We start from the raw sequence: 57,671 nt of genomic DNA on the forward strand, positions 1-57,671 counted from the left end.
CGTGAACCAGGTCCAGGCCACCGGAGTGAAAAATACCAGAAAAACCATCGAAACCAGAGACAGCACCAATGAACCAAGCAACACTGGCCACCGGGGTGTTTTCCCGGTCAGTCCCAGAAGAAACACACCCAGAACCGGCCCGTAGGTGACCGAAGCAATGGCCAGTCCGGTTTCAACCACTTTTTCTTTAAAAATGCCGCCACCGGCCACCAGAAGAATTGAGACCAGGGTCAGAACCACTCCCCAACCGACACTGACCCACCGGGAGCGGCTGAGTCCGTTATCATGGGTGATGGGGATCAGTTTCCAGTCGGAAAGCGTTGAGGCTGCCAGTGCATTGATGGAAGAACTGATGGTGCTCATGGCCGCTGCGATCACAGCCGCGATAATCAGACCTGCAAAACCCGTTGGCAATTGAGTGACAATGAAGCGTGAGAACACTTCATCGGGGCGAAGCGGGGTATCCTGATAAAAGACACCCAGTAAATAACCGATCGACAGGAAAAGAATAAATTGAAAAAAGACCAGAATTCCCGACAGCGACATGGCCATTCTGGCATCACGGACCGAGGGAGTACACAGTACCCGCTGGACGATAATCTGATCGGTCCCATGGCTGGCCATACTGAGTAAAATCCCCCCCAGAATGGCATTCAATGCCAGATAGGGTTCCGTGAAATCCAACCAGGAGCCGGAACCGCTGGTCAGGTTGAAAAAAACCATCGGGTGGGACGGCGCCTCTCCGGCAGGAAGCAACCACCAGACCGAAATCAGTGCAAGTATGCCTCCCGATAAATAGACCACCCACTGAATCACATCGGTCCAGATCACTGCACGGATTCCACCAAAAACCGTGTAAAGAATAGTGATTACTCCAAGAATGGATAGAACCAACACATAGGCCCCGGTTCCGGCAACCGGAATCAGGCCGGTCTGATGCATCAGCAAGACAACCGGGATGGCAGTGGCATACAGCCGCACACCATCTGCAAGCAGGCGGGTTACCATGAATACACCCGATAAAGACCGCTGGGCCTGACCGCCAAACCGTGCCCCGATCCATTGATACACCGAAAACAAATCCCCCGATGCATACCGTGGAATCAGCCAGACCGAAATGATCAGTCTTCCGATGATGTAACCCAGTGCAACCTGCAGAAAACTGAAATTACCGGCTATGGCCAGTCCTGGAATACTCAGGAAGGTCAGTGCAGAGGTTTCTGTGGCTACGATCGAAATCGTAACAGCCCAGACCGGCAATTTCCGTTCGCCCGAGAAATAGTCGGTGACAGTGGTCAGACCCCTTCCGGCAGCAAGACCGGCTGTGACAGAGAGGGCGAGGTAAGCAAATAAAATCAGCCAATCGGGGGACATGGTGGAGTAAAACCTTTGGAAAATAAAAAAACCGGAGGGAATCCGGTTTTTTGTCAGTCAGTGGAAAGTTTAACGGCGGCGGGTATAACCGTCATCATCTTCGTCTTCGCCCTCGAATCCCGATTCATCTTCATCGGGGAATTCTGAAAGTTCTTCAAATTCATCAGAAAGATCATCATCATCATCATCATCTGCCGATTTGGCTTTCTTCCCGGAACCTTTTCCTCCGGTCTGAAAATTGTGCAGATCTTCATCATAGAACGGATCGGCTGACGGATCTTCTTCTTCCATCTGAATGGAGACGTCGGTAATTGCATCTTCCATGTTATCATACATGAGCAGTACGCGGTCCAGATGGGAGATACCAATGAGTTTCTCAACGGCAGGCTGGGCACCTACGAGACCAAAAATCCCCCCCTTGCCGGTGGTCATCCGGTGGGCGACCAGAATAGAGGAAAGTCCCGATGAATCGGCAAACTGAACTTCAGATAAATCCAGTAACAGGTTTTGAATGTCATCGGCCGCCAGAAGGGTCACAAATTCGCTTTTAACCTGTGAGGCGATGGCCGAATCGAGCCGCTGATTTTTCAGTTTGAAAATGGCGACTTCTTCGCGTTTATCCAGTTCATATTTCATGAGGGCAGATACCTCAGTTCAGTGATTCAAGAATTTTTTTAAGATGCTGAATGCGTTGTTGCGGAACCGTCGATGGCTGACAGCGAATGACCAGATCATAAAACCAGTCATTTTTCCAGCTGATAAAACCGACCCGGAACGACCGGTTTAATGCTGCCCAAATATAGGCCGAATCAGGTTTGAAGTCCACAGACAGATCGATGACCAGATCAATCGCATTTCCGAAACGGGCGGTGACCGATTGTTTTTCGGGGATGTACCAGCGGGTATAGGTCAGATCGGATGGAGTAACCCGTTTCATACCGGGAAAATGGTTATCTATTTCATTCACCAGAAGGGGCGGAACCCAGAAAGTAACCGATGCAGCCGGCTGACCGGTCTTGGTCCGGATCAGTTCAACCACATCTGCCAGCGATTTCCATTCATGAAAATTATCGGGCAGGCCAATAACGACCTGATGAATATCCTTCCAGAATCCGGAAGAATGAATCAGTCGCCGCTGGGAGGCTTTTTCCCGGTTTTCGGCCAGCCAGATGCCGATCCGTCTTTTGGTTTTTTCAAACATATGGCTTTATCCGTTCCAGAAAATCTGATTCAATGATTACAGGAATTCCCAACTCAGCTGCCTTCGCTGCTTTGCTGCCTGCCCCCTCTCCTGCCACCACCAGGGTGGTTTTTTTTGAGACAGAGCCGGTGGCCTTCCCGCCAAGTTTTTCGACCAGTTCTTCGGCAGCAGACCGTTCCATCGATTCCATCGTTCCGGTAAACACAACGATCTGGCCGGTAAACGGACCCGATGTGTCGGTTGGCGACTCACCGGATTCCAGTTGAAGTCCCGCTTTTTCAAGATTGCTGATCAGTTCCATGTTATCGGAATGGGAAAACCAGGCCACCACACTTGAGGCAATGGTTTCACCCACATCGTCAGCCGTGAGCAGGTCGTCTTTGGTTGCCGCCGAAATAGCCCTGACGGATCCAAACCGCCTGATCAGTGATTTCGCCACTGTGGCCCCGACATGGCGTATCCCCAGACCAAATAACACTTTATGAGGGGGTTGTTCTTTAGACTTTTCGATTCCGGCAATCAGATTCGATGCACTTTTCTCTGCCATCCGGTCCAGAGTGGCAACTTCACCGGCTGTCAGCCGGTACAAATCATCGGGGCGTTTCACCAGGCCGGCCGACACAAGCAGATCCACCACCGATTCACCCAATCCATCAATGTTCATCGCATCACGCGAGGCAAAATGTATCAGTCTGCCACGGACCTGAGGTGGACAGGCTTCATTGGTGCATCTGATCATCGCTTCATCTGAATCCCTGAAAAGAATGGAGCCACACTCCGGGCAGGTGTCGGGCATGGACCACGGAGATTCTGACAACCGGGACCGCTGCTCATCCACCGCGACGACTTTGGGAATCACATCCCCGCCCTTTTCAATCAGTACATACTGTCCGGGAACCAGGCCCTTTCGTCTGATCTCATCCTCATTGTGCAGGGTGGCCCGGCTGATGGTGGAACCGGCAAGAAAGACGGGTTCCAGCTCGGCAACCGGTGTGACGGCCCCTGTTCTCCCCACCTGAACGGAGATTGCTTTCAGCAGAGTTGAAACCTGCCTTGCCGCAAATTTACGGGCAATGGCCCATCTGGGAACTTTGGCGGTAAAACCCAGTTTTTCCTGTAAAGCCTGGTCGTCAAGCTTTATCACCACTCCATCAATATCAAAGGGGAGGGTTTCACGGTCATTCTCCCATTTTCGTACAAAGGAATGAACGTCATCAAGGCTCTGACAGAGCTGACGGGCCGGATGCACCGGGAACCCAAGTAATTTCAGATAATCAAGAGAAGCTGAATGGGAACGCAGATTAGTATCCACGCTAATAAAATTGTAGGCAAAGAACTGCAATGGACGCTTTGCCACTTCACGCGAATCCTGCATTTTCAGCGTACCCGCGGCACTGTTTCTCGGATTCGCAAAGAGCTTTTCTCCCCGCTGTTCCCGGTCGGCATTCAACAACCGGAACGCCTCACGGGTCATCAGTATCTCACCTCTGACTTCGAACTGCACTGGTACATCCTTCCCAGCCAGAACCAGAGGGACCGACCGGATTGTTTTTACATTCTGTGTGATGTCATCTCCGCTCACTCCATCCCCGCGGGTTGCACCGAGGATCAGCCGGCCCGATTCATATTCAAGCCGGATGGCAATTCCATCAAATTTCAATTCACAATGGTAAACCGGTTCAATGCCGGGTAATGACTCACGCACCCGCCGGTCAAAATCGGCCACTTCTTCATCCGAATAAGTATTCGCCAGAGACAGCATCGGCCTGGGATGAGATACCGACTGAAACGTTTTAACCGGCGAGCCGCCAACCCGAACGGTCGGACTCAGTGGATCAGCAAATTCCGGATGGGAGGCCTCGAGTTGTTCCAGTTCCTTCAGCAGGAAATCAAACTGTTCATCCGAAATCTCGGGTGCCGCTTCAATGTAATAAAGATGATTGTGACGGTTCAGGTCGGACCGTAACTGCTCAATACGCTCTCTGATCGTCACAACACCATCCTATTGTGCCTTTTTCACCGGTCCGTTGATAACCCAGTTCATCATGGAGCCTTCAGTCACCGGTAAGGTCAGCTGTGCCCCATTCAGAAACACTTTGGTATGCTGAACGCGACCAAGCGTCAATGAAAACTGCCGGCCTGTTCTGGTAAGCGTCTGATTCGGAGGCATGGTCCAGGCCACTGCCTTTTGTCCATCCACCGTCAGGGCAATCCAGGTCGAATCCTGACCAGAGACAATGCGCAAAGGAACGGAAACCAGACTATCCATACTGATTGGCCGGACTGCCGGGAGGGGACGGTTGACTGGCTTGGCCAATGTATCGGCCGGCTTCTGGCTGGTCCGGATGGCAGAAACCGGTCTCGGAACAACTGAATCGGCTGTAACCGGAGTTTGTTCCACCGCGCGGACGACCTGGTTAAAATCAAGAGCGGCCACCGGTGGTTCAGGTTTAAGATCATCGCCCAGAAATACATCAATAATAAAAAACAACCCCACCAATGCTGCAAAGGATGCAGCAATCACCCATTTGTATTTATGAAACCATTTTTCTGCAGAACCAGCCTGAATGGTTTCTCCTTCTGTGGGAAGGTCTGAACGGAATGGGGTCTCTCTGTCATCAGGGACAGGTACCGGTTGAGTTTCCGGGTGTGTTTCCCGCACGTCCGTGACGGTTTGCGGATTGAAGTAGCTGTTCACCACATCATCGCGGTCGTAATGCTGCACAAGAGTGGTCAGTGCAGGTTCTCTGATTCCCAACTCGCGGCAATACGATTTCAGGAAGGATTGAACGTAAACCTTGGGAAGTGCAGAAAACTGATTATCCTCAAGCAAACGAAGGGTTTCGAGCGGAATCCGCGTTCGTTCGTAAATTGATTCCAATGGAATACCACGGGACTGCCTGAGTTCCCTCAGCCGGGATCCGATAACGGCCATGATTAAAAAACCTGAAAAATGAAGAACTTAAGATAACGGGTTTCACTCATTGATTCCAGAATGGGATGATCCGGAGCCTGCTGTCCACGGAAAATCTGCCTCAGATGGCGACCGGTCTGTCTGGATGCATCATGAATGATATCGAGGAAGGTTTCCTCGAAAATGTGTTGTGAACAGCTAGAAGTAACCAGAAATCCACCCTGCGGGATCAGTCTGAGCGCCTGACGGTTTATTTCCAGATAACCTTTCTTGGCAGCCGGAACATGTTTTTTTGATTTCGCAAAACCGGGCGGATCCAGAATGATTACATCCCATTGTTCCTTCCGGGTACCGGCTTCCTGCAGATACCTGAAAACATCTGCCTGAACAAAGGCGGCATTCAGATTATTCACCCGTGCATTTTGGGTGGCACGCCGGATGGCCTCTTCAGATAAATCGACGCCTGTTACAACTGCTGCCCCGGCCTGCGAAGCGTGAAGCGCAAATCCGCCCTGATTGCAGAAACAATCCAGAACCCTGGAACCGGCCGAAACGGAATGAATGGCCAGGCGATTGAGTTTCTGGTCAAGAAAATAGCCGGTTTTTTGTCCGTCCGTCAGCGACAAATCATACCGGATTCCCGATTCACTGATGGTTACAACCTCTGGCACTTCTCCATCCAGCACCCCTTCCCGCTGATCCAATCCTTCAAGCAACCGGCTGGCAGAGCGGTTCTTTTCAACAATTCCTTTTGTCCCGGGAAGCACGGTTTTCAATACATGCACCACGTCTTCCTTCCACAGTTCCATTCCAGCCGATAAAAACTGTACAGACAGATAGTCACCGTACTTATCCACCACCAGACCCGGGAGAAAATCCGATTCTCCGAAGACCACTCTGATGGCTTCTTCATCGGGAAACAACCGGTTTCGAAGAGCCAGTGCATCCGAAATCCGCTCGGTAAGAAAAGCCCGGGGGTCAGGCAGGCTTTGTGCCCACAGTAACCGGACAGAAATGAGACTGTGCGGGTTAAAAAAACCGAGTCCGAAAGAGTCGCCGCCAGCGGAAAACACCTCGACCAGACTTCCTGCCGGGAGATGAACCGGAACCTGCTTTAATTCGTTGGAAAAGATCCATGGGTGGCCGGTTTTTAATCGGCGCTCCTCACCGGACTTCAGATACAATTTTTCCGGCTGGGTGTTCATGGAAGTGTGTATTCAGGTGGCAATCCGTTATCGGGAAAAACGGTATGCATGAAGAAAATGATCCGATCAGGAGACAGGATCGGCAGTCCGGTTTGAATCCGGATTGGTTCCATCCGGCTCCTCGGATTTCAAGCCTTTGTTCATAAAAACGATCATGAGGATGACTCCGATGGAAACGGCCATATCTGCCACATTGAAAATGGGCCAGCGTGACATGTAGATGCCAAGGAAATCAATATCGGGGATATCCACATCGATGTAATCGACCACCCGTCCATGAAACCAACCATCCAGTTGAAACCAGACCCCGTAAAAAACCCGGTCAATCAGGTTACCAATGGCCCCGCCCAGAATCAGCGCCACCGGAATCCGCTGATAGAGCGATTCCTGACGGATCTGGAAGAAGTAATAAATCAGACCTATTACAATGGCAATGGTCAGGAGCGTAAAGATGAGCTTGTTACCAGGATCAATACCAAAGGCCATTCCAGGATTTTCGATGTATTTCAGTCGGATAACATCCCCGAATACAGGAATTTCCTGGAACAGAACCATCTGGATCCTGACCACCTGTTTGATGATCTGATCGAGTAGGGCAATGGCGAGAATCAGCCAGATCAGGTGCAAGGCGAACGGTTACCCTTGCTTAGATTTACAGGGAACGCAGATCTGCGAGTGAGGGACGGCCTCTAAACGACCTTTTTCCATGGGTTTGCCACAGACTTTGCAGTAACCATAAGTACCTTCCTGCAAACGCTGAACAGCCCGCTCGAGGTAGTCGAGAATTTTTCCTTCACGTGAGGCAAAAAGAAATGTCTTTTCCCGTTCCATGGCATCGGTACCCTGGTCAGCCATGTGAAGCGAGTAGGTTTTATTCTCGTAAGTTCCATCCTGTGACGATTCGGCCAGTTGTTCGCGCAGGAGATTGAGGTCTTCCAGAATTTCGTCGCGTTTTTTATTGATGACGTTGTAGAAGTGTTGATAATCTTCCAGCGTCCAGTAGCCTTTCAGGTCGGGTTTGAATGTAATGGTCGACATACGCGTTCCTCTTCTGGTCAGGCTTCATTTTTTTGAAGCGCAAGTTTACAATGTTCACTGTCAATTTGCAACTCCCTCAGAATCCCGGTTTCCTCCACCTCGAACAGCAGGGTGGTGGCCAGAGTTTCCTTCATAATCCAGTCCTGACGCGAACGGATGGCACTGGTCAGACGGTCACTGGCTGAAACCCGGATGGTGATTCGGTCGGTAACTTCGAAACCGGAGTCTTTGCGCATGTTCTGAACCCGGTTAATAAACTCGCGGGCCAGACCTTCATCGAGCAGGTCAGGAGTCAGTTCGGTGTCAAGAGCCACCGTCAGACGACCTTCAGTTTCCACCAGCCAGCCTTCCACATCCTTCCGGACGACTTCGATTTCTGCACTGGTGAGAAGTTCGTTGGTTCCGTTGACCATCACGTTCACTTCTCCACGTTGCTCCAGTTCGGTAAGCTGGGAGGGACTGAGCGATTTAACCGCCTCGGCCACTGCACCCATGGCCTTTCCGAACCGCGGACCCAGGACTTTGAAATTCGGTTTGGCCGATTTCTGAACAATCCCGGCGTCATCTTCAATATAATCAATTTGCTTAACGTTTATTTCGTCCAGAATCACATCACGCACTTTATCCAGTTCCCTGCGCTCATGACGGTCCCGAACAGGAATCAAAATCCGCTTCAGGGGTTGACGCACGTTGTGACCGATTTTATTTCTCAGACGGAGCACAATGGTTGAAATCGTACGTGCCATCTCCATCCGATGTTCCAGATCAGACAAAATCAGGGACTGATCAGCAACCGGAAAGTCGGCCAGATGAACCGATTCCCGCTTACCGGTCAGATTCTGATACAACCAGTCCGATGTGAACGGCGACACAGGAGCCATCAGTTTCGTCAGGGTAACCAGACACTCATACAAGGTCTGGTAGGCGGCCTGTTTATCGTGGGTGCTTCCCTCTTTCCAGAACCGGCGCCGGCTGCGGCGGACATACCAATTAGACAGTTCATCCATGAAAATTTCCATTTCACGGACCGCCCGCGTGGGCTCGTATTCATTAAAGGCCGAATCGACCACCCCGATAACTGTATTCTTCCTCGAAAGAATCCACTGATCCAACTCGGTCCGCTGGTTTTCCGGAATGCGTGATCCCGTTTCATATCTGAAACCATCGATGTTGGCGTACATGGCAAAAAACTGATAGGTATTCAGCAGGGTATTGAAAAACTTCCGCTGGGTTTCCTTGAGTCCGTCCAGATTGAATTTCAGATTTTCCCAGGGATTGGAATTTCCGATCATGTACCAGCGTAAGGAATCGGCGCCATGCTGACTGATGATATCGAAGGGATTGACCGTATTTCCCTTGGTTTTTGACATTTTCTCGCCTTTCGCATCGAGAACCAGTCCGTTGGAAACCACATTTTTAAAAGCGACCCCATCAAACAGCATGGTGCCAAGCGCATGGAGGGTATAGAACCACCCCCGGGTCTGATCGACACCTTCAGCAATGAAATCGGCCGGAAAATTCAGTTGAAACGTGTCGGTTTTTTCAAACGGATAGTGCCATTGTGCAAATGGCATGGCCCCGGAATCGAACCAGACATCGATCAGGTCGGGAACGCGACGCATGGTGCCGCCATCGGGTGCCGGCCAGGTGATCTGGTCAATGTATGGCCGGTGAAGATCCAGTTCTTTATCATCGCCAATACCGGCCTTTTTCTTCAGTTCAGCCACCGATCCGATCACTTCCAGATAATCCGGATTTTTGTCACTGACCCAGATGGGCAGCGGGGTTCCCCAGAACCGCTGGCGCGAAATGGCCCAATCCACATTGTTTTCAAGCCAGGTTCCAAATCGTCCTGATCCTGTGCTGGCAGGTTTCCAGTTAATGGTATTGTTCAGTTCAATCATCCGGTCACGAACCGCGGTTGTTCTGATAAACCAGGATTCGACAGGATAGGACATCAGCGGGGTTCCCTTCCGCCAGTCCATGGGATAGTTGTGAAGGTAGGTTTCATGCCGGTACAGATGGCCCCTTTCCTTCAGATTCCGGGCAATTACCTTATCGGCATCCTTAAACCAAAGGCCTTTTACCAAATCGATTTTTTCCTCGAAGCAACCATCCCGGTTGATGGGATTGTACAGAGGAATGCCGTTTTTCTGTGTGACGTCATAGTCATCCGCACCGTAGGCTGGCGCCTGGTGAACAATTCCGGTTCCGTCTTCGGTGGTCACAAAATCGGCTGCGATGACACGCCAGGCACGTTCCTTCCCCACTTCTTTCAGTGCGTAATCGAACAGAGGCTGATAGGTTTTACCAACCAAATCAGTCCCCTTAACGGTTTCAATTACCTCATAGTCTTCTTTGATCACCGAAAGCCGTGCCGCAGCCAACCAGTATTGCCGGCCATCCTCTTTCAACCGGATTTTCACATAGTCCAGTTTGGGATGAACAGCCAGTGCCATGTTCGAAATCAGAGTCCAGGGTGTGGTGGTCCAGGCCAGAAAAGACGTGCTTGCATCTTCATCGGTAACAAATGAAATATAGACCGAAGGATCCTGAACTTCCTTGTAGCCGAGCGAAACTTCATGAGAACTCAGAACCGTTGCAGACCCGGGAGAATACCACTGAATTTTATAGCCTTTGTAAAGCATACCCTTATCAAAAAGGGTTTTCAGTGCCCACCAGCAGGATTCAATATAGGAATTCTCATAGGTGATATATGGATCGTTCAGATCGACCCAATATCCCATCATATCGGTCAGCTGATTCCATTGATCCTTGTATTTCAGAACGGACGATTTGCATCGGGCATTGTAATCGGCAATGCCGTATTTTTCCACCTGAGCACGTCCCTGTAGTCCAAGTTCCTTTTCCACCTCGATCTCAACCGGAAGACCATGAGTGTCCCATCCGGCCTTACGACCGACTTTAAATCCCTTTTGTGTCTTATACCGGCAAAATAAATCCTTCACCGTCCTGGCCATAACATGGTGAATACCAGGCCGGCCATTGGCAGTTGGCGGACCTTCGTAAAAGGTGAAATGAGGCCGGTTCTCACCAGTCCGTAAGGATTTCCGGAAGGTCTGATCATCGTTCCAGAAGGAAAGGATTTCCTTTTCAATATCGGTAAGCGACAAGCCATCGCTGATTTCGCGGAATTTCATCATATTCTTGCTGATTTTATAAAGACTGCAAAGGTAGGAAAATCACGTCAAAATACCATGATGGTCCCGATTAACCGGTTTCAGCAGGGTTGAATCACCGAAGGGATCCCGCTACTTTTGCACCATGAAAACAACCTTACTTATTATCCTTCTCGGCTTCCTGAGCCTGCCTCTTGCAGCCCAGCAAACAAAACCAACCATTTACAATCCGGCCGCCGATGCAAAGGCAGAGATCGCGCTTGCAGTTTCCCAGGCCAAAGCATCCGGAAAACATGTCTTCATTCAGGTGGGGGGTAACTGGTGCGGGTGGTGCATCCGGTTTCATAATCTGACCACACAGGACGCACAACTGGATTCTGCTTTTAACGCCAATTTTGTGCGTGTGAAACTGAATTACAGCGAAGAAAACAGGAATCTGCCTTTACTGGCAGAATACGGTTTCCCTCAGCGGTTCGGATTCCCTGTCTTTCTGGTTCTCGATGGAGATGGAAAACTCATTCATACCCAGAACTCGGCCTACCTTGAAGAAGGAAAGGGTCACAGCAAGGCAAAAATCCTCGAATTTATTGCTCATTGGGGGCCGGCTGCCTTTGATCCATCCCGGTACAAGGATGAATGAGTCCGCTGACGGACGTTCACAGTCATTTTCCTGCGGCCGGATTTAAAGGAATCCGCATTTTTAACTGGAATCCGGAACATTCTTCCCCATCCGATGGCTGGTTCTCGGCCGGGCTGCACCCGTGGAACGTGGAAAATCCGTCTGCCGGTGACTGGTGGAAATCTGTTTTATCGGTCGTGGTTGAACCCCGCTGTCTGGCCATTGGCGAAACCGGCATTGACCGGTACCGGCCTATTCCGGTCCCCCTTCAGACGGAATGGTTTACCAGACATCTTTCGCTGGCCCGGGAAACCGGAAAGCCCCTGATTGTTCATAATGTCAGGGGACATCAGGATCTGATCCCGTTGCTGAAGAAATCTCCCCATCCGGTGGTCCTTCACGGATTCAGGGGAAATGAATCGGTAACGTCACAATGGCTCCGGCTTCCTTCTGTCTGGTTTTCGGCCGGTTCAATCCTTCTGCGAGCGGGTTCCGATCAGCAGGCCTCTTTCCGGATGATTCCACGACACAGGCTTCTTCTTGAAAGTGACGACCGGCAAACACCCATTGAAGAAACGCTTCTGTGGCTTGCCGGTTGCCGTCAGGAAAATCCGATCCTGATTCAGGAACAGGTCTATTTTAATTTTATCACCCTTTTTCCTTCGGTGGTTACATGAGTCTGGTTCCGGAATGGCAGACGAGAACGGAATTACTGGTCGGTGCAGACACCATTTCCAAACTGGGAAACAAGCATGTTCTGCTGGTTGGTCTGGGCGGAGTGGGTTCCTTTGCTGCCGAGTTTATTGCCCGCGCCGGTATCGGCCGGATGACCATTGCGGATGGGGACCGCGTGGTTCCATCGAACCGGAACCGGCAGTTGCCTGCTTTGGTCAGCACCACCGGAAAATTGAAAGCAGACATCATGCGGGACCGGTTGCTCGATATTAATCCAGACCTTCAACTTGAAATCAACACTGAGTATCTGAAGGATGAAAAAATGATTCATCTGGTTCAGAAACACCCCTATGATCTGGTTGTGGATTGTATTGATACCCTGGCTCCCAAGGTTTTCTTCATTTATCATGCTATAAATGCCGGCCTGCCATTGGTAAGTTCGATGGGAGCAGGGGGAAAAATCGACCCGGCCAGAATCCGGATTTCAGATCTGGCCCATTCATACAATTGCACGCTTGCCCAAATGGTGCGGAAACGGCTTCACCGGTTGGGTGTCCGGTCCGGATTTCCGGTGGTATTTTCTCCCGAGCCCATTGATAAATCGAAACTGCTTCCGAATCTGACCGATCAGAATAAAAAGTCTACCATCGGTACGATTTCTTACATGCCCGCTGCCTTTGGAATGTACATCGCCTCTGTAGCCATCAGAAAACTGGCAGATTTACCGGTCCCCGAGCTGGAAGAGTTGCCGGTAAAGGGAAAGATGAAGGGAAAAGGGTAGGCTTTCCCACCAACAAAAAAGCCGTCCCGGCAGGACGGCTTTTCTGAATCAGAACATCCGGGGGTTTACCCGTTCATGCTTCGCAGAAATTCGCGGTTGTTTTTTGTTCCGCGCATTTTATCGAGCAGAAATTCCATGGCTTCGATGGGGTTCATATCAGAAAGAATTTTCCTCAGAATCCAGATCCGGTTCAGATCTTCGGGCGGAATGAGCAATTCTTCCTTCCGTGTACCTGACCGGAGAAGATCGATGGCCGGGAAAATCCGTCGGTCGGAAAGACGACGGTCCAGAATGATTTCCATGTTACCGGTTCCCTTGAACTCTTCAAAAATCACATCATCCATCCGGCTTCCGGTATCGATCAGGGCAGTGGCGATGATGGTAAGCGATCCGCCTTCTTCCACATTCCGGGCTGCACCGAAAAACCGTTTCGGGCGATGTAAGGCATTGGAATCCAATCCACCAGAAAGAATCTTACCCGAGTGGGGAACCACAACGTTATAGGCGCGGGCCAGACGGGTGATGGAATCGAGCAGAATCACCACATCCTTCTTTGCCTCAACGAGACGGCGGGCTTTTTCCAGTACCATGTCGGAAACCTGAACGTGGCGCTCGGGTGGCTCATCAAAGGTCGAAGCAATGACTTCGGCATTGACCGTGCGTTCCATATCGGTCACTTCCTCTGGCCGCTCATCAATAAGCAACACGATCAGGACCACCTCGGGACTGTTCCGCAGAATGGCATTGGCAATTTTTTGCAGCAACACGGTTTTACCCGTCTTCGGCTGGGCGGTGATCAATCCCCGCTGACCTTTCCCAACTGGTGTGAACAAATCCATGATCCGAAGTGAATAATCGCCGGGAGCCGACTCAAGGGAGAGTCTTTTTTCCGCATAGAGAGGCGTTAAGTTATCGAAAAGCACACGGTCACGGGTACGGTCCGGATCAAGATCATTGACCTTATCTACCCGGAGCAGGGCAAAAAAGCGTTCGCCTTCCTTCGGGGGACGAACCTGTCCCAGCACGGTATCACCGGTACGAAGGTTGAAACGTTTAATCTGCGAGGGGGAAACATAAATGTCATCCGGACTCGGCAGATAGTTATAATCTGGACTGCGAAGGAAGCCATATCCGTCAGGAAGAGTTTCCAGAACCCCTGAGTTGAGAATGACACCCGTTTCCTGATTTTCAGTATCTTTTTTCGATTGTTGTTCAACAATCTTAAAGATCAGTTCCTGTTTGCGAAGGTCATTATAATTCTGCAGGCCAAGTGATTTGGCAATTTCATGCAGTTCAGTGATTTTTTTTAATTTGAGGACGTTAATATCCATTGTGGACATGGAACAGACTCCTGTGTCGGCGGAAGGTGATTAGATCGGAAAAGAAATCAATCGTGGTAAAAAAAATTGTAAGTGAGCCGGAAGTTTGATCAGGTAAAAACCTTTGGTGTAGCGTTGCTGGAGAAACCTCTCGGTACAGAACTTGAATGGTGGTCGAAAATTATACATTACTGATAAATAGTCAAGCCTGAGGGCGATTTTTTTACCCATCCGGCCGTTTCCAGGGCCGAAAATACGTTCCCCAACAGGTACAGACTGCCGGCAACCAGAACGGGTCTCCGATCCTGCCGGTCAGCAAGTGCATGGATTGCCCCCATGGCGTTTTGATGAGACCGGAAAGAAAAACCATGTGTGGTTGCTTCTTCGGACAGGCGTTCAGCCGTCATTCCACGTGCTGGTTCGGGAACCAGCAGGTCCAGGGAAGTCACCCATCCCTTCAGGCCTTCCAACATATCAGAAACCGATTTGTCCCCCACACACCCAAACAGAAAAACAGGTTCTGTATGAGGAAACTCATGGTTCCATGCCTTTTGCAGGGCTTTGATCCCATCCGGATTGTGGGCGGCATCGAAAATCCAGGTTTTATGGTTAACCGGTATGGTATGAAACCGTCCCTCCAGGCCAGTGAGAGTGGTAAACCGGTCCAGATGATCCCTGAATCCGACGGGAAGCGGTATCTGTCTTCCGGCAAACCACCCATGCAGGATATGTTCGGCCAAACGACGGTTTTTCAGCAGAAAGGGGTCATCGGATTCTTCCATGACCTGCAAATGGGCCTCTTTTTCACGGGCCACCTCGGTGATAACATCAAGTGCTTCCCGGGGCACAGGTCCGCAGAAAACAGGCTTCCCTGTTTTAATAATCCCGGCTTTTTCCCTGGCAATGGCAGCAATGGTAGTTCCCAGGTATTGCTGATGATCGAGGCCGATCGAGGTGATCACCGAACAATCCGGATCAACCACATTGGTCGCATCCAGACGGCCACCCATTCCGGTTTCAAGCACAACCACATCGACCTGTTTTTGGGCAAACCACCAGAAGGCCACAGCGGTGACTGTTTCAAAGAAGGTCAGATTCAGCCGCAGGGCCAGCGGTTCAACATGAGCCAATCCTTCCAGAAATTCCTCATCCGGAATCATGGAGGCATTCAGGCGGATCCGCTCATTCAGGTAGCGGATGTGGGGAGACGTATATAAACCGACTTTCAGACCTGCACTCTGCAAACCGGCCGACAGATAACTACAGGTACTTCCCTTCCCATTGGTTCCGGCAACATGAATCACCGGATAGGCACGCTCCGGATAACCAAGTTCTGACAGGATGGAATGCATGCCCTCCAATCCGGGTTTGATACCAAACCAGATCCGGTCCCGCAGAAACCCGATCAGGTGGTCACGGTTCACCATAGAACGGACAGTTTGGGCTGACGTTTAAATCGTGGAGGCAAATTGGTAAATACCGTAAAAACCACTTCTTCTTTTTTCGTTCCGCCATCTTTAACCTGTTGTTCTTCCGGCCTGGCGGAGGTCACCTGTGGTGTTTCGGCATTTTTTCCGGTGGTTGCAGGAGCTACTTTGGCCGCATCGGCCATTTGTTTTTTCAGAGTTACAGCAATATCAGATTTCGGATAGGAAGCCAGTATCCGTTTATAATAACTCATGGCCAGATCGGTGTTCTGACGGTAATACTCCTGAAAATAACCCGATGCATACAGAAGCCGTGGAAAATAATTGGCAGTGGTATCGGCGGATTGAAGTGATTGGAGCAAATTCCAGGAAGAATCGGCCTGACCTGCCATCATCATAGAAATCGCCTCATTCAGCCGTGTTTCCTCTGCCTTTCTGATCAGCCCGATTGAATCGGTCATGCCAAGCCGAATCCTGGCTTCCTTTCCGTATTCAGTATCGGGAAACTGATTCATCAGCGACGTCAGGGTGGTCCGGTAACCGGTCGTGTCATTTTTCCGGAATTGTGAAGCAGAACGGGCATACAATAACCTGGGCAATCGGGGCGAACCGGCATACAACCGCTCGGCAAGGGCCACTCTGGTAATGACAGAATCGTCTTCCATGGTTCTGAAATAGGCCATTTCGATGAGTTGTTCAATGACCGTGAGACGGTTTTCCAACAGTTTGGCAAAAGAAGCAGAATCAGAAGCCTGAGAAAACCGGTTTTTACGTTTGTTTCTGATCAGAAACTTGCTGTATTCTTTTTCAGAAAACGGATCGGGTTTTTCAACCATCTGAGACCGTTGATTCGATTGACCACCGGCATTCCCTGACCGCTGAGAGGGCTGGCTTCGTCGCTGAATCTGTTTATCCGTGGTAACCTGCCCGGAGGTGGACGATCCGGCAAAAGGATCTGGTTCGGGCACAGGAACCGGTTCGGGTTGCTGAAACAGTCCCGTTTCATCATTGGTCGGAGGAAGAATGGGTGGGGGAACCGGCACAGATTGCTCTTGCTGAAAAAACATGTTCTCTTCTGATTCAGCATCCGCAATCACCGGATCCATCTTTTCGGAAACCTTTACGGAATCGGATTTCAGGCTATCGGGCAACTCAACCGGTTTTATCAGAATACCAAGTGAAAGAACCGAATCCAGTTCCTGAAAATCGTAATTTAATTCCAGATACTCCTGTATCCGCGACGCCCGGTTTCTGGAGACGGTAATGGTGGTATCGCCGGGTTGAGCATTCCCCGAACTTCCCTTTTCATAAAAATAACGCGACAGTTCAAGGTCCTTGATGGTCGTTTCATAGATCTCACCGACTTCCTGCCAGGCTTTCGGGATCAGGGTTGAGGCCGGATTGTCGGTAATAAACGTCCGGTATTGAGCAACCGCCGAAGGAATGTTGCCTCCGGCCCGATCGATCCTGGCTTGCTCCAATACCATCAGTGGATGGTAATTACCCAAATCATCATCATCAAGTAACCGGTCAAGAGCATTTTGGGCCCCTTCGACATCGCCCGATTGAAGAAAACATTCCACTTCACGGATACCGGCCCAATACCAGGCTGCAGGCAGTGACGATTGGGAGGCGGACCGCCGGAACCATTCACGGGCACTGGTATAGTCCCCCTGATTCTGCCTGGATCGGCCAAGAAGATAACTGGCCCGTGACAATGCTTCCTGATCATCATACAGGAGAATACCGGCTTCAAGGTAAGTGACTGCCAGCTTATACTCACCCACCTGAAAAAACCGATCAGCCAGCAGAAGGTTTGCTTCGCCTTTGATCGGATCTGGTATATCCGGCCGGTCGATGATTCCTTCCATCAGGATGATGGCTTCCTCTGTTTTCATTTGCTCCAGATAGGTCCGGGCCAGGAACAGGGTGGCTTCAAAGACCACATCGGGATCATGATAATTCGAAATGACTTCCTTGAATTTTCGTTCAGCCGGTGAGAAGTCTCCCATGAAATAATAGCTTTTGCCCATCATCAGAAGGGCATCGTCCACCAGATCACTCCCTTCTGCATTCTGTACAATACTCAGGGTTTTCTGCACAACCTTTTGTAATTCGCCCCGCCCCACACTTCCCTTTTTAAACACGGGAAATACCGAGACAATATCACCCCCGGTTTTCAGATTCTGTTCATAAAATCCTCTGATTACCTTCTGATAAAGGCGGTCTGCGTTATAATAGGCATTAAAGTAGGCGGTAAAATTATACCACCATCTTTCATAAACGGGAAGGGGGGTCTTCTTTTCTTCGGTCCCGGTGGTTTCCTGGGCCAGAACCGAAGAAACTTGCGGAAAAAGAATCAGACTGGCAAAAATGAGAAACTTACCTGGTTTCAAACTGTTTCCTGATTTCATTGACCAGCAACGGAAGGAATTCACCTGACCGCGCAAAAACATGGTATCCAGACAGGACCGATACCGGAGTTTCCTCTGGATTGATCACCATGACCAGTTTTCCCTGTCTGGCGGCATCAAAAGGCAGTCTTGCTGCAGGATAGACTTCTGCAGAGGTGCCAATTACCATAAAAATCGTACATTCATCGGTTTTGCGAAAGGCATTTTCGAGCACACCCACCGGCAACTGTTCGCCAAACCAGACCACATCGGGACGAACCAGCCCGCCGCACCGGTCACACCGGGGAGGAAGCTCCGTGATTTCCTCCTTTCCAGTTCCGCAGGAAATACAATAATTCCGTTCAATGTTTCCGTGTAACTCCAGAACCCTGGTGGAACCTGCACGCTGGTGAAGATTATCAATATTCTGCGTCACCAGGGTAAAGTCTCCGAACAATTTTTGCATTTCAACCAGTGCAAAATGACCTGCATTCGGCAGGACCGATTGGATGGTATCCTTTCTGAACTGATACCACTGCCACACCAATTCCGGATCCCGCAGAAAGGCCGTAAAATCAGCAAGATCTTTCGGATTAAACTTTGACCACAAGCCCGTTGTCTTGTCACGGAAGGTGGCAATTCCGCTTTCAGCCGACACACCGGCGCCGGTGAGAACCACCACTTTCGAGTCGGGTGTGAAGCGGGCGGCCAGTTCAGCCGGAGTTGGATTAATGATCATGAAGGGTCAGCAGAAGACGACTCTTGCCAGAGGGAACAGAAACCAATGCAACAGGAATGAAAACCGCGCAGGGAATTTCAACGGGTGTCCGGGAGGGGGCGGAGTCAATCAGACGCCTCTCACCCCTGAAATCAGGACGATTTTCCCGATACCCGGATCCGGGCGATGGCTCTTAAAAGAGCCAGACGGGCGCGAGCATCATCCATGTCGGCCTTGCGTTGACGAAGACGGTCTTCGGCACGCTTTTTAGAAGCTTCAGCACGCTGAATATCAATTTCTTCGGCCCGCTCAGCGGTCTCAGCCAGCAGAATCACTTCGTTCCGGTGCACTTCGAGAAATCCACCGCTGACTGCATAATACTGAGTCATGCCATCCACTGTGATCACTTTCACTTCACCGGGATGAAGTTCCGAAATGAAATCGGCGTGATTGGGAAGGATGGTGAAACTACCATTCACACCGGGAGCAGTGACCTGAACCACCTCACCGGCGAACATGGACCTGACCGGCGACACCATGCTCAGATGAAGACGTTTTTCCATGGTATCAGCTCACCTGTTCACGGATTTTACGGGCTTTTTCGATGGCTTCTTCGATACCACCCACCATGTAGAAGGCATTTTCCGGAAGGTCGTCATATTCACCGCTCACAATGCCTTTGAAGCCCTTGATGGTATCTTCAATTTTGACATATTTTCCGGGTGACCCGGTAAAAGCTTCGGCCACATGGAACGGCTGAGAAAGGAATTTTTCTACCTTACGGGCACGGGCGACAACCAGTTTATCCTCTTCGCTCAGTTCATCCATACCCAGGATGGCAATAATATCCTGAAGATCTTTATACTTCTGAAGGATGTTCTTCACTGCCTGAGCGGTTTCATAATGTTCCTTACCCACGATCCGTGGAGACAGAATCCGTGAGGTGGAATCAAGCGGATCCACGGCCGGATAAATCCCCTTCTCTGAGATGGACCGCGATAACACGGTGGTGGCATCCAGGTGGGAAAAGGTGGTAGCCGGAGCAGGGTCAGTCAAATCATCGGCCGGAACGTAGACAGCCTGAACCGAGGTGATCGATCCGTTACGGGTCGAAGTGATCCGCTCCTGTAAAATACCCATTTCAGTGGCGAGGGTAGGTTGGTAACCAACGGCAGATGGCATCCGGCCAAGAAGAGCCGATACTTCCGATCCGGCCTGGGTAAACCGGAAAATATTGTCAACAAAGAGCAACACATCCCGGTTTTCTTCATCACGGAAGTACTCAGCCATGGCCAAACCAGTCAGAGCCACACGTGCACGGGCTCCAGGAGGTTCGTTCATCTGGCCAAAGACAAAGGCGGCCTTGGAATTTTTCAGATGATCCTTTTTTACCTTGTTTACTTCAAATTTTCCCAGCTCGAGTTCTTCGAGGAAATCTTCACCATAATCGATAATTCCCGATTCGATCATTTCGCGGAGAAGGTCATTTCCTTCACGGGTCCGTTCTCCCACACCGGCAAATACCGAGTAGCCTCCATGGGCCTTGGCAATATTATTGATCAATTCCTGAATAAGAACGGTTTTACCGACACCTGCACCACCAAACAGACCAATTTTTCCACCTTTGGCATAGGGTTCCAGCAAATCGATCACCTTAATACCGGTTTCGAACATTTCCGTTGCAGTTGAAAGATCCTTAAACTCGGGCGCATGACGGTGAATGGGGTATTTCTTGGCAGAGTGAACGTCACCCAGTTTATCGATTGGTAACCCGACTACATTCAACACCCGTCCCAAAACGGCTTCGCCAACCGGAACTTCAATGGGCTTTCCGGTATCATAAACTGGAGTTCCCCGTACCAGACCATCGGTCGTATCCATGGCAATGGTCCGTACCCGGTTTTCTCCGACATGAGACTGCACTTCGAGAACCAGTGTCTCACCATTTCCCCTGTCGATGGTTAAAGAGTTATAAATGGAGGGAAGTTTTCCGCCTGGAAAATCAACGTCAATCACGGGTCCGATGATCTGAGCAATGACACCCTGGTTCATGTGTGGTAATTCCTTTTGGGTTTTATTTAAACGAGCCACCAAGCGGGCTCGAACCGCTGACCTGCTGTTTACGAAACAGCTGCTCTACCGACTGAGCTATGGTGGCGTACTGATTGCAATAAAAGTCTGCGAATTTAATCTCAGCAGGGGCCTAAATCAAAAACTTGCGCATTGCATTTGATACGGACAATCGGTCATTTTTCCGTCAATTCTGCGCCACATCAGAACAAAAACGAAAGAATCGCCGAGGGGGTGCCTTTTCAGTCGGTTTCTACGATTAATTCAATCTCGACAGGGGCATTTTTCGGAAGCTCTGCAACACCGACTGCCGACCGGGCATGCTGCCCGGCAGGACCGAACAGCTCGAGAAGCAGGTCACTGGCGCCATTGATCACCGCCGGTTGGTTGGTGAAACCAGGAGCAGATGCAACGAATCCAACCACCTTCACCACCTTTTTAACCGAGTCCAGATTGCCTGTGAGGGTATGCACGGCTGCCAGCGCATTCAGAATGCAGATCTGAGCACACCGGCGGGCTTCTTCCTCACTGACGGTTTCACCCACTTTTCCGGTTGCGGCCAGCACACCATTCACCGTTGGTAACTGGCCCGAGGTATAGACCAGATTGCCGGTCCGGACCGCCGGTACATAGGATGCCAATGGTGCAGCTACCTGTGGCAACTGGAGGTTCAGACCGGCAAGCTTTTTCATGACAGACATGATTTATCCTTTCACGGTTTGAATAATTTCACAAGCTTTATCGATGTCAGTTTCAGACAGATCCCGATGGGTTACCATCCGGACGTGTCGGCTGGAAAAGGGCGAGGCCAGCACTCCGTTTTCCTTTAATAGCTGAACCCATTCGGGCGCGGAACGACCTGTCTGGCCCACATCCACAATCAGGATATTGGTGCGGACGGTTTCAGGATCGATTCCGACTCCCGGAATATCGGTCCAGATCCCGGCCAGTCGCCTGATACGGTCGTGATCTTTTTTAAGGTCTTTCAGGTGGTGATCAAGTGCATAGATACAGGCAGCAGCCAGGATTCCAGCCTGCCGCATTCCCCCTCCCCACATTTTGCGCAGTCGGTGAGCCTTCGTGATAAATTCCTTTGTCCCGGCAATCACCGACCCAACCGGAGCTCCCAGTCCTTTCGAAAAGCAGAGAGACACCGAATCGACCAGGGCGGTGTAATCATGAACAGGCACGCCGGTTGCAATGTGAGCATTCCACAAACGGGCGCCATCGAGGTGAATCTGTATGCCGGCCTGCCTTGAGAAGGCATACAGATCCTTCATCGTTTCGATCGGATAGATGGTTCCTCCAGCTTTGTTCACAGTATTTTCGAGGGCAATCAGGCGGGTCCAGGGATTCCAGTAAGCCCGGTCACGTATTGCAGAAGCAACCAGATCGGTGGTCAGGATGCCATGACGGCCCCTGAGCGGATGCAGCTGGACCTGAGATAAATTGCCTGCCGCACCCGATTCGTAATTAAATATGTGCGCAGAATAGTCACAGATTACCTCATCACCGGGTTGTGTATGGGTCCGCAGACACAACTGATTTCCCATGGTTCCGCTTGGAACGAACAATGCGGCTTCTTTACCAGTCAGACGGGCCACCCGGTCCTGCAGCTCATTGACAGTTGGATCCTCACCATACACATCATCGCCCACAGCCGCACTCATCATGGCGGCGATCATACCCGGGGTTGGTTTGGTGACAGTATCGGAACGGAGATCAATCATAATTCAAAGACATTCATTTTCAACCATTTAAAGGAACTCTGACTGAGTCCTGGTTCTTTAAAAAAACCGGATGGTGCTATTGTCACCAAATAAGAGCAAAGTGTCAATCTGGCCGATGTTAAAATTGCTAATCCAACTCGGGATGCGTCTCATGAAATCCGGCCGTTCTGCGGGTTCCGTCGGCCAGCACCTCGACCGGATCGACATGAACAAAGGCCTTGGCAATCTCAGGTATGGTTTGCAAAGCGGCCTCCACATCGTCCGAAATCTGGTGCGATTCCCGTGTGGTCAGCCGGTAATCCACTTCGATATGAATTTCAACGTGTATTTTATTTCCCACATAGTGACTCCGGAGGGTATTCAAAGCGAGCACACCCCGGACCGACAGCGCTTTCAATCGGATGGTCCTGATCAGGTCCTCATCGGCGGTTTTTCCCATGAGGTAGTCAATGTTTTCAACACCGATTTCATACCCTCCCTTGAAGATAAATCCGGCTACAATCAGACTCGCAAAGGCATCAAACCAGATCAGACCTGTGCCAGCCAGAGCCACACCCACCAGAGCCACAATGGTTGCAGCCACATCATTTCTTGAATCAATGGCCAACGCACGAATGGAAGGTGAATGAAGTTTCTTGGACAGTTTTCTGAAATACCAGCTCATCACCAGTTTCACAACCACCGTGATTCCCAAGGCAATAAGGGCCACCCCGGCCAGAATCTCCCGGTCGCCCGAAAACATCTGAATCACAGCTTTCTGGGCCACCTCGAAAGCCAGGATCCCGGCAATTACTGCAATTATCAGAGCTGCAATGGGTTCGGCCCTGTGGTGCCCGAAGGGATGCTCTTTATCCGCAGATTGGCTCCCGATTTTTACCCCGACCGCAATCACCGCCGAGGCAATCACATCCATCATCGAATGAAGAGCATCAGAAATCACCGCAAGCGACCCTGAATAGATCCCCAGCGCCAATTTGAGAATCAATAAAAACCCATTACCGATGAGGGCCACGGCACTGGCCCGTTTAACCGACCTGTTCACTACCTGATTGGTCATCCGGTTTCTCCTGATGTTTTAAATGGTTGCGGATTATTTCCGCCTTTTTCTTTCCGACCAGGCCCACGAGTGCCTCATCCGATGCTTCCCTGACTCCCTTCACCGATCCAAAGGTTGTCAGCAGGCTGGCAGTCAGCGTTTTGCCTATTCCCGGAATGGTGAGTAATTCTGAAGTGAGGGTACGTTTAGATCGTTTTTCCCGGTGATAGGTAATGGCAAACCGGTGAGCTTCATCCCGGACCTGCTGTAAAAGCCGAAGTCCCGAGGAGGTCTTTGGCAGCGAGTAGGGGTCTTTATCGCCCGGCAGGTATACTTCCTCCAGCTTTTTCGCCAATCCGATCACCATCACCGATGCTGCAGTGGTTTGTTTTAAAACAGCCACGGCATGGGACAATTGACCTTTCCCTCCATCAATCACAATCAGGTCTGGCAGCGGGAGCTCAGTTGAAAGAGATCCGTTGTACCTTCTCGACATGATTTCGGCCATGGTGGCAAAATCATCGGCACCCACCACGGTTTTTACAGAAAATTTCCGGTAATCCGATTTTTTTGGTTTGCCATCCACGAAACAGACCATGGAGGAAACAGGATCTAAACCCTGAATATTGCTGTTATCAAAACATTCGATCCGGCGGGGAAGTCCCGGTAATCTCAGGTCACGCTGAAGGGCCCGGACCGATCCTGGTACAAATTCTTCAATTTTTTTCTGTTTCTGAAGCATCAGATCGCTGAGGAGGTGACCGGCATTTTTGCGGGCCATGTCGAGCAGTTTAAGTTTTTCGCCAATTCTCGGGATCACTACCGATACTTTCCTGTCAGAAAGCGTACGCAGGGCCGCAGCCAGTCCTGAATAATCGGTATCTGGAAGCGGGGCCACCACCACTTCCTGCGGGATAAAGGCCACGGTTTTATAGTGACGGAACAGGAACGCTTCGAACTGATCGGCCAGCAGTTCTTCATCCAGTCCATCCAGATAAAAATGCTGACTGCCAACCATTTTCCCATCGCGGATCTGTAAAAGAACCACTGCTGCATCGGTACCCAGCACGTCCAGGCCCACCACATCACGATCACCCAGATCATCATTTACAATTTTCTGACGGGCCTCATAAACATCCAGAGCCCTCAGACGATCACGTAACAGCGCAGCTCCCTCGAAATCGAGGGCCTCGGCCCGCTGGTTCATCGCTTCCTGAATTATGGTCCGAAGAACCCGGGTTTTCCCGTTGATCAATTGAACCACCTGATCGATCATTTCCTGATAGTCAGCGCGGGTTTGAAAACCGACGCAGGGGCCCAGACATTTTTTTATATGATAATCGAGACACACTTTCCATTTGCTGGCAGCAATGGTGTCATCGGTCAGAGCCAGATTGCACGACCGGACCATAAAAAGGTCCTTGATCATGCGCAGGGCCTGTTTCATCATTCCCGCGTTGGTGTATGGTCCGAAATACCGGCTGCCATCTTTCACAATCCGTCGGGTCGTGAAAACCCTTGGGAAGGGTTCATTGGTCACCACAATAAACGGGAAGGTCTTATCATCCTTCAGATTTATATTATACCGTGGTTTCAGCTCCTTGACCAGGTTGTTTTCGAGAATGAGAGCTTCCATCTCGGTATCGGTCTGAACAAAATCCACATCCTCGATGTGATTAATCAATGAGACGGTTTTGGCATCGCGGGGGCGACCAGACTGAAAATAACTCCTGACGCGGTTTCGCAGGTTTTTTGCTTTCCCGACGTAGATGATTTTTCCGGTATGATCTTTATACTGATAAACGCCAGGGGTGGTGGGAATGTTTTCGAGCTTTTCGGCCAGAGATGGCTTCATTTTCCATCCAGTGGGGGAATTTTCAGAACTTCCCTTACTTTGCTGATCAGGGAGCTGTCCACCGGATTTCCTGTAATGGTGACATGTCCCATCTTCCGGCCCGGTTTCGGATCGGATTTCCCGTACAGGTGCAGATGAACATCGGGTAAGGACAGCAACGAAGACCAGACTGGTTCTCCACCTGTCCAGCTATCACCCAGTATATTGATCATCACCCCCTGAAGACTGGAACTCGTGCTTCCCAGAGGCAGGTCACAAACCGCCCGGATGTGCTGTTCAAACTGACTTACCGGACCTGTGTTAAAGGTAACATGACCCGAATTGTGGGGACGGGGAGCAATTTCATTAATCAGCAGATTCCCTGCCCGGTCCACAAAAAGTTCAATGGTGAGAAGACCGATCAGTCCCATGTGCTCGGCCACTTCAGAAGCAATGCGGACCGCCTCTTTCTGGATGGCAGACCCGATTCGGGCCGGAAAAAAGGTGGTATCAAGAATGTGGTGACGGTGAATGTTTTCGAAAACCGGAAAAACAGCCACCTGTCCGTAGGCATTGCGTGCTACGATGACCGAAATCTCGGCTTCAAAATCGACCCACTGTTCCAGAATCGCCGATTTGACCGACAAATTCTCCCAGGCGGCAGTGGCATCGGCAGCCGAGTGCAGTTTTGCCTGACCTTTGCCATCGTAACCCAGAGTCAGGGTTTTGAGAACAGCGCGGGTCTTCCATTTTTCCATCTGTGCGGCAATGTCACCTGCCGACCGGACAGCCGCATAAGGTGTGGTGGGAAATCCTTTTCCTGAAAACCAGTTTTTCTCGGTCAACCGGTTTTGTGAAATTTGCAACACTTCCGGATCGGGATGAATCGGGGTAAGCGTCTGTATCGCAGTCAGGACATCTGCGGGGATGTTTTCGAATTCGAAGGTGATCACATGACATCCCTGTGCAAACGAACTGATCAGATCAATGTCTTCATAGGCACCATTGACTTCAAGATCACAAACCTGCCCGGCTGGTGAGTGGATTCCCGGTCCGTATACATAAACGGTGTAGCCGAGTTTCTTCGCCTCGATGGCGCTCATCCGACCCAACTGACCATTTCCGATAATTCCGATTATCTGACCGGGACGAATCATTCCAGTGTCTGTGCCTGAACGTTCAAAGTTTGTTCCTCGCGGAAGTCATGCAGACGTTTTCTCAGGGATGGATCGGCATTGGCCAATATGGATACAGCCAGCAAGGCTGCGTTTTTGGCACCACTTTCCCCGATGGCCAACGTTCCGACCGGAATGCCGGCCGGCATCTGGACAATGGAAAGCAAAGAATCCAGACCATTCAATGCCCGGCTCTGAACAGGAACTCCCAAAACAGGTAAAACCGTCATCGAGGCGACCATTCCGGGTAAGTGAGCAGCACCACCGGCTCCCGCAATAATCACCTGCAAACCCCGGCTTTCGGCTGTACGGGCGTAATCAGTCATCTGCAGGGGGGTACGGTGTGCGGAGACGATTTTCTTTTCGTATGGAACTTGAAACTGATCAAGAAGAGCTGCCGCATGTTTCATGGTTTCCCAATCGGAGTGGCTGCCCATGATCAGGCCTACCTTCGGGTCGGTTTGTGTGGAGGTTCCCATAAAATTCCGGTTTCTGTTTACAGTAAAGTTACCTTAAAAATCACGAAGATGGGTGCAGCCCTTATTTCAGCAGCAGCTGCGTGGCATCGGCCTTTTCAATCTCCTTGAAAAACGTACGGACGGTTTTGTATTCGGTGGTTGGAATCCGTGTTTTAGTCAGTTTCAGAACCCGGCTTACCACCAGTTTACCCTTTTCCATTTTAAAAGTCAGATTGTAAGAACCCACCGGAGAGGTGAGTGAGACATTTTTCGGAATTTCGACCGGCTTCATTTTTCCCGGAAAACTGATAAAGAGGGTTTCGACAGATTCATCCGTTTCCGTGTCATAAATCAGGTCTGTTTTCCGGCTGTCTGCACCAAAGATGTGGCTGTCATCGAAGGGGCTTGACCAGGGAAACCGGAACACCTGAAATCCAGCCAGTGTGGTCACCCAGTCTTCCACCGAAAATTCATATGTGGTTTTTACCAGTGAATCCAGTTTGGTAAGATCGCTGAATATCAGGGTATCAATGGTCAGGTTTTTAAATTCAGTGTTGTTTTTTACAAACTGGTCTTTCCGCTCCTGATAGCTGAGCTGCCGCCAGCCATTTCGTAACCGGGCAGTCAGGACCCCGGTTCTGGCCGATTCCTCCCTGATTTTCAGCTTACCATCTGCCAGTACCTGAACATCCAGATTCCGACGGATGTTATTGGGATCAAACCAGGACGGATTCAGATAACCCGGCTCGGTAACACCCGGTTTAATCAGAAGGAAAAAGGCTCCCCGATCGAGATAAGGGACCGTGCCCATGGAGTAGTTGGCACCGGTCATATCCACGTAACGCATTCCATCTGGTAACTCAACAGCCACGATGGCATGGTTGAAATCGATGGAAGGAAGTGCATTCTCGTTTAATCCTTCATCCCAGGTATTGACCAGAACATACCAGGCCTGCACACCTGTTTCCCTCAGCAGGGCAATGGCGAGCGTGGCCATGTCCTTGCAGTCACCGATCCGGGTGGCACAAACCTCGCGGGCGGTCTGGGGAATGTGTCCTGATTGCCGGAAGGACTCACTGGAATATTTGATATTCTCGGTAACCCAATAATGAATAGCTTTCAGTTTCTGCTCGGGTGATTTGGGGTAACCATCCGGAAAAATCTCTGCCAGTGTTTCCTTCAGTTCAGGTGTCAGCCGGGTCTTATTGGCTGTTAGGTCCAGATACCAGTTAACAATAAAACTCCAATTGGGAAGACTGCTGATTTCCACCCGTTTCACGATGTCGGCCAATGGCGGTGAGTTGGGCTCCATGGCAATGCCGGGTTCATTCCTGACCACCCATTCAGTAATAACCCCGCCTTTCACCGAACGGTTGGTGGGTTCCGGGGCTCCTTTGAATGAACGGTAGTTAAACTTGAAATCATCCGGGGTCTTCAGGGAATAACGAAGATTCAAAACCGGGTAATAATAATTCAGATTCACCGATTCCCAGAAATGCTCGGAAAGTTTGCCGCGGTAAAAGTATTGAATCTTCCATCGCATGTGGATGATGTCCCCTGGCTGCAGGGATTTGAACACCAACTGATTGCGGTCGTTATCGGCCTGAATTTCATCTCCGTTGGGCTTGATTACCACTTTCTTCTCAATGGTCAGTTCCTCCCCTGCCGGATTGAAATCAATAAAGTAATCTTTAAAGCGTTCGACCCCTCGGTCATTATACACCTTGATCACCACATCCACCAGAGATTCAGAGGCTCCATTGGGGTAGACCACCCGGCGGGTGTCATCAACCAGAAACAGAGCCCCTTCCGAATAGTCCGGGTGAAAATCGGGTGCATTCCGGATGATACTATCTATGTTCCATGTGCTGAAATTGGTAAAGGCTGACGATTTTCCTTCCAGTTCAAGCAGTTTTTCCCGGAACGAGTAAGCAACCGGATTGTAAAGAATGGCTTCTGAAAAATATTTCTTTGCTTCGGCTGTTTTATCCTGAACCCGCATGATTTCACCGAGCGAGCCGAGATAATCATCATTCTGCGGTGCAATGCTGAGTGCCTTTCTGAGCTTTTCTTCCGATTTGGCATACTCCTGAACATAGAAATACAGGGATCCCCAGGTGAACCAGTTTGATGGCGAGGCCGGATCAAATTCGACCAGATCCTTCATATCATCTTCAAACTGATCCAACCGGCCCAGACGAAAGTTCAGGGCAGCTTTGGTCATCAGGGCTCCGCTATTTTGTTTGAGCCCCAGGTATTTTTCCAGTTTTGTCAGTGAAGCCATCACCCCCTGACTGGTCTCAAGCTGGGTTGAAATCCAGTTATCATAAAAGCCCCATTCGTAAGGGAACTTATTCAGGGCTTCCAGTGAAGTCGAAATCAGTTCCTCCTTCATATTCCGGTCTTTGTAGTAATCGATGAGCAAACTGTAATATGTTTCTGAATCGGGAAGCAGTTTCTTCAGGTCATTCAGATGTTCACGTGCTGCATCCCAGTTCTGGTTCCGGTTTGCACGGTAATACCGGTAAATAATCAGATCAGGAAATTTCGACCCCATTTTTTCCAGCCGGGTGTAAATGGTGTTGTATTCATCATATTTTTTAGCCCTGATCAACGCTTCAGTAAGCCGGTCATAGAACAGAATGGATTCGGGGAATTCCTTCAATCCCTTTTCCAGAACGACTTCGGCTTCAGGCGCTTTGTCATTCCTGAGCAACACCTCGGCCAGGAACAGATAATTGTCGGCTTGGGACGGATTTTCTTTAAGTTTTCTGGTGAACCAGGACTCAGTGAATGACGGGACCATTTCAACAGAAACCGGGCCGGGAGAATACGATTTTTTTAAAATATTAACGTTTACATTCTTAAGCGGAAACCCCGACAAATCGGTAATACGGAACATGAAATTGTTCCGGGTGATTTCAGAAGCACCGACTTTGACGAGCAGCCGGTTCCAGCCACTCTTAAGTCCGACTCTGGCAATGTAAGTATCCTGATCATTATTGAACTCATCAGATACAGACATGATAGCCTGATCATTCAGAAAAACTTTTAAAGAGCCACTGGTTCCCACACGGAACAGAACGGTCTGATCGGTTTCAGAGAAAACGAAGGTATTGGCGTAATAAATGGCCCGGGCCTGACCGTAGTATAACGTAAAATCCACCCACCGATCCCGCCGCAATACCGGAATTTTCATCCATTTAACAGGGATGCCGGCCAACCCGGAAAAGGTTTCTGCCGGATCAAAATTCACCTCGGGACCGTAAACCTTTTCGTGACCCGATCCCGAAATATTATCGAAAGGACCGGTAATCATCCAGTCATCGACAGTGCCAACTTTTTTAAATTGCTCCTCTGCCAGACCGATCTCCCCTCTTTCAAGGTACCACTCCCCAAGGTTTGAATAGGCAAAGGAACGGTACAACCCGATGGAATCGGGTTTTTCAATCATGTTCTTCAGCACCTGGGGAAACGCAGGATGCCGGCGTCCGCGAAGGGTCGTGAATGTTTCATTGATCCAGGAAGCATACACATATGGATTGGCGTCGGGAACGGTTTTGCTGAAATCCAGGAAGGATTGAAACGCTTTGTCGTGCTGTTTCATCAGGTTTTGGAGAAAGTACTGACCCAGCATGGCCCGGCTGTAATCGGGATCATCTGACTTAACCGATCTGAACACCACAGCAGCAGAATCAAAACGGTTATTAAGCAGATGGTTCCAGCCGATATCGGCCGGACCTGCAAAGGAGTCAAAGGCGATAAAGACAACACTGCATAAAACGACCAGGGATCGGATCATGGTACTTCCTGACAGATTGATTTCGGTAAGCCACAAAAATAAGACCGGATCGGGCTTTTTTAAGAAGCCGTCTCATGAAATAAGAAAGCCGGGCCCATTGCTGAACCCGGCTTACTGTGTCATTGAAAGGTTGCAGTATCAGCGAATCAATACCGCCCGTATGGTTTCTGATTGATTACCGGAAAGGAGTCTGATGAGATAAACACCAGAGGATAATCCGGTTGCATTGAAGAATAGCTGGCTTTCCCCGGCAGGGAACCGTTGGTTATCTGCAAGTACAGCCACCCGTTTTCCTGTCAGATCGAATACATCAAGCCTGATTTCACCGGGCCGATCCAATGAAAAGCGAATTCTGCTGGTGGGATTAAAAGGATTCGGATAGGCAGAAAGCAACCGGAAGGAGGCTGGTTCAGTTACGTCCTGAACAGAGGTCAATACCGAGGACCCGGTTAGTCGCAGAACCCGGTTCTGTGAAAGAATGGAAACAAACAACTCTCCGGTCTGACTGTTAACCGCCAGACCGGTGGCCGGGAAATTGACTGCCTGACCAACTTCTTCAAAAATTTGACCGAAAGCTGCCTGGCCCAGAACACGATCAGCAGATGCACCTGATGGTTTCTCCCCGGCATCATACCATACCATAACGCGGCGGTTACCAGTATCACCGATATACAGATTGCCGTTGTCATCAACTGCTATACCAACGGGGGTCAGAACATTGTTTGCATTGCCGCTGGTAACGGTGGTAGTAAAAGAATTCTGCCCGAGTACGCCATCAGCATCGGAACCGTCGGCCTTTGCCGATGCATTGGTAAACCAAAGAATCCGGTTATTCAGGCCATCTGACACCCACAAGGTACCAACCGAATCCACGGCAATCCCATTGGGAGAAGAAAGGGTATTTGCGTTCGCAGATCCGCCCCGGTTTCGGGATCCCGAGGTAAAATCGGCCTGCCCCAACACACCATCTGCAGGTGCACCGCTTTCCTTCAGATGTGCCTGATTCCATCGAAGAATCCGGCTGACCGTCGTGCTGGTCCCATCGGCAAGAAAAACGGTCCCGTATTTATCAACTGCAACAGCGATGGCTGTTGTGGAAATGGTTGAAGCGGATAGGGTTCCTGCCGAGTTTCCGGCCAAATTCACCGTGGTGAAATCCGGCTGACCGAGAACACCATCTGCAGGTGAACCACTGGGTTTTTCCCAGGCCTGATCAAAACGAAGCAGCCGCGCATTGCCACGGTCGATCACCCAAAGCCGTCCTGAGAGCGGGTCCACCGCAATTCCGTATGGAAAGGAAAGGGTATTTGCTGCAGGATCACCACCACGGTTAGCCAGATCAACAGAGAAGGAAGCCTGACCAAAAACCGCTTCAGCCTCTGCCCCGGTCATCAGACTGTTCATATCAAAACGCAGGACACGATTGTTTCCTGAATCGGATATATAGACTTTTTTCCTGAGAGTATCGATGGCTACACCACCGGGTGACCGCAGTGAGGAAGGACCCTGAATTGCCGGAAGACTTTCCATATCAGGGGCACCGAGTACTCCATCTGCTCCAGCCCCATTTACCTTTGAAGCAGCCTGATTGAACCACAATAACCGTCGGTTTCCGAAATCCAGCACAAACAGCCTGCCACCGGCTGCAGCAAGGTAACCCGAACCTCGTAAAGAAGAGGCAGAAAGACCGGGCTTTGAAGAGGTAAAATCGGGTTGACCCAAAACACCATCTGCGTCGGCTCCATTTGCTTTTCCTGCTGCCAGATCAAACCGAAGAATCCGGTTATTGTTCTCCCCAACCCACAGGGTCTGATTCTCTGCCGTCAAGCCAAACACAAAATCAAAACCAGATGCTGAAACAGATCCACCCCGGTTTTTCTGATTGGCTTCAAAATTTGATTGCCCGAGAATACCGTCTGCCGGCGCACCATTGCTTTTTCCGGCTGCGTTATCAAACCGCAGAATCCGGTAGTTATTCATATCGGCAACGAACAGATTTCCACTGCTGTCCAATGCCGCATACCAGGGTGAATTGAACCGGGAAGCAGACAATGCTGAAGATCCGATGGTAAACCCAGTCTGACCAAGAACCGCAACGGCAGTATCTCCTGTGGTCAGAGAAGAAGATCCATCAAACCGGAGCACCCGGTTATTGCCCTGATCGACCACCCACAGACGGTCCTTTTCAACCTGAAGTCCCCGCGGTTGGGCCAGTGTCCAGGCTTGTGGTCCGGTACCACGATTCCGGCTGTTGCTGAACAGATCAGGCTGCCCAAGAACTCCATCTGCAGGTCCGGCCGTTTCTCTGGTGACCGCCTGATCCCAAAACAGAACCCGATGGTTAAATGTATCGGAAACGAACAATCGACCGGTGCTGTCAATGGCAACCCCACTTGCAGATGGTGCAAGCGTGGCATTCAACGGTCCGCCGATGTTGGTTCCTGAAACCGGATCAATCGGTTCTCCGAAAAAGAGCTCTGGTTGGGTTCCCGACACATAATTTTCAACCGACGGCCATCTTGCAACCCGCTGATACAATCCATCCAGAATGAAAATTTTCCCGGTTTTCTTATCGATCGCTACCCCACGTGGCTCTCCAATCCGATCGGGCACCGGGGCCATGGCTGGCCGGGTTGATGAATAAGTCATCTGACCCAATACGGCATCTGCCGCCTGACCATTCACCCACTGTGCGTAGACAGAAAACGAATTGAAAATGACCAGAAATGATACCGAAAGCACTTTCAGCATTTACAAGCTCCTGTTTTATGACAATGAGCCAACAACAATTCTAGGAAATAAGTGCCATCAGTTTGTTCATCCGCTTCACGAAGGTGGCCATCTGAGGTCCGGTGAGTGATCCCTGCCCCAATGCAGCCACATCGAAAACGTGGGCAGCCAGTTCTTTAACCAGATCGGGGCGGGTCGGCTCCAGAATCAGAATTTTCCTGATGATATCATTTCCTGCATTGATCACCAGCGTGCTGTCATCGAACAAATCATCGGTCGACTCTTTTCCCTGTGCAATGGTCATGGTACGCATCATATCCTTGAAACGGCGGCTTTCTTCGGTCACAATGATTTTTGCTGCCAGCTCGGTAGAACTGAGGTTTTCCACACTGATCTTCATTTTCTCGCTCCGGATGACCGTTTTGAAGACATCGGTCAGCACTTTGGCATGATCAGGATTCACCTCGATGGTCACGGCTTTCGGATTGATAAGCTTATCCACCACATTGGCATCGACCCGGACAAAACGGATGTCATTCCGTTTGCGCTCCAGAGTAGAAATGAAATGGTTATCGATCAGGTGATCCAGAACCACGGCTGTCAGCCCCTTTTCCTTCACCAGATCCAGATAGGTGGCCTGCTGGTTTTTATCAGACGAATACAACACCACGGTTTTATCGCCCTCACCCTTATTGGTTTCCTTATAGGCTTCCACATAATCGGGCAGTGTCATGAAACGATCTTCGTTGGCCAATGGTAACAAGGCAATGTCTTTTACACGGTCACAAAACGCATCATCGGTAATCATCCCATATTTCACGAACGGTGCAATATCGGACCAGTATTTTTCGAAAGAAGCGCGGTCAGACGTACAGATCTCATTCAGCTTATCTGCAATTTTTTTGGTGATGTGACCGGCAATCTTTTTCACGTTCCGGTCATTCTGCAAAAAGCTTCTGGATACATTCAGCGGAATATCCGGCGAATCGATCACGCCTCTGAGCAGGGTCAGGAACTCGGGCAGGATTTCGGAAACATTGTTTGAAACATACACCTGCTGACAGTATAGCTGAATCTGTCCCTTGGTGATATCCATTTCATGCTGAATTTTCGGAAAATAGAGAATCCCTGTCAGGCGGAAAGGATAATCCACATTCAGATGAATCCAGAACAGCGGGTCCGGTTGAAACGGATGCAGTTTCTGATAAAATTCGCGGTAGTCAGACTCTTTCACCTCTGACGGTGCTTTTACCCAGGCCGGAGTGGTCTCGTTGATCACTTCCCCTTCAAACTCCACTTCAACCGGCAGAAAACGGCAATACTTGTTCAGAATTTCCTTGACCCGGCTGGCTTCAAGAAAATCCTCATTGTCTTTGTCCACATGAAGGATGATATCGGTCCCTCGCTCGGTTTTATCAGAAGCGTCGATGGTAAAAGTGGTGCTTCCATCCGACGTCCAATGGGCGGCAGGTGCATCGGTGTAAGATCGGGTGTGGATTTCGACCGATTCAGAAACCATGAAGGACGAATAGAATCCAAGACCGAAATGACCGATGATACCACTGTTTGCATCGTCCTTTTTGTACGTTTTTACAAATTCTTCGGCTCCGGAAAAGGCAATCTGATTGATGTATTTTTTTATTTCATCGGCTGTCATGCCGATACCATCATCCGACACCCTGATTTCCTTTTTGTCCTTATCAACACTGACACGGACTCTGGCCTTTGTCACATCACCCGTATACTCGCCGATGGAGGAAAGGTGGCGGAGTTTGGAAATGGCATCAACTCCGTTCGAAACCAGTTCGCGCAGGAATATCTCATGATCTGCATAAAGCCATTTCTTAATAATGGGTAAAATGTTTTCGGTATGAATGGAAATCTGACCTGTTTCAGTGGTGGTCTGTGTGGTTTTCTTTTTCATAATCTTTAAATCCTGTTCCTGACTGATATTGTATGATATACTGACAAAATTTCCCGTCTGACCCCGGTCATGACGGCCGGTGCCCCTGACAGAAAAAATTGTACCAACTTTTAAAGCGGGAGTGCGGAGAAACGGAAAGTCTGGCCGTCAACTGGTTGCCCGATGGACAGCTGATAGGATTTTCCGGTGCGTGCAAGAATGGTCAGACTCACATCCGGGGCCAGGGCCTGAGAGATCGGATTCCATTTCTCCCCCGACCGGAACGCTTCAGAAAACATGATTTCCGGAGATCCCCCCGGGTTTATAACCGGTTGGATCAGCCGCAATCCGGTATGAACCGTCTTGTCGGCCGGAAAGTCCACCACCACCACCGGGAGGGCTTGTTGCATGGGTTCAAACACCAGATAAAACACACCGGGGGTGGTGATTCCCAGACCGGAAAACCGGACTGGTTTTTCTGATGAGGAACCTGGTATCGGCTGATCCTGAGTGACCGGGTCTGCCAGATTAAAAATCAGCGGACCCGGAATAACCGCAAAATCGGCCTGAAGCCAGTTCGGATTCAGTGCACCCCGGACCGGCTCAAGACTCAGGTTCAGTTCACGACCAAGGTCGAACCCTTCAAAATAGCTGATGACATAACTCATCAGCCTTGCCAGACATAGTTAATATCGGCCGATTTAAGGAAGGAACCGGCCAGATCCTTTTTCGAAATCAATGCAGGGTCAGGCGGAGCGGGCCATTGAATAGCCAGATCGGGATCATCCCATCTCAGAGATCTTTCCACCAGCGGGGCATAGTAGCCGCTGCATTTATAGGAAAACTCGGCCAGATCAGACAGAACCAGAAATCCGTGTGCAAAACCAGGAGGAACCCATAAAATGTGTTTGTTTCTCTCAGAAAGGGTAAATCCTTCATATCGGCCAAAAGTCGGGGAACCTTTTCTGATGTCCACCACCACATCCCAGACTTCACCAACCGGTACCCGAACCAGCTTTCCCTGAGCATGCGGGTCCATTTGATAATGCAGGCCCCGGAAGGTTCCTTTTACCGACCTGGAAACATTGTCCTGTACAAAACGGACATCAATTCCGTTCTCGGCAAACCGGCTTTCATGATAACTTTCCATGAAAAAACCCCGTTCATCGCCGAATACCGCTGGTTCAATCAGGACAACCCCGGGTAATGTCGTTTTATGAAATTTCATATAAATCCTTTTTTATTTAAAAATCCGGTACGTCCTGCCAGAATTCAATTGGAATGATCCTGAATGAGCCGGTACCTTTGTGTTTTTTTGGAAGGATCTCTGTCTATGCCGGGCCCGAAAGGCATTATTCTGCTCTCTGGCGGAATGGATTCCTGCGTATCACTTGCGGAGGCCATTCATCAGGGATTTGAACCCTGGTTGCTTCATGTTAACTACGGCCAGCGAACCGAAAACCGTGAACTGACCAGTTTCAGAGCCATTGCATCGCACTACCAGATCCCTGTAAGCCGGCAACTGATTTCAGACATCAGCCACCTGCTTAAAATTGGTGGTTCCTCCCTGACCGACTCTCATGTACCTGTCAGCGAAGCCGACCTGAATTACCAGGGGATTCCGACCTCTTACGTCCCGTTCCGGAACGCAAATATCCTTGCCATCGCCGTTTCCTGGGCAGAAGTGATCGGTGCGAGTGCCATTTTCATTGGTGCCGTTGAAGAAGATTCCTCGGGCTATCCCGATTGCCGTGCCTCCTTTTTTAAAGCCTATGAAACCATGATCGATGAAGGAACCCGGCCGGAAACTACCATCCGGATTCAAACCCCGGTCATCAGGCTGACCAAGTCAGAGATTGTCAGAAAAGGAATGGAACTAAAAGCCCCCCTTCATCTGACCTGGTCCTGTTATCAGTCCGAAGAAGCGGCTTGCGGTCATTGTGATTCCTGTGCCCTCAGGCTCAGAGGGTTTCAGATTGCCGGTCTGGAAGATCCCATTCCCTACCGGGACCGTCCGGTTTATTTCCGTGCCTGAAACTTTCTGCAAAAGGCATCCGTACAACCCTTTGTCTGTTTTTCATGAGCAGATACCTCCTCTAAGAGCAAACCTCAGCCGGCCGGACTCCAACTTCCGGCCGGTTTTTTTTAAAGAGGGGCCGTTCTGCTCTGAAAAATTGTACAATCTGAGTATTTTACTGCCGGGATCACCATCATTTCACAAATGAAAGGGTAACCGTAATTATGTCCTCAATCCGTCTTGGACTTCTGGCCTGCCTGTTCATCCTGCCACTGTCCGGAAAAGCACAGGATATGTTCACCGACCTGAGTGGCTATGTTCAGGCATCGGGGGGCATTTTCAACAGCAATGCTCAATGGTATTCTAAAACCTACGATGACAGAATCCTGTTTGATCCATCGGTAACCATCGGAACCGGTACCACCGATTGGACCGTTTTTTTACGCTACCGGCAGGTTGGAGCCAAGGGAAGGACGGATGGTACTTATTATTCCTACCCGAAGGGTCCGGCCAGTTTGGTTCGTGAAGAACTGTATCTCGGTATCCAGACCGGAAGTATTCTCGATGGGCCCTTTTTCATAGAAATGGCCTACATTCAATTGTACAGTCAGAACAGGATTACAGAAGACATCAGCAAACAGGTTTTTACTGAACGTGTCAACGGAAAAGGAATTTCCACAGGCTTCGGTCTGATGTTTCCCTTTGAAAACAAAAGGTTCATCCTGATCTCACAGCTGTCTTATAATTTTATTCTTACTTCAAATGCCATGAACCCCGAGATCGGTAATCCGGACTTTAACGCGTTTCACCTTGATTTTGGTCTGAAATACGAATTCCCGATCGGCGGATTCTAGTTCAACCCGGTCACGGCAGGATAAAAACCTCACCGTAGGATATGATCGACGTGCACAGATCGGTGGCCAGGGGACTATCCACGACATAGATACGGTGCAGACCGGAAATTTCCGAGAGGGTTCCATTATCAGAAAGTCGGGTTAAATCAACCGGGAGCAGCCAGATTCCCACATCCGGTATCGATTTGGGTCGTCCTAATGTGGGGATCAGACTGACCCACTGCCCATCGCGTTTTCTGGCAATCACATCAATATTGCTCAGTTGCCCGCCTAGTACATCATACAGGGTGATTCTGAGGGTCGAGTTAGAGGACCGGACCGGATTTGGGAAAATGGGATCAACCCGTACATAAAGACCGTAAGTCGGACTTTCACGCCAGTCATCGGAATCTTCATCGGTGACCTGGCCTTGTGTGTTGGTTTTTGTATACCCCTTTATTTCGGAATCGGCAAAATCACAACTATCCACCGGTTTGAAGGAATCACAACCGGCGGAAAGAAGTGAAAGAAGCAGGCAGACTTTAATACCCGTTTTTGACCATGTCCCGGGCAATGACAATGTGTTGGACTTCAGAGGTTCCCTCGTATATCTCGGTAATTTTTGCATCACGCAACAATCGTTCAACGTGATATTCTTTTACGTATCCGTAACCGCCATGAATCTGAATGGCTTCCAAAGCACATTTTACCGCAGTCCGGCTGGCAAACAGTTTACACATGGCCGACTCCCGCGAATATTTCTGATGTGCATCCTTCATGGAAGCAGCCTTCAGAATCAGCAGTTCTGCAGCATCGGTTTCCATGGCCATTTCAGCAAGTTTCCATTGAATGGCCTGAAATCCGGCAATTTCCTGTCCGAATTGTTTTCTTTCCTTCGAGTAGGCAAGTGAACGTTCAACAGCTGCTTTTGCAATGCCGAGGGCCTGAGAGGCAATTCCAATCCGGCCCCCATCCAGCGATTGCATCGCAATCCGGAAACCTTCGCCTTCGTGTCCAAGCAGATTTTCTGCAGGGACCACCACATCGGTAAAACCGAGTGAGCAGGTATCAGATCCGCGGATACCCAGTTTCTTTTCCTTTTTCAGCACCGAAAATCCCGGCATCCCCTTTTCGACAATGAAACAGGAAATGCCATGGGACTTGTTCACCTTATCGGTTGCCGCGAAAACCAGGTAGATATCGGCATTCTGACCATTGGTGATCCAGTTCTTGGCACCGTTAATCACCCATTCCTTCCCTTGTCTTACGGCCACGGTTGCCTGATTGGACGCATCAGACCCTGCATTGGGTTCCGACAGGCAGAAAGCACCCAATTTTTTCCCGCTGGCGAGTGGTTTCAGAAATTTTTCTTTCTGTGCAGGTGTCCCATATTCATTCAGCCCCCAGCAGACCAGTGAATTGTTCACAGACATAACCACGGCGGCCGAGGCATCCACTTTACTGATTTCGGTCATGGCCAGCACGTAGGAGATGGCATCAAGCCCTGCCCCGCCCCACTCTTCGGGGACCATCATGCCCATAAAGCCGAGTTCGCCCATTTTTTTCACGGCTTCATGCGGAAATTCTTCCAGTTCATCACGTTCAATCACACCAGGCAACAATTCATCCTGGGCAAACTGCCGGGCCATATCCCGGATCATCTGTTGTTCTTCGGTCAGAGTAAAGTTCATGGTTTATCCGTTCTTTTGGTCATAAGAATAAAAACCCGAGCCCGTTTTTTTTCCAAGATGGCCTGCAGCCACCATTTTCTTCAGCAATGGACAAGGGCGGTATTTGCTGTCAGAAAATCCATCATGCAGCACGTTCATAATTGCGAGACAAACATCCAGTCCGATAAAATCGGCCAGCTGAAGCGGACCCATCGGATGGGCCATGCCCAGCTTCATGATCTGGTCAACCGCTTCGGGAGTGGCAACTCCTTCATAAACGGTGTAAATGGCCTCATTGATCATTGGCATCAGAATGCGGTTTGAGATAAAACCGGGGTAATCGTTCACTTCAACAGGAATCTTCTGCAGATCCTCTGTGTATTTTTTGACAGCGAGATAAGTCTGATCACTGGTGGAGTATCCGCGGATAATTTCGACCAGTTTCATAACCGGAACCGGATTCATAAAATGCATGCCGATCACCTGACCAGGTCGTCTGGTCGCTGCTGCAATGCGTGTGATGCTGATGGATGATGTATTGGTTGCCAGGATCGCTGCCTGATCGCTGACCTCATCCAATGATCTGAAAAGAGCGGTTTTTACATCAGGGTTTTCGGTTGCGGCTTCCACAATCAGGGATTTTCCCGGTGCGGCCGATTTAAGGTCTGTGCTGGTAGAAAGTCTTCCGATGGTTGCAACCTTGTCTTCTTCAGTCAGCAGGCCTTTGGCCACCTGTCTCGATAAATTCGTCTCAATGGTTGCCAATGCCTTTTTAAGAAAATCCGGCTGAAGGTCAACCAGGGTGGTGGAATACCCGGCCTGTGCAAAGACATGAGCAATTCCATTGCCCATGGTTCCGGCGCCAATTACAAGAATGGAGTCTTTTTTCATGCTGGCAGGTTCCTTAATCAAGCCGTTCAATAACCAATCCTGCAGCCTCACCTCCGCCAATGCAGATGGCTGCCAACCCGGTCTTCAGGTTTCGCTGTCTGAGGGCATGGACCAGCGTAACCAAAATACGGGCGCCCGATGCGCCGATCGGATGTCCAAGGGCCACCGACCCACCATTCACATTCAATTTTTCCAGTGGAATTCCCAATTCGTTTTTGGAAGCCAGAGCCACCACTGCAAATGCTTCATTGATTTCGAACAGATCGATTTCAGAAAGGCCGAGACCAGCCTTTTTTAATACCTTCGGAATCACATCAACAGGGGCGGTGGTAAACCAATCGGGGGTTTTGGCAGCCGATGCCTGAGCCAGAATCCGTGCCATCGGTTTCAGCCCTGCCTGCCTGGCCTTGTCTTCATCCATCAGAACAAGAGCCGCTGCTCCATCGTTAATAGAGGATGCGTTGGCAGCTGTTACAGTTCCGTCTTTTTTAAAAACCGGTTTCAATCCCGGGATTTTTTCGAATTTGACTCTTCCGGGCTCTTCATCTGTGGTAAAAGTGGTGGTCCCCTTTTTATCGGTCACTGTCACCGGGACAATTTCATCGGAAAACCGCCCCTGACTGATCGACTCAAGGGCCAGTTGATAAGAACGAATGGTGAACTCATCCTGAGCAGACCGGTCGATCCGACAGGTATCGGCACATAATTCGGCCAGATTTCCCATGTGTTCACCCGAATAGGGATTGATAAGACCATCATGTAAAAGGGTGTCAATTAATTGACCGTTTCCCATCCGGTAGCCGGCACGGGCTTTGTCGAGCACGTACACGGCATTGGTCATGCTTTCCATTCCTCCGGCAACCACTACCGACGCATCTCCGGTCCGGATGGCCTGCGTCCCCAGCATGACCGCCTTTAATCCCGAGCCACAAACCTTATTTATGGTCATGCATTCAACAGCCACCGGTAAGCCGGCTTTCAGGGCCGCCTGACGGGCAGGGGCCTGCCCCGTTCCCCCGGTCAGAACGTTTCCCATGATTAATTCATGAATGGTGGCCGGATCGATTCCTGCAGATTCAACAGCCCCCTTTATGGCCGCTGCGCCCAATTCAATGGCTGAAAGATCTGAGTACATTCCCTGAAATGCGCCAATAGCCGTCCGCCTGGCCGCTACGATCACGACTGAGTTCATGGTTTACTTCCGACAAAATGTTATGGTCTGTTTGTTGCGATTCAGAACGGAAAAGTCGTTAACGGGTCAAAGAAAAACAACTATCTGCGTTTTCTGGCCGTTTTTGACGAAGAATCAGTGGCCGGGGACTGCAGCTCATACTTTTCATAAGCATCGATGATTTCTCTGACCAACCGGTGCCTGACCACATCGGCCTTATCGAGATAAATAAACCCGACTCCCTCAATTCCTTTCAGAATAGATTGGATCCTTACCAATCCGCTCATTTCAGGATTCACCAGGTCGATCTGGGAGATATCCCCGGTGATAATCGCCTTGGAATTCATTCCAAGACGGGTGAGGAACATTTTTAACTGAGTCGGTGTGGTATTTTGTGCTTCATCCAGAATAATAAAAGCATTGTTCAGGGTCCGGCCCCGCATAAAGGCCAGTGGGGCAATTTCGATAACCCCTTTGTCGATGTGTTCCTTCACCTTTTCAGCAGAGAGCATATCGTTCAGAGCATCATAAAGGGGTTTCAGGTAGGGATCCACTTTTTCACGCATATCCCCTGGTAAAAAGCCAAGTGATTCACCGGCTTCCACAGCAGGACGAGCAAGGACAATCCGGCTGACATCCCGGTTTTTGAGAGCAGCCACGGCCATGGCGACTGCCAGAAACGATTTGCCGGTTCCGGCAGGACCGATGCAGAAAACAATGTCATTCTTCTGAACGAGCTTCACATATCGCTTCTGTCCCTCGGTTTTTGCCCGGACCGGTTCATTCCGGGTAAACAGCAATACATTGTCGATGTCGTCACGGGACACCGATTTCCCCACCGAAACCAGATCAAGGACGGTGGAAAGATCTTTTTCAGTCACTTCACCGTGTTTTCCTGCAATAAACGTCAGCTCATTGAAAATCTTTTCGAGCAGCCTGATATCATCCAGTTCACCACGGATGTTGATCTGACTTCCCCGGGCGCTGATTTCTGCATTTTCAAAAGCCCCGGCAATCCGTTTGAGATGCCGGTCATTGCTGCCAAGTATCTGGGAGGCGGCAGCATGGTCAAGGCTGATTTTATGGGTAAGCACTTTGAGTCCTTGATAAAACAAAAAAGCCCATCCACCGTTGGGTGAATGGGCTTTTGATCGTTTACAGATCAGTCAACAAATTCAGATCCGGTTACTTGGCATCTTTAGGGATGGTGAGAACCTGGCCAGGATAGATCAGGTTCGGATCGCGGATTTTGTCCTTGTTTGCATTGTAAATGGTCGGCCATTTGAACGGATTGTCGTAAATGGATTTCTTCTTTGCAATGTTCCACAAGCAGTCACGATCCTTTGCCCATGTACCAACGGTGTAGGTTTGGGTGGTCGGCTGAACCTTACGGAGTTTGTCGATCTGAGCAACCATTCCTTCAATGCGGCGGGCATTTTCAGGAAGCAGACTCAGTTTGTTCATCCGCAGTTTGTTCAGATCGGCTTCGATCACATCCAGTTCTGCACGACGGGCAAACAATTCGTCGTTCGACAGAGCAGCCAGTGCCTTGATCCGGTTGTCAATGGCATCCAGTTCACGGGAATAAGCATCACGGCTTTCTTTGGTGGCTTCAACCAATTTGAGGATCTCATCTTCGGTGGAGGCAATCTTCGACCGGACATCGGCCAGTTTGGCTTCCAGTTTTCCGGTTTCTTCCTTACAGGCTGCTTCGCGTTGTTTCAGTACAGCCAGTGTTGAATCGGCTGCACGAACCTGTTTTTCATAATCTTCATATTTAACCTTGCGCTCTTCCTGAGCAAAGGCAGCGGATGAGAAGGCAACCGCAGCAACCAGAATCATTCCGGTCATGAGACTTAATTTTTTCATTGTAAACTCCATCAATTCTTGCTTACGCGCTGAGGTTAATTATTTCTTGCCTTTTTTCTTGGGCGTCTCTACTGGTTTCGGGGCAAAAGCAGCAGGGTTAAAGGTAGCAAGTCCTCTTTCGACGAATGCCTTGTCATCCTGTGCCCGGCGAAGCTGAGCCTCGGCATCGGCAATCTGTGAATTCAGTGCAGAGTTGGCATTGTTACAAGCGGCAACCTGATCACGGAGTTTCTTGATTTCTGCATTCTTTGCATCCAGTGCAGCCAGTTCTTCGGGAGTTGCGTATTTGGTGCAACCAGCGAAGAGCACTGAGGACATCAAAACTGCTGTTCCCAGTAACAGATAGGTGCGGTTCTTTTTCATTGAGGATCTCCTGGTGGACAATTTTATGGAAAATTTCAGACAAAAATAGGTTCAGTCCTTTGTTATGTCAATCAAAAACGGGTTTTAATCGACAAAACCGAGACTGGCCATGGAGGTAAAGGTGTTTCCCGCCATGATAACATGGTCAACAACCCGTATTCCCACGATGTTCCCTGCCTGAACCATTTTTTTGGTCAGATTGATGTCTTCCTGGCTTGGCGAGGGATTTCCGCTCGGATGGTTGTGAATCAGAATCACGGAATTGCCCGACCGTTCGATGGCCGTCCGAAATACTTCGCGCGGATGGGCCAATGATTGATTCAGCGTTCCTCGGGTGATTTTTTTATGTGCCAGAACCTGATTGGCCGTATCGAGAACCACCACCGCAAAAACTTCCTGCTGCAGATCCACGTATTGGTAACCGTAATTTTTAAAAATATCCTCGGGGCCCCTGATCACGACTTTTTCCGGGCCGGCTGCCGCCTGTACCCGTCGTCCCAATTCTATGGCAGCCAAAAGTCCGGCCGCCCGTGCAGTCCCGACTCCATTGGCTGTGCTGAGACTGCTGATGGTGCTTCTTTTCAGGCCGGCTATTCCCCCGGCTTCCTGAAGAATCATTTTGGCCACCTCTGTAGCCGACAATTCCCTGCTGCCCGAACCGAGCAGGATGGCAATTAACTCGGAATCGGTCAGGGAGCCGGGGCCCTGATCGACCAGTTTCTCACGGGGCCGGTCCTGTTCCGGCCACTCCTTAATGGAACGGTAGGCCTTTGGGCTCATAAGGCACCCAGGAACCATTCTGACGCCTCAGGATGGGAATGGCCTGATTGGAAACCTGTCCGTTAAACCAGATTGGTCCTGTGAAACCATTGAAAACAGGCAGTGAACGCAATGCCGCATCGGGTTCAGTGTGTCCGGGAATGCCCTGACGGATTAACCAGGCCGTGAAATCGGCACCATCGGCACCCCTGAAGGCCAGGACTCCCGGCTCCCCGCCATAGACCGAGCGGTAATCGGCTTTAAAGCGTGCATAATCGGCAACGGTGGTGTCTATGGCCCAGTCGTTGACCATAACCGTCATGGCAGTCTGAACGCGGAATTTTTTGTAAATGACTTCTGTGTTCCAGGCTGAGTTCACAATGTAGTTTCCTAAAATCCGCATGTAGCTGATATGGGAAACCATGAGCTCAGCCTGTTCCGGATCGCTGGCAGGGGCATAAATAAAATCAAGGGTATCGGGATCATCTTCCCTTCCGAACGGAATATACCGTCTGATGTCGGGACTATCGGCCGGAAACAACGCCGTGGTAACTTTCGCACTATCCACTTCAGCCACGAGACTGGCAAACGAAGCCGCCATTACTTCTGCATCGGATGCTTCTTCCGCAACCAGAAGCAGTCTGGCCGATCGGGTTTTATTCAGCCGGATGGCCTCTTCTATCAGTGGCTTCACCTGTTCGGCTGCAATCCGGCCACGTGTTTTCAGGGTCGTATTCATGGTAAAGAGATAAGAAGACCCGGCAAACAAATCATCGCGTGTGGCTGTAGGTGTGATCACGGGGATCCGGTGTTGTATGGCCAGATCACGGACAGCCAGACATTCATCACTGAACAGAGGGCCGACTATCAGGTTCACCCGGTGAATACTGATCAGTTCGGCAGCCAGTTTGGCGGCGAGTTCAGGGTCGGAGCGGGTGTCTTTGAATATGACTGTTACTGATGGTCCCCACTCACGAATGGTCTCTTCAAGTCTGAGCAGAAATCCACGCAATACTTCCCGACCTGGTTCTTCGGTTCCATCAAGTGAATCGGCGTTTTCAAAAAACGGAAGCAACACACCGATCCTGACCTTTTTCATGGGAATAGAAGCGGTGTTGGTGGCAGGTAAGGAGGCAGGATCGAGTCCGTTTCTGATCATCCAGCCATCGACTGCCGGCAATTGCTGTGAACTGGCAGCCAATGCGCGCAGCCAGGGAAGCCACGGATCGGCTGGGAAAGGGGTGTTTTCTGAAAGCAGGGTTACTGATTCATCCACGGTTAATTCGGTGAACAGCAACATTCTGATGTGGTCGCCGGTCTGGCTGTCCGGAGTCAGCCGGTAGCTTTTCATCCAGAACCGGAAAGCATCGGCAGATTGCATCAACTGGTAGGCAGCCACTCCTGCTTCATACCACCATTCTGTTTCATAGCGGGTCTGACTGAAGCGGAAAGTGCCCGACCGGACCATTTGGTAAGCATCGGTAAAGCGGCCTGTCCTGTTCAGCGATTTAAGTCCCATTAACCGGGCAAGTCCGGTGGTATCGGTACTCTGAAAAGCTTCCCTGGCCACCCAGTCATAGTTGCCCTGCTTCCAGTATTCGAGTAAACGGGTGGCAGAAACCTGAGCCGACAGCGTCAGCGACCAGGTGGGTATCAGCAGAAACAGGCAGAAGAATCTCATGGTTATTCCCATTCGATGGTAGCAGGCGGCTTGGAACTGATGTCATAGGCCACCCGGTTAACTCCACGGACTTCATTAATGATCCGGTTGGAAACTTTCGCAAGAAACTGATAATCCAGATGGGCCCAATCGGCGGTCATTCCGTCCACCGAGGTCACGGCACGTAAAACCACCGCATTCTCATAGGTCCGTTCATCACCCATCACCCCAACCGATTGAATCGGCAACAGGACTGCAAACGCCTGCCAGGTTTCATGATACAGGCCCGATGACTTCAGTTCTGAAATAAAAATATGATCGACTTCCTGCAGCACCCTGATTTTTTCGCGGGTGACATCACTGATAATCCGGATGGCCAATCCCGGCCCGGGAAACGGATGCCGGTTGACAATTGCCTCGGGCACTCCCAATTCCTTGCCGATTGCCCTGACCTCGTCTTTAAACAATTCCCTGAAGGGTTCCAGGAGTTTCAGATTCATTTTTTCGGGCAATCCCCCCACATTGTGATGGGATTTGATGGTGACCGAAGGGCCTTTAAACGAAACAGATTCGATCACATCGGGGTATAGAGTTCCCTGCCCGAGCCATCTGGCATTTTTGACTGCCCGTGACTCTTTTTCAAATACATCGACAAACAAACGGCCAATGGTTTTTCGTTTTTTCTCGGGATCGGTCACCCCGGCCAGTTCACCCAGAAACAAATCACTGGCTTCGACCACTTTCAGTTTGATATGGTACCGGTCGCGGATCAGGGATTCCACTTCCTGTGCTTCGTTTTTTCTGAGCAGACCATGGTCGACGAAAATGCAGTTCAGCTGGTCGCCGATGGCTTCGTGAATAAGCACGGCAGCCACCGTTGAATCGACCCCTCCAGACAATCCCAGAATAACCTGGTCGGTCCCGACCTGTTCTTTGATTTCTCTGATTTTTTCCTTGATAAAGGAAGCGGGAGTCCAATCTGAAGAGCAGCCGGCAATCCGGTGGACAAAATTCGAGAGCAATTCACGACCAAAGTCGGTATGAACCACTTCTGGGTGAAATTGGACGCCATAGTACTTTTTCGCCGCATTTTCAACAATCACAAACGGGGCGTTATCCGATTCGGCCACCGGAAGAAAACCCTCCGGAGCCTTGGTCAGATGATCACCGTGACTCATCCAGACCTTAAAGGAAGCAGGGATTCCGGTAACCAGACTGCAGTCAGGATGTGTGATCCGGACTTCAGCCCGGCCAAATTCACGTCTTGCCGCCGGATCGACTTTTCCACCATACAGATGCGCAAGCACCTGCATGCCGTAACAGATTCCGAGGACCGGTACCCCGGTTGAAAAAACAATTTCATCAGGTAGCGGGGCATCGGCGCCGTACACACTGAACGGGCTGCCACTGAGAATGATTCCTTTCGGATTCAGTTTTCCGATGGCCTCAGTTGCTTTGTTGTAAGGATGGATTTCGCAATAGACACCGGCTTCGCGAACACGGCGGGCAATCAGTTGGGTGTACTGACTTCCGAAATCAAGAATCAGGATGGTTTGAGAATGCTGCATCTGCGGGATGATTGGTAAAAATGCAAAAATAGGAATTCCGGCAGGAAGACCGGAAACCAGTTCTGAAACTGCTCCCGGGAATCAGGGAGTCTGGTGAAATGCACCGGGTGATCTGGTTCTGAGCCTGACCTGATGATCAGGTTCAGGCACCAATCAGCGCTTTGTATTGATCGGCCGTCAGCAGGCCAGCCAGTTCGGACGGGTTGCCGGTTTTCACCGTCACCATCCAACCTTTTCCATAAGGATCGGTGTTGACAACAGAGGCATCATTATTCAGGGCCTCATTGACGGACAGGATTGTTCCACTGACCGGAATAAACAGATCGGAGACCGTCTTTACTGCTTCAACGGTTCCAAAAACGGCGTGTTGCTTAAAGGTCGATCCGACTGCCTTCAGATCGACATATATAATATCACCCAATTCCTTCTGAGCAAAGTCGGTAATCCCAACAGTGGCGGTGTCGCCATCCAGTCTGATCCACTCGTGGTCTTTGGTGTACTTTAAGTCGGCAGGAATGTTCATTGCATGGCTCCGGTTAACTGGCTTCGTAGCGTTCAATAAACTTGGTATCGAAATGTCCGCTACGGAACAATTTCGATTTCATAACCTTTTTATGGAAGGGGATGGTGGTTTTCACGCCTTCAATCACGAATTCATCGAGTGCCCGGTACATTCTTTCGATGGCCTCTTCTCTTGTATCAGCATGAACGATAAGTTTACCGATCATGGAATCGTAATTGGGTGGGATCATGTATCCGTTGTAGGCATGACTATCCACACGGACACCAGGGCCGCCCGGGGCATGGAAACTGGTGATCATTCCGGCAGAGGGACGGAAATCGTGATCAGGATCCTCTGCATTGATCCGGCATTCAATGGCATGACCATGAAGATTGACCGATTTGATTTTGAGTTTTTCTCCGGCTGCCACCAGTATCTGCTGGCGGATCAGATCCAGACCGGTCACTTCTTCGGTCACCGGATGCTCGACCTGAATACGTGTATTCATTTCCATGAAATAGAAGTTCCCGAATTTATCGAGCAGAAACTCAATGGTACCGGCTCCTTCGTAATTCACGGCTTTGGCACCCTTGATGGCTGCATCGCCCATTTTCTTTCTGATTTCAGGGGTTACGGCCGGCGAGGGAGATTCCTCGATCAGTTTCTGATTCCGCCGCTGAACCGAACAATCCCGTTCACCTAGATGGATGACGGTTCCGTGCTGATCGCCAAGCACCTGTATTTCAACGTGGCGGGGTTCAACAATGAACTTTTCAACATAAACCGCTCCGTTTCCGAACGCCGATTCGGCTTCGGTCCGGGCCATATTGAACAATTTTTCAAACTCTTCACCTGAATTGCAGATCCGCATACCACGGCCACCGCCTCCGGCTGTAGCCTTGATAATGACCGGATATCCCATCTGATCGGCAATGGCCCGCCCTTTCTCGGCGGTGGGGACCAAACCATCAGACCCGGGAACCACCGGAACGCCTGCCTTTTTCATGGTATCCTTGGCAAATGCCTTGTCTCCCATGGATTTGATCATATCAGGTGACGGCCCGATAAACTTGATTCCATGAGAGGAACAGATTTCACTGAAATCGGCATTTTCAGACAAAAACCCATAGCCGGGATGGATAGCATCCGCACCGGTGATTTCGGCAGCCGAAATGATTCTTGGAATATTCAGGTAGGATTCTTTGCCGGGGGGAGGGCCGATACAAACGGCTTCATCTGCAAAACGGACATGGAGTGAATCACGATCGGCGGTGGAGTACACGGCAACGGTACGGATTCCCAATTCCCGGCAGGCACGAATGACCCGGAGTGCGATCTCGCCCCGGTTCGCTATCAGAATTTTGTTAAACACCCGGTAACCTTTCTTACTTGTTGGGCTCTACAAGGAAAAGGACCTGACCGAATTCGACAGGTTTACCGTTTTCCACCATCACCTTCACAATTTTTCCAGATACATCCGATTCAATCTCATTCATGAGTTTCATGGCTTCGATGATACAGATTACGTCCCCGGCACTGACCGAGTCACCTGGTTTCACATAGACATCAGCATCGGGAGCGGGTGATGTGTAGAAGGTCCCAACGATGGGTGATTTAATTTCATGATATTTCTCCGAGGCAGCAGGAGCTTCACTTGCAGCAGGAGCAGCGGCGGCCGTTACGGCGGGTGATACGGGGGCCGGAGCAACCGGCGGAGCCTGCATCTGATAAGAAACGGGCTGGGCAGGAGAAGGTTGCATGGTCACAAATCCACGACCCTTCCGGACAACAATTTTAAAGTCATCTTTCTCGAGCCGGACTTCATCGACATTGCTTTCATCAACCATTTTAATGAGTTGACGGATATCTTTTAAATCCATGTGCCAGTCTTTCCGGTTAGTTAAACAACAGCGGTTTTCTGCCATAAGGCAAGGCCCGAAGATAGACGGGGCCCCCCTGAAAGTCAACGCAATCCGGCCCCCGGCAACCCGACCGGTTTATTGATTTTGGACTCACAGAAAGGTAAATTTATCCGACCAGTAACCCGACATGGTTTCCCCGGCCATTGTGATTACGGACCAAAGCCGGCCTCGCCGCCTCTAAGGAGATTATTAAACCATGACCATGACCCATTCTGCACTTCAGATCACACCGGAAACCGTTCACTCCACCCTGCGTAAACACATGCTGGTTGATGGATTCGATCTGGTTCTGGACCTCGAAAAAAGCGAGGGATCCTATCTGGCTGACAAGCGTACCGGCCGCCGGTTCGTCGATTTCTTCACTTTTTTCGCCTCGACTCCCATTGGTTTCAACCACCCAAGGATTGCCCGGGATCATGACTTCCTGGCCCGTCTGACACGTGCTTCGCTGATGAAGCCTTCCAACTCGGATATCTACACAGAGGAAATGGCCGCCTTCGTGGCCACCTATTCCAGAGTCGGAATTCCCGGACATCTGCCCTATCTCTTCCTGATTGATGGCGGAACCCTGGCGGTTGAAAATGCCCTGAAGGTTGCCTTCGACTGGAAAGTCAGGCTCAACTTTGAAAAAGGTTATCAATCGGAAAAAGGGCACCAGATTATTCACTTTAGGCAGGCGTTCCATGGCCGGTCGGGGTATTGCATATCCCTGACCAACACAGTTCCCGATAAAACGGCCTACTTCCCCAAATTTGACTGGCCCCGTATAGTAAATCCGGGCCTGCATTTCCCGCTGACCGATGAATCGGTGGCCGCAACACAGCAATTGGAAGAACAGGCGATTCTTGAAATCAAACAGGCCATTGCCGCCAACAAGGATGATATCGCCGCCATAATCATCGAGCCAATTCAGGCTGAAGGAGGCGATGTTCATTTCAGAAAAAGCTTCCTCCAGAGTCTTCGCCAGATTGCTGATGAAAGTGATGTGCTGCTGATTTTTGATGAAGTTCAGACCGGATTTGGCCTGACCGGAAAATTCTGGGCACATGAGCACTTTGTTGAACCGGACATCCTGGCCTTCGGAAAAAAATCGCAAATCTGCGGTGTGCTTGCAGGCAAGCGGATTGATACCGTTCCTGCGAACGTTTTCCACACTCCTTCCCGGATTAACTCAACCTGGGGCGGAAACCTGACCGATATGGTCCGGTCGACCCGCTATCTGGAAATCATTGAGGAAGAAGACCTGGTCGGTCATGCCAACAGTGCCGGTGCTTATCTGCTTCACCATATCCAGAGTCTGGCTCTTGAATTCGAAGGGATGGTAACCAATCCGCGCGGACTTGGTCTGATGTGCGCGTTTGATCTGCCATCGGCCGACCTGAGGAAGCAATTTATCAGCCGGTGTTATGACAATGGATTGATGATTCTGGTTTGCGGACCACGTTCCATCCGGTTCCGTCCGGCACTGAACATTCCGCTCACCGTCATTGATGAAGGCATTGCCATCATCCGACAGGTCCTTTCTACCCTTCGCTGAGGAATGACATGGGACTGATCAATCTCTCATACCTGAACGATCTGGCAGACAATGATCAGGATTTTATTCACGAAATTCTTACCATTTTCAAAACGCATACCCCTGCTGAACTGGAGAAACTGGAAGCAGCCAGACAAACGGCTGACCTGCAGACCATCAAAGCCATTGCACATAAGCTGAAAAGTTCGGCTGCCAATCTCGGTATGAGTGAAACTCAGGCTCTGTTTATCCGGATCGAAACGGCCGTCAAAAGTCAGAAGCCTTATCCTCAAATCTCTGACATGATTTCTCTGGTCATTGATCAGTGCAGGCAAGCCATCAGAGAAGTAGAAGAAAAACTGAACGCCTGAAGTCAGGTCAGTTCATTTTCGGATTTTCGGGGAAATTGGACAGGATCGAGTAATCGCCTCCCATGTCGCGGAGAATCTGCCGCCAGAGATGATCAGGGTCTTCAGTGAATGAATATCCGGGGCGGTTGTCGGCAACCAGCCACCCTCCCTGGTTCATTTCATCCTGTAACTGGCCTTCAGCCCAACCGGAGTACCCGATAAAAAACCGGCAATCAGCGCCATCTGCCACACCCAGTGTGAGCATCTGTCTGATTTCTTCAAAATCACCTCCCCACCAAACCCCCGGCGTAACTTCAACAGATCCGGCAATGGCCTCACCCAGTTTATGAAGGATATGAAGGGTATCCGGCTGCACGGGTCCCCCCAGAAACAGGGGAATTTCGGGAAGACTCTGGCCGGGCATTACTTCATCAAGGGTAATGGGAATTGGTTTGTTGATAATCAGACCAAAAGAACCATCCGGACTGTGTTCGCAGAGCAGGACCACCGTTCTTCTGAAATTCGGATCCTGAAGCATCGGTTCAGACAGCAGTAACTTTCCCTTTGCCGGAGTTCTCGGCTGCACAGATGGCAATTTCATCAGCGGTTAAATCCGAACTTACGTGTGAGACCTCCCTGGGCAAATTTGTCCCGGACGAGAGTGACCCGGCTTTTTAACTCCCGGATCGAATCCAGAATTGCCTCACCAGGTTTCATGGATGGGTTTCCTGCCATGAGAAACCGGGCTTCCTTCCATGCCTCACGCATCCAGGCGAAGGAAAATCCATCGGTTTCCTCAATGATTCGTTTCCAGTCATCATCCTTCAGCCGGACTCCGTCGGTCAGATGCCTCAGGTATTGTTTCCGGACGGCTTCAGCCGGGTAGTCAAACCGCCAGACACGGCCAAAGAGATCGGGTCTGAACTCCACCGCCGATTTCAGAATTTCAGGGTAGGAAGAGGTGGCAATCACCATGGCCACGTGTCCTGAATCCTTACTGACCCCTTCTTCAATCAGGTAACGCCAGATCTGCAATCCCGACATGGTCTCAGCCAGGGTATCCAATTCTTCGAACACATAAATCCGTTTGGGAAACCGTTTGCTGCGTTCAATAAAATCCAGTGCTGAGAATGCATTGGATTCATCGGATGGCCTGAACATGAAAAACTTGAATTCGGGATACTCGGTCATCAGAATGTTGATCAGAAAGGACTTTCCGCAACCACTGGGTCCCACTACTGTCACCGATGGAAGGGCATCCTCGTACAAGGGCACCAGGCCGGCTTCGGGTCTCAGACGGGAATCAAAAAAGGCTTTAAATTCCCGTGCCCGGTCTTCAGCACTGAAAAAATCGTTCCAGTGAACAGCTTTTGTATTGAACGAACTGAGGATATCAATCTGGTAAGGACCTGCCGAAGCCACCTTCGAGGAAAACCATTGTGAAAAGGCCTGAAGGAGATCATGACGCAGGGAGGGATGTTTCACCGGCGTGAACAGGAACTGATTCAGGAAACCCTGATTCATCCCATGGTAAAAAAACAGATTGGAGATAACAAACGGCCTGGAATCCCATGTTCCGAGATAAATACCTTCATGGGTTTCGGCGTAGTCTCCCGACTGGGTCACGGTACCGCTTTTGGGTCTGAACCCGTTGATCTTCAGAAATTCCCCGAACGGAAACTGAAGAAACACCCGTTTGACCTGGAACTCCTGTGCAAAACCGGGAGGCGCAATTGGTTTTACATCCAGATGCATTTCTTCTGCAAACTCCAGAAACGCCTCCATGGGAAGGTCATTCATTATAACAGCTTCGGCCGGGTATAATTCTGGAATATCTTTCAGATATTTTCCCTGTATGAACCTTGCCACTGAGAGTGTTGATTCGATCGAGTCTGAACTTTCCATGTTCTCCTTCAGCGGATAAATGATGCGTGATAGGCCGATTGACCCGACTGATCCTCATGATAGTCGATGAGGATAAAATCATTTTCAACCCGGACCGGGTAGAGGGTCAGGTTGCCGAACCCCTTCATGGGCACACCGGTTTTTAAATCGAAAACCCAGCCATGAAATCCACAGGTGAGCGTACCGTTGATACAGGGGGCCCCCTCGAAGGAAGCCATCTGATGGGGACACTCATCCCGGATCACCACAAAGTCAGATTCCAGGCGATAAACAGCAAAATGGGTGCCTTCCGCCGACACGCATCGGGGTTTTGATTCCGGAACCTCACTCACCGGACATAAACGAATGGTCTTTGTCATGCAAAATGTTTTTCAGGTTTTTATTGAATGCGTTCAGGGTCCGACTTTGACCCATTCCCACTGATCGAGCAGAAAATCGTTCACCTGACCGTTCATGTTCCGGTTCCAGGCATCCTCCGTCAGGGTAAAAGTGTTTGGACCGGCTTTCAGATCAAGTACCAGTCCGGATGATTCACCCCAATTGGTCCAATCCCCATCTCCTCTTTGTGGGAAAACCATGACCCCGACCGGTGTTCCGTTTACCCGCAAGGTCCTGATTCCGCACTTATTGTTGGTATTGATTGGTCCGTTTCCATTGGCATACCGGGCCCTGAGTTCCCACCGCCCGGCTTCGGGGAAATTTACAGACCAGGAAGCAGACGGATTTTTACCGGTCCGATAGAAGAGGTAACCGGTTCCCGAAAAACCACCGATGATGGTCTCTCCCCGGGTTTTCCCTTCTGCTTCAATGGCAATCCGGGTAGGACTGACCACCACCGGCCGGCTAAGCAGGGAGGGTCCTTCGGGTGACCAGGCTCTGACCTGATATTCAGAATATCCTGATCCGGTAAACCGGAATGCTGTTTCACGGGTCTTTTCAACCGCAACCCCGTTTCTGAAAATTTCATAGTCCACTGCCCCATCAACGGGCTGCCAGGTCATACCAGTTGTTCCTTCATCAGCGGTGACAACCGGCTGAGCCGGGATCCTCGCTTCTGCGAGCAACCGCAGGGATTCCTTTTCCTTCCATTCATTGTTCATGTTAATCACAATGGTCTGAGGTCCGGTGGCATCTGCAGGAATGAGGACCTTTTCTACCGGTTCTCCGTTGACAGTGGCCGAGGCCATTCTGGTACCGAAACCAATAACGGTCAGACTGATATCCGCATCACGGTACCTGAATCCGGTTAACGATTGCCGGTCTGTATAACCAGGCGGAACCATGGGTCTGATAGCTAATCCTTTCACTGTCGGTTTCATACCGAGCAGAACCCGGTGAACCATGGCCAGCTGGCCGGCCACACTCCACAGTTGGCGGTCTGAATTGATTTCTGTTCCCATAAAATCGCCGGTGGAAATCACCAGATTTTCTTTGTTGGTCAGGAACAGTGCCCCTGCTCTGATCATGGAAGCCAACCCATGCTCAACACCCGGTAAAAACCGGGTCTGTCGGGCAGCAAGTGTGTAATAAGCCTGAACAAACGGCCACATGGATTGGTTGTGATACGGGCTGACATCAGACAGCTGCGGATGAAAAGTGGGAGTTCCGAACGCATAGGAGGGAATCCGGCGGATGGATTGGAATGAACGGGATGAATCGGTCAGACCAAACAGGACCAGCAGCGAGTTTCCAAGCGTTTCCGATCCGGGAGCAGCTGTTTTATGCACACGGCCATAGACGTACTGACTGAAATATCCTGAATCGGGCAACCAGAATTGATCATTCAGCGATTTTTTCGCCCTCATGGCCGCCTGAGACCATTTGGGTTCCGGTTTTCCCAACTCCTCAGACATGGCCGAAAGAATGCTGAGCGTGTGAGCATAAACCGATACGGTTCCAAGCGCGTAGCTGTCATAAATATCTTTAGAATCCATCCACCTGGGATAGGATTGTTCTCGCCAGTCCAGAAAACTGGATTCACCACGAATCAGACCGGTCGCGGGGTCCACTGCGGTTTTCCAATCAGTTTCCACCGATTGGCTGATGAGCTGATAGGCCTTCCCGAGCCAGTCGCGATCACCTGTTGAGAGGTAGATTTCCCAGGCCGCCAGGGACCAGACCAGCCGGTCCGTGGAAACCGGCCAGGATCCACCGGTACCGGTATCCTGAATGATTCTTCCATCGGCGGTTTTTGCAAGCAGGCTGGTTTTCGAGGATTCCGACTTAATACCGGCCAGGGCCAGATGAATGGAGTAACTGATATCGCGGGTCCAGACACCCATCCATTCCTTGCCGGCCATAAAGGCACCATCTTCCCTGATGTTCAGCAACATTTCTTCAAGTGACATGCGGTACAGAGCATTCAGAAGCGGACTATCCGATTGGTAGCGGGGCAAGCCGGAAAGGTCCCGGGTCTGAGACCACTTTCCATCGGTATTTGCACTGACCGGGGTGGCCTTATGCGGGATGTTAAGTGTGACGGTAAAAACCGAATCTCCATCAGGATCGCTCAGCCTGAAGTCTGGCTGACTGGTCAGGCGGCCGAAATCCCATGTAAGGGGGGCGACATTACCAGCAATATAGACACCCTGAAAACCGGACGAATCGATGCGCGTTTTATTGAATGTTTCAAAAAATCCTTTGCTTTTAAAGGATGACAGGACAGGCCGCATATCAACCCGAAAGGTTACCCGGACATCCCGGTCCAGAAAAACCGGATCTCCCTGTAAGGCCGGATCTGCCTGACCGAAAGTAAACACGGGGGTCGTGACCGAGTCGGCTCCCACCGGAATCATCCACTGATGGTTTTGCGCAAAATCGCGCTCATTGTCAATTCCGTTGATGGCCAGTTTGAAGAAAACGGTATTTTTCACCGGAATAGTAAACCCACTGGCATAGGTAGATTCAAGGCTGGAATCGCTGGTGGCTTTTGCTATAAACCCGCCCTGCCCGACGCGGTCACGCCAGACCTGAAAAGTACCGTTGTCATAAATGGCTTTTTCACCGCAGGAAGCGAAAAATGTGAACAGGAACAGATAGCTGAATACCTTTTTCATGGATGCCCTCCCAATGAGCAGATCAGATTAAATTCTTCGGGTGAAACCGGCATGACCGACAGCCTTCCCTGTCTGAT

51 protein-coding genes and 1 tRNA gene (2 of these 52 running past the window's edge) are annotated in these 57,671 nt (G+C 50.3%); 7 read left to right on the forward strand and 45 right to left on the reverse strand.

Annotated elements, in window-relative coordinates; all coding sequences use genetic code 11:
• From HUU10_02755 to HUU10_02795, 9 genes are all read right to left on the reverse strand, one after another.
• Positions 1–1,374, reverse strand: partial view of a sodium:solute symporter gene (locus tag HUU10_02755; GenBank protein NUQ80507.1) — the 5' portion only. It extends 63 nt beyond the left edge of the window; only the first 1,374 of its 1,437 coding nucleotides appear in the window; it begins with the start codon at positions 1,372–1,374; its stop codon lies off the left edge, out of view.
• 69 nt (positions 1,375–1,443) lie between these two features.
• Positions 1,444–2,010, reverse strand: coding sequence for an STAS domain-containing protein (locus HUU10_02760; GenBank protein ID NUQ80508.1), 567 nt, complete (start codon positions 2,008–2,010; stop codon positions 1,444–1,446).
• Between the two features lie 13 nt (positions 2,011–2,023).
• Positions 2,024–2,575 (reverse strand): hypothetical protein, encoded by a 552-nt coding sequence (locus tag HUU10_02765; GenBank protein NUQ80509.1) that lies wholly within the window; start codon positions 2,573–2,575, stop codon positions 2,024–2,026.
• The gene (ligA, locus tag HUU10_02770) at positions 2,568–4,568 is read right to left on the reverse strand and encodes an NAD-dependent DNA ligase LigA (GenBank protein NUQ80510.1); all 2,001 of its coding nucleotides are present in this window, start codon (positions 4,566–4,568) and stop codon (positions 2,568–2,570) included. The genes HUU10_02765 and ligA overlap by 8 nt, the downstream gene beginning before the upstream one ends.
• A gap of 9 nt (positions 4,569–4,577) precedes the next feature.
• Entirely contained in the window at positions 4,578–5,510 is a 933-nt protein-coding gene (locus tag HUU10_02775) for a helix-turn-helix domain-containing protein (GenBank protein ID NUQ80511.1), read from the reverse strand.
• Positions 5,511–5,512: 2 nt separating this feature from the next.
• Positions 5,513–6,694 carry a class I SAM-dependent rRNA methyltransferase gene (locus HUU10_02780; protein NUQ80512.1) on the reverse strand — a complete coding sequence of 394 codons (1,182 nt, stop codon included), beginning with the start codon at positions 6,692–6,694 and terminating at the stop codon, positions 5,513–5,515.
• A gap of 66 nt (positions 6,695–6,760) precedes the next feature.
• Positions 6,761–7,321, reverse strand: a complete 561-nt coding sequence (lspA, locus tag HUU10_02785; protein NUQ80513.1) for a signal peptidase II — start codon at positions 7,319–7,321, stop codon at positions 6,761–6,763.
• 9 nt (positions 7,322–7,330) lie between these two features.
• Positions 7,331–7,732, reverse strand: coding sequence for a TraR/DksA C4-type zinc finger protein (locus HUU10_02790; protein NUQ80514.1), 402 nt, complete (start codon positions 7,730–7,732; stop codon positions 7,331–7,333).
• 17 nt (positions 7,733–7,749) lie between these two features.
• On the reverse strand, positions 7,750–10,896 hold the full coding sequence (locus HUU10_02795; GenBank protein NUQ80515.1) for an isoleucine--tRNA ligase: 3,147 nt from the start codon (positions 10,894–10,896) through the stop codon (positions 7,750–7,752).
• Between the two features lie 121 nt (positions 10,897–11,017).
• Between HUU10_02795 and HUU10_02800 the strand changes: the two genes are divergently transcribed.
• The 3 genes from HUU10_02800 to HUU10_02810 are packed head-to-tail and all read left to right on the forward strand — an operon-like array spanning position 11,018 to position 12,947.
• Positions 11,018–11,512, forward strand: coding sequence for a thioredoxin family protein (locus tag HUU10_02800; GenBank protein ID NUQ80516.1), 495 nt, complete (start codon positions 11,018–11,020; stop codon positions 11,510–11,512).
• On the forward strand, positions 11,509–12,168 hold the full coding sequence (locus tag HUU10_02805) for a TatD family hydrolase (GenBank protein NUQ80517.1): 660 nt from the start codon (positions 11,509–11,511) through the stop codon (positions 12,166–12,168). The genes HUU10_02800 and HUU10_02805 overlap by 4 nt, the downstream gene beginning before the upstream one ends.
• Positions 12,165–12,947 carry a tRNA threonylcarbamoyladenosine dehydratase gene (locus HUU10_02810; GenBank protein ID NUQ80518.1) on the forward strand — a complete coding sequence of 261 codons (783 nt, stop codon included), beginning with the start codon at positions 12,165–12,167 and terminating at the stop codon, positions 12,945–12,947. Before HUU10_02805 ends, HUU10_02810 begins: the two co-directional genes overlap by 4 nt.
• A gap of 65 nt (positions 12,948–13,012) precedes the next feature.
• Here HUU10_02810 and rho read toward each other — a convergent pair whose 3' ends face one another.
• The 18 genes from rho to rfbC all read right to left on the reverse strand — a co-directional run bounded on the left by rho (position 13,013) and on the right by rfbC (position 36,770).
• On the reverse strand, positions 13,013–14,278 hold the full coding sequence (gene rho / locus HUU10_02815; GenBank protein ID NUQ80519.1) for a transcription termination factor Rho: 1,266 nt from the start codon (positions 14,276–14,278) through the stop codon (positions 13,013–13,015).
• A 176-nt stretch (positions 14,279–14,454) separates the two neighbouring features.
• Positions 14,455–15,693 (reverse strand): bifunctional folylpolyglutamate synthase/dihydrofolate synthase, encoded by a 1,239-nt coding sequence (locus HUU10_02820; protein NUQ80520.1) that lies wholly within the window; start codon positions 15,691–15,693, stop codon positions 14,455–14,457.
• A complete protein-coding gene (locus HUU10_02825) occupies positions 15,687–18,089 on the reverse strand; it encodes a tetratricopeptide repeat protein (protein ID NUQ80521.1) in 2,403 nt (800 codons plus the stop codon). Before HUU10_02825 ends, HUU10_02820 begins: the two co-directional genes overlap by 7 nt.
• Positions 18,076–18,825, reverse strand: a complete 750-nt coding sequence (locus HUU10_02830) for an NAD-dependent deacylase (protein ID NUQ80522.1) — start codon at positions 18,823–18,825, stop codon at positions 18,076–18,078. Before HUU10_02830 ends, HUU10_02825 begins: the two co-directional genes overlap by 14 nt.
• Positions 18,826–18,956: 131 nt before the next feature.
• Positions 18,957–19,367: a F0F1 ATP synthase subunit epsilon gene (locus HUU10_02835; protein NUQ80523.1), complete on the reverse strand. Its 411-nt coding sequence runs from the start codon at positions 19,365–19,367 to the stop codon at positions 18,957–18,959.
• Positions 19,368–19,371: 4 nt separating this feature from the next.
• Entirely contained in the window at positions 19,372–20,856 is a 1,485-nt protein-coding gene (atpD, locus tag HUU10_02840; protein NUQ80524.1) for a F0F1 ATP synthase subunit beta, read from the reverse strand.
• A gap of 33 nt (positions 20,857–20,889) precedes the next feature.
• Positions 20,890–20,962: transfer RNA gene (locus tag HUU10_02845), tRNA-Thr, on the reverse strand.
• A 154-nt stretch (positions 20,963–21,116) separates the two neighbouring features.
• On the reverse strand, positions 21,117–21,575 hold the full coding sequence (locus tag HUU10_02850) for a RidA family protein (protein ID NUQ80525.1): 459 nt from the start codon (positions 21,573–21,575) through the stop codon (positions 21,117–21,119).
• A 3-nt stretch (positions 21,576–21,578) separates the two neighbouring features.
• A complete protein-coding gene (gene ltaE / locus HUU10_02855; protein ID NUQ80526.1) occupies positions 21,579–22,604 on the reverse strand; it encodes a low-specificity L-threonine aldolase in 1,026 nt (341 codons plus the stop codon).
• Between the two features lie 127 nt (positions 22,605–22,731).
• On the reverse strand, positions 22,732–23,661 hold the full coding sequence (locus HUU10_02860) for a cation transporter (GenBank protein ID NUQ80527.1): 930 nt from the start codon (positions 23,659–23,661) through the stop codon (positions 22,732–22,734).
• Positions 23,630–25,495: an excinuclease ABC subunit C gene (locus tag HUU10_02865; GenBank protein NUQ80528.1), complete on the reverse strand. Its 1,866-nt coding sequence runs from the start codon at positions 25,493–25,495 to the stop codon at positions 23,630–23,632. The genes HUU10_02860 and HUU10_02865 overlap by 32 nt, the downstream gene beginning before the upstream one ends.
• The gene (locus tag HUU10_02870; protein ID NUQ80529.1) at positions 25,492–26,631 is read right to left on the reverse strand and encodes a 5-(carboxyamino)imidazole ribonucleotide synthase; all 1,140 of its coding nucleotides are present in this window, start codon (positions 26,629–26,631) and stop codon (positions 25,492–25,494) included. The genes HUU10_02865 and HUU10_02870 overlap by 4 nt, the downstream gene beginning before the upstream one ends.
• Positions 26,628–27,128 carry a 5-(carboxyamino)imidazole ribonucleotide mutase gene (gene purE, locus HUU10_02875; protein NUQ80530.1) on the reverse strand — a complete coding sequence of 167 codons (501 nt, stop codon included), beginning with the start codon at positions 27,126–27,128 and terminating at the stop codon, positions 26,628–26,630. The genes HUU10_02870 and purE overlap by 4 nt, the downstream gene beginning before the upstream one ends.
• Positions 27,129–27,189: 61 nt before the next feature.
• On the reverse strand, positions 27,190–30,909 hold the full coding sequence (locus HUU10_02880) for a DUF3857 domain-containing protein (protein NUQ80531.1): 3,720 nt from the start codon (positions 30,907–30,909) through the stop codon (positions 27,190–27,192).
• Positions 30,910–31,047: 138 nt separating this feature from the next.
• A complete protein-coding gene (locus HUU10_02885) occupies positions 31,048–33,660 on the reverse strand; it encodes a T9SS type A sorting domain-containing protein (protein ID NUQ80532.1) in 2,613 nt (870 codons plus the stop codon).
• A gap of 40 nt (positions 33,661–33,700) precedes the next feature.
• Complete coding sequence (gene htpG, locus HUU10_02890) at positions 33,701–35,563, reverse strand: molecular chaperone HtpG (GenBank protein NUQ80533.1); 1,863 nt, start codon at positions 35,561–35,563, stop codon at positions 33,701–33,703.
• A gap of 110 nt (positions 35,564–35,673) precedes the next feature.
• Positions 35,674–36,210: a hypothetical protein gene (locus HUU10_02895; GenBank protein ID NUQ80534.1), complete on the reverse strand. Its 537-nt coding sequence runs from the start codon at positions 36,208–36,210 to the stop codon at positions 35,674–35,676.
• Positions 36,210–36,770, reverse strand: a complete 561-nt coding sequence (gene rfbC, locus HUU10_02900; protein NUQ80535.1) for a dTDP-4-dehydrorhamnose 3,5-epimerase — start codon at positions 36,768–36,770, stop codon at positions 36,210–36,212. The genes HUU10_02895 and rfbC overlap by 1 nt, the downstream gene beginning before the upstream one ends.
• Positions 36,771–36,875: 105 nt before the next feature.
• Between rfbC and queC the strand changes: the two genes are divergently transcribed.
• On the forward strand, positions 36,876–37,577 hold the full coding sequence (gene queC, locus HUU10_02905; protein NUQ80536.1) for a 7-cyano-7-deazaguanine synthase QueC: 702 nt from the start codon (positions 36,876–36,878) through the stop codon (positions 37,575–37,577).
• A 206-nt stretch (positions 37,578–37,783) separates the two neighbouring features.
• A complete protein-coding gene (locus HUU10_02910) occupies positions 37,784–38,413 on the forward strand; it encodes a hypothetical protein (protein ID NUQ80537.1) in 630 nt (209 codons plus the stop codon).
• 10 nt (positions 38,414–38,423) lie between these two features.
• Here HUU10_02910 and HUU10_02915 read toward each other — a convergent pair whose 3' ends face one another.
• The 13 genes from HUU10_02915 to accB all read right to left on the reverse strand — a co-directional run bounded on the left by HUU10_02915 (position 38,424) and on the right by accB (position 50,725).
• Positions 38,424–38,972: a hypothetical protein gene (locus HUU10_02915; GenBank protein NUQ80538.1), complete on the reverse strand. Its 549-nt coding sequence runs from the start codon at positions 38,970–38,972 to the stop codon at positions 38,424–38,426.
• Positions 38,935–40,083 (reverse strand): acyl-CoA dehydrogenase, encoded by a 1,149-nt coding sequence (locus HUU10_02920; GenBank protein NUQ80539.1) that lies wholly within the window; start codon positions 40,081–40,083, stop codon positions 38,935–38,937. The genes HUU10_02915 and HUU10_02920 overlap by 38 nt, the downstream gene beginning before the upstream one ends.
• 3 nt (positions 40,084–40,086) lie before the next feature.
• Positions 40,087–40,953, reverse strand: coding sequence for a 3-hydroxybutyryl-CoA dehydrogenase (locus tag HUU10_02925; protein ID NUQ80540.1), 867 nt, complete (start codon positions 40,951–40,953; stop codon positions 40,087–40,089).
• A 13-nt stretch (positions 40,954–40,966) separates the two neighbouring features.
• The gene (locus tag HUU10_02930; protein ID NUQ80541.1) at positions 40,967–42,145 is read right to left on the reverse strand and encodes a thiolase family protein; all 1,179 of its coding nucleotides are present in this window, start codon (positions 42,143–42,145) and stop codon (positions 40,967–40,969) included.
• 80 nt (positions 42,146–42,225) lie between these two features.
• A complete protein-coding gene (locus tag HUU10_02935) occupies positions 42,226–43,218 on the reverse strand; it encodes a PhoH family protein (protein NUQ80542.1) in 993 nt (330 codons plus the stop codon).
• A 91-nt stretch (positions 43,219–43,309) separates the two neighbouring features.
• Complete coding sequence (locus tag HUU10_02940; protein NUQ80543.1) at positions 43,310–43,588, reverse strand: LysM peptidoglycan-binding domain-containing protein; 279 nt, start codon at positions 43,586–43,588, stop codon at positions 43,310–43,312.
• Between the two features lie 444 nt (positions 43,589–44,032).
• On the reverse strand, positions 44,033–44,356 hold the full coding sequence (locus tag HUU10_02945; protein NUQ80544.1) for a hypothetical protein: 324 nt from the start codon (positions 44,354–44,356) through the stop codon (positions 44,033–44,035).
• An 84-nt stretch (positions 44,357–44,440) separates the two neighbouring features.
• Positions 44,441–45,136 carry a DNA repair protein RadC gene (radC, locus tag HUU10_02950; GenBank protein NUQ80545.1) on the reverse strand — a complete coding sequence of 232 codons (696 nt, stop codon included), beginning with the start codon at positions 45,134–45,136 and terminating at the stop codon, positions 44,441–44,443.
• Positions 45,108–46,796 (reverse strand): ABC transporter substrate-binding protein, encoded by a 1,689-nt coding sequence (locus tag HUU10_02955; GenBank protein ID NUQ80546.1) that lies wholly within the window; start codon positions 46,794–46,796, stop codon positions 45,108–45,110. Before HUU10_02955 ends, radC begins: the two co-directional genes overlap by 29 nt.
• A 2-nt stretch (positions 46,797–46,798) precedes the next feature.
• Complete coding sequence (guaA, locus tag HUU10_02960) at positions 46,799–48,343, reverse strand: glutamine-hydrolyzing GMP synthase (protein NUQ80547.1); 1,545 nt, start codon at positions 48,341–48,343, stop codon at positions 46,799–46,801.
• Between the two features lie 142 nt (positions 48,344–48,485).
• Positions 48,486–48,866 (reverse strand): glycine cleavage system protein GcvH, encoded by a 381-nt coding sequence (gcvH, locus tag HUU10_02965; protein NUQ80548.1) that lies wholly within the window; start codon positions 48,864–48,866, stop codon positions 48,486–48,488.
• A 13-nt stretch (positions 48,867–48,879) separates the two neighbouring features.
• Positions 48,880–50,217: an acetyl-CoA carboxylase biotin carboxylase subunit gene (accC, locus tag HUU10_02970; GenBank protein NUQ80549.1), complete on the reverse strand. Its 1,338-nt coding sequence runs from the start codon at positions 50,215–50,217 to the stop codon at positions 48,880–48,882.
• 13 nt (positions 50,218–50,230) lie between these two features.
• Positions 50,231–50,725, reverse strand: a complete 495-nt coding sequence (gene accB, locus HUU10_02975; protein NUQ80550.1) for an acetyl-CoA carboxylase biotin carboxyl carrier protein — start codon at positions 50,723–50,725, stop codon at positions 50,231–50,233.
• Positions 50,726–50,969: 244 nt separating this feature from the next.
• Here accB and HUU10_02980 point away from each other — a divergent pair, with 244 nt between their 5' ends.
• Positions 50,970–52,304, forward strand: coding sequence for an L-lysine 6-transaminase (locus HUU10_02980; protein NUQ80551.1), 1,335 nt, complete (start codon positions 50,970–50,972; stop codon positions 52,302–52,304).
• A gap of 8 nt (positions 52,305–52,312) precedes the next feature.
• Positions 52,313–52,654 (forward strand): Hpt domain-containing protein, encoded by a 342-nt coding sequence (locus tag HUU10_02985; protein NUQ80552.1) that lies wholly within the window; start codon positions 52,313–52,315, stop codon positions 52,652–52,654.
• A gap of 7 nt (positions 52,655–52,661) precedes the next feature.
• Here HUU10_02985 and HUU10_02990 read toward each other — a convergent pair whose 3' ends face one another.
• The 5 genes in view from HUU10_02990 to HUU10_03010 are tightly spaced (at most 33 nt apart) and all read right to left on the reverse strand, a layout consistent with a single transcriptional unit that may run on beyond the window.
• On the reverse strand, positions 52,662–53,234 hold the full coding sequence (locus HUU10_02990) for a YqgE/AlgH family protein (protein ID NUQ80553.1): 573 nt from the start codon (positions 53,232–53,234) through the stop codon (positions 52,662–52,664).
• Entirely contained in the window at positions 53,234–54,538 is a 1,305-nt protein-coding gene (locus tag HUU10_02995; GenBank protein NUQ80554.1) for a hypothetical protein, read from the reverse strand. Before HUU10_02995 ends, HUU10_02990 begins: the two co-directional genes overlap by 1 nt.
• An 8-nt stretch (positions 54,539–54,546) precedes the next feature.
• Positions 54,547–54,897 (reverse strand): Rieske 2Fe-2S domain-containing protein, encoded by a 351-nt coding sequence (locus HUU10_03000; protein ID NUQ80555.1) that lies wholly within the window; start codon positions 54,895–54,897, stop codon positions 54,547–54,549.
• Between the two features lie 33 nt (positions 54,898–54,930).
• Positions 54,931–57,594: a glycogen debranching protein gene (locus tag HUU10_03005; protein ID NUQ80556.1), complete on the reverse strand. Its 2,664-nt coding sequence runs from the start codon at positions 57,592–57,594 to the stop codon at positions 54,931–54,933.
• A protein-coding gene (locus HUU10_03010) for an EVE domain-containing protein (GenBank protein ID NUQ80557.1) crosses the window boundary here: on the reverse strand, positions 57,591–57,671 show its 3' portion. The gene runs 330 nt beyond the window's last position; only the last 81 of its 411 coding nucleotides appear in the window; its start codon lies off the right edge, out of view; its stop codon occupies positions 57,591–57,593. Before HUU10_03010 ends, HUU10_03005 begins: the two co-directional genes overlap by 4 nt.

Source organism: Bacteroidota bacterium (assembly GCA_013360915.1).
GTDB lineage: Bacteria > Bacteroidota > JABWAT01 > JABWAT01 > JABWAT01 > JABWAT01.

Excerpts from the sequence above, each read along its gene's own strand:
- HUU10_02990 (NUQ80553.1), bottom strand. The coding sequence starts at position 53,234 with ATGAAATTGCCATCTGTGCAGCCGAGAACTCCGGCAAAGGGAAAGTTA.
- HUU10_02805 (NUQ80517.1), top strand. The coding sequence starts at position 11,509 with ATGAGTCCGCTGACGGACGTTCACAGTCATTTTCCTGCGGCCGGATTT.
- HUU10_02795 (NUQ80515.1), bottom strand. The coding sequence starts at position 10,896 with ATGATGAAATTCCGCGAAATCAGCGATGGCTTGTCGCTTACCGATATT.
- queC (NUQ80536.1), top strand. The coding sequence starts at position 36,876 with ATGCCGGGCCCGAAAGGCATTATTCTGCTCTCTGGCGGAATGGATTCC.
- HUU10_02850 (NUQ80525.1), bottom strand. The coding sequence starts at position 21,575 with ATGTCTGTCATGAAAAAGCTTGCCGGTCTGAACCTCCAGTTGCCACAG.
- HUU10_02810 (NUQ80518.1), top strand. The coding sequence starts at position 12,165 with ATGAGTCTGGTTCCGGAATGGCAGACGAGAACGGAATTACTGGTCGGT.
- HUU10_02930 (NUQ80541.1), bottom strand. The coding sequence starts at position 42,145 with ATGAACTCAGTCGTGATCGTAGCGGCCAGGCGGACGGCTATTGGCGCA.
- HUU10_02830 (NUQ80522.1), bottom strand. The coding sequence starts at position 18,825 with ATGATCATTAATCCAACTCCGGCTGAACTGGCCGCCCGCTTCACACCC.
- HUU10_02760 (NUQ80508.1), bottom strand. The coding sequence starts at position 2,010 with ATGAAATATGAACTGGATAAACGCGAAGAAGTCGCCATTTTCAAACTG.
- guaA (NUQ80547.1), bottom strand. The coding sequence starts at position 48,343 with ATGCAGCATTCTCAAACCATCCTGATTCTTGATTTCGGAAGTCAGTAC.
- HUU10_02870 (NUQ80529.1), bottom strand. The coding sequence starts at position 26,631 with ATGATTCGTCCCGGTCAGATAATCGGAATTATCGGAAATGGTCAGTTG.
- accB (NUQ80550.1), bottom strand. The coding sequence starts at position 50,725 with ATGGATTTAAAAGATATCCGTCAACTCATTAAAATGGTTGATGAAAGC.
- HUU10_02945 (NUQ80544.1), bottom strand. The coding sequence starts at position 44,356 with ATGAAAAAGAACCGCACCTATCTGTTACTGGGAACAGCAGTTTTGATG.
- HUU10_02775 (NUQ80511.1), bottom strand. The coding sequence starts at position 5,510 with ATGGCCGTTATCGGATCCCGGCTGAGGGAACTCAGGCAGTCCCGTGGT.
- HUU10_02865 (NUQ80528.1), bottom strand. The coding sequence starts at position 25,495 with ATGAAGCCATCTCTGGCCGAAAAGCTCGAAAACATTCCCACCACCCCT.
- HUU10_02895 (NUQ80534.1), bottom strand. The coding sequence starts at position 36,210 with ATGAGTTATGTCATCAGCTATTTTGAAGGGTTCGACCTTGGTCGTGAA.
- HUU10_02885 (NUQ80532.1), bottom strand. The coding sequence starts at position 33,660 with ATGCTGAAAGTGCTTTCGGTATCATTTCTGGTCATTTTCAATTCGTTT.
- HUU10_02835 (NUQ80523.1), bottom strand. The coding sequence starts at position 19,367 with ATGGAAAAACGTCTTCATCTGAGCATGGTGTCGCCGGTCAGGTCCATG.
- HUU10_02780 (NUQ80512.1), bottom strand. The coding sequence starts at position 6,694 with ATGAACACCCAGCCGGAAAAATTGTATCTGAAGTCCGGTGAGGAGCGC.
- rfbC (NUQ80535.1), bottom strand. The coding sequence starts at position 36,770 with ATGAAATTTCATAAAACGACATTACCCGGGGTTGTCCTGATTGAACCA.
- HUU10_02800 (NUQ80516.1), top strand. The coding sequence starts at position 11,018 with ATGAAAACAACCTTACTTATTATCCTTCTCGGCTTCCTGAGCCTGCCT.
- HUU10_02765 (NUQ80509.1), bottom strand. The coding sequence starts at position 2,575 with ATGTTTGAAAAAACCAAAAGACGGATCGGCATCTGGCTGGCCGAAAAC.
- radC (NUQ80545.1), bottom strand. The coding sequence starts at position 45,136 with ATGAGCCCAAAGGCCTACCGTTCCATTAAGGAGTGGCCGGAACAGGAC.
- purE (NUQ80530.1), bottom strand. The coding sequence starts at position 27,128 with ATGGGAACCTCCACACAAACCGACCCGAAGGTAGGCCTGATCATGGGC.
- HUU10_02925 (NUQ80540.1), bottom strand. The coding sequence starts at position 40,953 with ATGAAAAAAGACTCCATTCTTGTAATTGGCGCCGGAACCATGGGCAAT.
- HUU10_02985 (NUQ80552.1), top strand. The coding sequence starts at position 52,313 with ATGGGACTGATCAATCTCTCATACCTGAACGATCTGGCAGACAATGAT.
- ltaE (NUQ80526.1), bottom strand. The coding sequence starts at position 22,604 with ATGATTGATCTCCGTTCCGATACTGTCACCAAACCAACCCCGGGTATG.
- HUU10_02860 (NUQ80527.1), bottom strand. The coding sequence starts at position 23,661 with ATGACCAATCAGGTAGTGAACAGGTCGGTTAAACGGGCCAGTGCCGTG.
- HUU10_02920 (NUQ80539.1), bottom strand. The coding sequence starts at position 40,083 with ATGAACTTTACTCTGACCGAAGAACAACAGATGATCCGGGATATGGCC.
- HUU10_03005 (NUQ80556.1), bottom strand. The coding sequence starts at position 57,594 with ATGAAAAAGGTATTCAGCTATCTGTTCCTGTTCACATTTTTCGCTTCC.
- HUU10_02995 (NUQ80554.1), bottom strand. The coding sequence starts at position 54,538 with ATGGAAAGTTCAGACTCGATCGAATCAACACTCTCAGTGGCAAGGTTC.
- HUU10_02910 (NUQ80537.1), top strand. The coding sequence starts at position 37,784 with ATGTCCTCAATCCGTCTTGGACTTCTGGCCTGCCTGTTCATCCTGCCA.
- HUU10_03000 (NUQ80555.1), bottom strand. The coding sequence starts at position 54,897 with ATGACAAAGACCATTCGTTTATGTCCGGTGAGTGAGGTTCCGGAATCA.
- gcvH (NUQ80548.1), bottom strand. The coding sequence starts at position 48,866 with ATGAACATTCCTGCCGACTTAAAGTACACCAAAGACCACGAGTGGATC.
- atpD (NUQ80524.1), bottom strand. The coding sequence starts at position 20,856 with ATGAACCAGGGTGTCATTGCTCAGATCATCGGACCCGTGATTGACGTT.
- HUU10_02820 (NUQ80520.1), bottom strand. The coding sequence starts at position 15,693 with ATGGTGAACCGTGACCACCTGATCGGGTTTCTGCGGGACCGGATCTGG.
- rho (NUQ80519.1), bottom strand. The coding sequence starts at position 14,278 with ATGGATATTAACGTCCTCAAATTAAAAAAAATCACTGAACTGCATGAA.
- HUU10_02955 (NUQ80546.1), bottom strand. The coding sequence starts at position 46,796 with ATGAGATTCTTCTGCCTGTTTCTGCTGATACCCACCTGGTCGCTGACG.
- HUU10_02880 (NUQ80531.1), bottom strand. The coding sequence starts at position 30,909 with ATGATCCGATCCCTGGTCGTTTTATGCAGTGTTGTCTTTATCGCCTTT.
- HUU10_02980 (NUQ80551.1), top strand. The coding sequence starts at position 50,970 with ATGACCCATTCTGCACTTCAGATCACACCGGAAACCGTTCACTCCACC.
- htpG (NUQ80533.1), bottom strand. The coding sequence starts at position 35,563 with ATGAAAAAGAAAACCACACAGACCACCACTGAAACAGGTCAGATTTCC.
- HUU10_02790 (NUQ80514.1), bottom strand. The coding sequence starts at position 7,732 with ATGTCGACCATTACATTCAAACCCGACCTGAAAGGCTACTGGACGCTG.
- HUU10_02940 (NUQ80543.1), bottom strand. The coding sequence starts at position 43,588 with ATGAACAAACTGAGTCTGCTTCCTGAAAATGCCCGCCGCATTGAAGGA.